The sequence below is a fragment of the Burkholderia sp. DN3021 genome (assembly GCF_049805555.1).
Taxonomy (GTDB): domain Bacteria; phylum Pseudomonadota; class Gammaproteobacteria; order Burkholderiales; family Burkholderiaceae; genus Burkholderia; species Burkholderia pyrrocinia_C.
In genome coordinates this window covers 169,106-226,776 of the sequence record NZ_JBNCAB010000002.1, presented here as the reverse complement: position 1 = coordinate 226,776, position 57,671 = coordinate 169,106, and the positions used below count along the sequence as shown (strand labels likewise).

Genomic DNA, 57,671 nt, shown 5'->3' with positions numbered 1-57,671 from the left:
CTTCGTGTAGCCCGTATAGCCCTGCGCACGCGCGGAGATCTCGAGGTTGATGATCTCGCCGTCGATGCGCACCGATTCCTCGGATGCGACGCGGAACGTGTCGATCAGCCGCGTCACTTCGCCCTTCGAATCGTTGATCGGCTTGCCGGCCTCGATGCACAGCGCCTCGGCCAGCTCGTCGAAGCGCTCGCGAAAGCGCGCGACGCAATGGTCGAGCACGGCCTGCCGCTTGAAGGCCGGCAGCTCGCGCATCGGCTTCGCGGCATCGACCGCCGCGCCGATCGCCGCATCGATCGCCTTCGCGTCGGCCAGCGCGACGCGCGTCGCGACCTCGCCGCTGAACTTGTCCGTCACTTCCAGATCGGTGTTCGCGTAGACAGCCTCGTTGGCGAGGTAGTACGGATAGGTTTCCTTCAACATGGAACGACTCCTTCCTGTGAACGGGGAATTCAGAGTTGCGCCGACAGCCGCTTGATCTCGCGGTTCAGCACGCGCTCGTTGTCCGAGTAGTCGATCGGCACGTCGATCACGTGCACGCCCGGCGACGAGAAGCACTCGCGCAGCAGCGGCTCGAGATCGTCGGCCGATTCGACGCGATGCCCGTGCGCGCCGTAGCTTTGCGCATACGACACGAAATCGGGGTTCTGCAGCGTCATCGCGAAATCGGGGAAATTCATGTTCTCCTGCTTCCAGCGGATCATCCCGAATGCGTCGTCGCGCAGGATCATCACGACGATGTCGAGCTTCAGCCGCACGGCCGTTTCGAGCTCCTGCGAATTCATCATGAAGCCGCCGTCGCCGCACACGGCGATCACCTTGCGCTGCGGATGCACGATCTTCGTCGCGATCGCCGACGGCAGGCCCGCGCCCATCGACGCAAGCGCGTTGTCGAGCAACAGCGAGTTCGGCTCGTGCGCGCGCCAGTAGCGCGCGAACCAGATCTTGTACATGCCGTTGTCGAGGCAGACGATCCCGTCGGCCGGCAGCGCGTTGTACAGGTCGTTGACGATGCGCACCGGGTACATCGGGAAGCGCGGGTCATGCTGGCCCTTTTGCAGGTGCGCGTCGAAATGCTCCTTGATCATCGCGAAGCGCGTGAAATCCCAGTGCGGCTGCGGTGCGAGCGTCTCCTTCATCTGCCACACCGCGTTCGCGATGTCGCCGACCACCTCGATCTGCGGGAAATAGACGGGATCGACCTGCGCACCGAGGAAGTTCACGTGGATCACGGTCTTGTCGTCCGCGCGCATGAAGAACGGCGGCTTCTCGATCACGTCGTGGCCGACGTTGATGATGCAGTCAGCCTGCTCGATCGCGCGGTGCACGAAGTCGCCGTCGGACAGCGTCGCGTTGCCGAGCCACAGCGGATGCGTCTCGTCGATCACGCCCTTGCCCATCTGTGTCGTGAAAAACGGGATGCCCGTCTTGTCGACGAACTCGAGCAGCATCTTGCAGGTCGTCTTGCGGTTGCCGCCCGCGCCGATCATCAGCAGCGGATGGCGCGCGGCCTGGATCGCGTCGACCGCGTGCGCGACCGCCTTCTCCTCGGCCACCGGCCGCCGGCTGTAGCTGCGCGGGATCGGCTTGCCGTCGCCCTCCTCGTGCGCGATATCTTCCGGCAGTTCGAGGTGGGCGGCGCCCGGGCGCTCTTCCTCGGCGCGGCGGAACGCCTCGCGCACGGCCGACGGGATGTTGCCGATCGACACGATCTGCCGCGTGAACTTCGTGAGCGGCTGCATCATGCCGACCACGTCGACGATCTGGAAGTGGCCCTGCTTGCTGGACTTGATCGGCTTCTGCCCGGTGATCATCAGCATCGGCATCCCGCCGAGCTGCGCATACGCGGCGGCCGTCACGAAGTTCGTCGCGCCGGGCCCGAGCGTCGCGAGACACACGCCGGTGCGACCCGTCAGGCGGCCGTAGGTGGCGGCCATGAAGCCGGCCGCCTGCTCGTGCCGGGTCAGCACGAGCTTGATCTTCGATCGCCGCAGCGATTCGAGCAGATCGAGGTTCTCTTCGCCGGGAATGCCGAACACGTACTCGACGCCTTCGGCTTCCAGCGCCTTCACGAACAGATCCGATGCTTTCATGGGGGACTCTCGGTTATGCCGCCTGCCCGGCCTACGGACACGCGGCGTACATGACGCGCGCCGGCCTACGGCACGCGGACGCTTTACCTACTGGACACAGACCACGGCACTTCCCGCCGCGCAACATGCAGCGCGCGGCGGCACCTCCGGATACCGGAGGACGAACGGACCCGCCCGCGCGCGGCGGGCGCGCACGGGCGGAAAAGACGTTTTTGATTGTAGACGGATTCGGAAGATTTCGACTTCGACGGCCCGCAGGGGCTGGCCGAACGGCCAAACGGACCCATCGACAGGCAGGCAGCCCTATATTCGGGACAGTCGAGCCCGTTCATACCGCCCTTTTTCATTCCCATTGACGTATTACGGTTAACGTAATACGCTTCCCGTTATGATCCACTCGTTCCGATGCAAGGTCACGCAGTCGCTGTTCGCCGGAGAATCGCCCGGGCGCTTTCGCGCAATCGAAACCGTTGCTACCCGCAAACTGCAAATGGTCGCCGCCGCGAAAGAACTGCGCGATCTGCGGGCGCCTCCCGGCAACCGGCTCGAAGCACTGCATGGCGATCGGGAAGGCCAGCACGGCATCCGCATCAACGACCAATGGCGGATCTGCTTCGAATGGACCGACGACGGCCCCGCCAACGTCGAGATCGTCGACTATCACTGACTGGAGATTCGCATGCTCAAGAACGGAATGCGCCCGATTCATCCGGGTGAAATCCTGCGGGAAGAATTCCTCGTCCCGCTGGAAATAAGCGTCAACGCGCTGGCGCTCGCGTTGAACGTGCCGGCGACGCGCCTGCACGAAATCGTCAAGGAACGGCGTGGAATCACGGCCGATACGGCTTACCGGCTCGCGCGCTACTTCGATACGTCGCCGGAATTCTGGCTGAACCTGCAAGCCGCTTACGATCTCAAGACGCTGCCAACGCGCAGCGAGATCGACCGCAAGGTCGAACCGCGCGAACGCACGCACGCGTAAGCACACCGGCCGCCGTTCGCGGGCGTGGCCGCGTCAGTGCAGCCACCCGGCCGCCCAGCGCGGCACCAGCGACACCAGATACAACCCGAGCCCGATCAGCCCGCCGACCAGCGTGCCGTTGATGCGGATGTACTGCAGATCCTTGCCGATGTTCAGCTCGATCTGCCGCGACATCTCGCGCGCATCCCAGTTGCGCACCGTGTCGCGGATATGACGCATCAGGAAATCGGCGAAATCCGGCGCCATCTCGTGCACGGCCTTCTCGACGTGCTCGTTCAGCGACGCGCGCAGCGCCGGGCTCTCGGCGAGCCGCGCGCCGAGCCAGCCGCCGAGCGTCGCGGCCTGCCGGTGCAGCGTCGAATCGGGGCGTGCGAGATCGGCCTTCAGCCATGCGCGCAACTGGTCCCACAAGTCGCGCGCATACTCGTTGAACGCATCGCCGTCGCGGATGTAGCGCTTGATCTCCTCGCCCTTTTCGATGAACGCCGGATCGTGCTTCAGCCGCTCGGTCAGCCGCGCGACCGTCCGGTCGAAGCGCTGCCGCAACTCGTGCTCGGGGTCGGCCGCGACGCCTTCCAGCACGCGGATCACCGCGCTCGCGAGCATCCGCGCGCCGTTTTCGCCGAACCACTGCGTCGGCATGATCTTCTCGACCTTCGGGTACTGCGTCTTCAGCCATTCGACGATGAAGCCCGCGATCACCTCGCGGTTCTCCTCCTTGTCGAGCACGTCGACCACCTGTTCGATCGCATCGTCGAGCAGCGCCTGGTGGCGGCCGTCCTTCGTCAGCGTATCGAGGATCACGCCGGCCGATTGCGACAGGTCGACCCGGTCGATCACCGCGCGAAACGCGTCGTGGACGAACGACTGGATCCGCGCGTCGTCGGTCATGTCGAGTGCGAAGCTCATCAGTTTCGTCACATAACCGCCGAGCGCGTCGGTGTTCGCGGGCTCGCCGAGCCACGCGCCGAGTTTCTGCGCGGGATCGTGCTGGCGGATCTGCGCGGCAAGCGCATCGGGGCCGAGGAACTTCTCGCGCACGAACACCGCGAGGTTGTCGGCGATCTTGTCCTTGTTCTTCGGGATGATCTCGGTATGGCGCGACACGAACGGGATCGGCACGCGGCGGAACAGCGCGACGACCGCAAACCAGTCGGCGAGCGCGCCGACCATCGCAGCCTCGGCCACGGCCTTGACGCCGTCCACCCACGGGCCGCGCGGCAGCAGGATCGTCGTGACGAACACCGCAACCGCGGCCAGCAGCAGCCACAGCGCGCGGCGCTTGCTTCGTTTCAGTTCGAGGGCTTTGTCTGGCGGCATGGAGAACGGGCGGCTCGGCGATGCCGCTAATATCCCCGATTTCGCGTCAACCGACAAACGCGCGGGCCGAGCCGGCCCGCGCGCCCAGCCGTTACAGGAACGTCCTCAGGTTCACCGCCGGATCGGCGAGTTTCACCGGATCGGGCACCGCCCCCGCCGCGATCAGCCGGCGCGATGCGCCGATGTCGCGCCCCAGGTTCGCCGCGGCCACCGCGACGATCCTGCCGTCGTCGCCCAGCCCGAACACCGTGAACGGCCCGCTCGCCGGATCGCCGCGCACGACGGTCGTGCGTTCGCTGCCGAACAGCCCGAGCATCTGCAGATTGCAGTCGTACTGATCGGACCATAACCACGGCAGCTCGGCATAGGTCTCGTCGGCGCCGAGCAGGTTCGCGGCCGCGACGGCCGGCTGGTTTTCGGCGACCTGCCACGATTCGATCCGCACGTGACGCCCGAGCAGCGGATTGAAGTGCATCGTCACCTCGCCCGTCGCGAAAATCGCGGGATCGGCGGTGCGGCAGCCCGCGTCGACGCGTATCCCGTTGTCGACATCAAGCCCGGCCGCCTGTGCAAGTTCGACATTGGGTACGACACCGATGCCGACCACGACGATATCGGCCTGCACGTCGCCGCGATCGGTCTCGACGATCGCACCGCCGGACGGCGCACGACGAACCGCACGCGGCAGCGTCGCCATCTGGAACACGACGCCGCGCGCATCGTGCAACTGACGCGCATACGCACCGACGACTTCCGGCAACGCACGCTGCAGCAATCGGGGAGCCGGATCGATCACCGTCACGTCGCACCCGAGCTGGCGCGCCGCGGCCGCGACCTCGAGGCCGATGAACCCGCCGCCGAGCACCGCGACGCGGCGGCCCGGCGCAAGCTTCGCACGCAACGCACGCGCATCGTCAACGGTGCGGACGTAATGCGGCGCGACGTCTGCGTCGATCGCGCCGCCGAACGTGCGTACCCGCGAGCCCGTCGCGAGCACGAGCCGCGCGTACGGCAGCGTCGTGCCGTCGTCGAGCCGCACGCGCTGCGCGTCGCGCTCGATCGCATCGACGCGCGTGCCGAGCCGCAGCTCGATACGCTGCGTGTCGTACCACGCAGCATCGCGCACGAACGCGCGCTGCTCGCCGCCGTCGCTCATCAGCGCATCCTTCGACAGCGCGGGCCGGTCGTACGGCAGCTCGCGCTCCGCGCCGATCATCACGATGCGCGCGGCGGCATCGCGTTCGCGCAGCGCTTCGGCCGTGCGCCGGGCCGCGTGGCCCGCGCCGACGATCACGAACGGATCAGCCGACATTGACTTCCACCTGCCCGTCGACGATCCGGAGCGGATAGGTCCGCACCGGCTCGGTGATCGGCGCGCATTTCGGCGCACCGGTGCGGATGTCGATCAGCCCCTGGTGCAGCGGGCATTCGACGCAACCGTCCTCCACATAACCTTCGGACAGCCTCGCATGGCCGTGCGTGCAGAGGTCGTGCATCGCGAACAGTTCGTCGCCGATCCGGAACACGGCGATCGGCTTCTGGCCGGCGACACGCGCTGCCGGTTCGTCCTCGGAGAATTCGTCGAAAGCGCCGAGCGGATGCCACTCGGCGAGCGTTGCTTCGGTCATGTCGGTTCCTTGCTTCGTCAGATCGGGGTTGCGAGCAGCGTCTGCACGCGCGACGTGTCGTAGATCACGCGCTTGGTCTTGTAGCGCAGCCCGTCGGGCGTGCGCACGACCGTGTCGTAGTACTTGCCGGCCTGGTACACGTTCGACTCGCCATTGCTGCGCGTCTGCACGACGACGTAGTTGCTCTCGGTGTCGATCTCGCCGTCGCGTTCGGCGACGATCGTCAGGCCCGACGTCATGTGCCGGTACGTGTGCTCTTCAAAGATGTTCGCGTGCCGCAGCGACACCACGCGGTCGCGCAGCATCCGCTGGTTCGTGCAGTGGACGATCCCGACCGGCAGCCCGAGATCGGCGTTCTCCTTCGGCACGATTTCGTACGTGCAGTCCTCGGTGAACATGTCCGGCCAGTGTTCGAGCCGGTCGTTGTCGAGGTGCCCGATGTAGCGGTTCTGGAGCATGTAAATCTCGAACCACGTCTTCATGTCTTCCGTCATTTCTCGCTCCCGCCTCAATAGCCCATCAGCTTCTGGTAGCCGACCCAGAACTTGCGGATCAGGCTTTCCGTGATCACCGTGTCCTGCTGGTCCGGATTGCCGCGCGACATCTCGATCACCGACGTCGCATCGCCGTCGCGCACCGTGCCGCGCTGCACGAGCTCGGTCGCCTCCGTGTCCTCCATCGAGATATAGCCGGCCGGCCCGACGAGGTTCGCCTGCTTGATGCGCAGCGCGCGCAGCTCGGGCGTGTCGTCCGCATAGCCGAAGAAATGGAAGATCAGCTCGAAGTTGTCGGGGCCCTTCGGCAGGATCTGTCGCGCGACCAGCGTGTTGTGGATCTGCTGGATCACGAGCTGCGGGAAGATCGGCTGGATATGGTTCGTGCAGTCCTCGTCGTATTCCGATACGAGATCGAGGATCGATTCGTCTTCGAGGTGGAAGCCCTCGTCGAACGAACGGATGTTCTGCTGCTTGTACGCGGCCGACGTGTCGTCGTTCGTCTTCGTCACCGTGATGATGCTGTGCAGCCCGTGGTTCGCGTCCGGAATCGAACGCGCCTTCATCCCGACGCGGAAGATGTTGAAGGTCGTATGGAACAGATGCAGCATGCTCGCGTGATACGGGTCCTTCACGTTCTCCATGTACAGCTTCCAGTTCGACTTCGAATACTGGCGCGTGCAGCCGAGATACTCGATCGGCTTGTGGAAGATCCGGTCGATCCACGGGCGCATCTGCTCGCCGAGGTAGTCGGATAGCGGCATCACGTCATCGCTGAAGGTCGCGAACACCAGCCCGCGATAGCTGTCGACGCGCAGCTTGCGCAGCCCGTGCTGCTTCGGATCGAAATCCGCCGGCATCCCGGTCATCCCCTTCTGGCCGCGCCGGAACGGCACGCCGAGCAGGTTGCCCGTGTTGTCGAAGCTCCACTGGTGATACACGCACGTGTGCGAGCTCGCGTTGCCGCGCGACTTGCGGCACACCTGTGCGCCGCGGTGCGCGCAGCGGTTCACCCATGCGGCGAGCGTGCCGTCCTCGGCGCGCGTGACGACCACCGGCGTGTCGCCGACGAACGTGCTCTTGAAGTCGCCTGGGTTCGGGATTTCCGCCTCCAGCGCGACGAAGTTCCACGTCGGCCCGCGGAAGATGCGTTCCTGCTCGCGGTCGTAGACGGCACGCGAGCTGAACACCTTGTACGGCACGCGCGAGCCGTCGTCGTGCGGAAAGCTCACGTCGGATGCGTCGTCGCGCGCGGCGAACACGACGGGCGATTCTGTCTGCTCCATGTCGGACTCCTGGTCGTTCCGTTTCATTAACAAGATGGAGCCCATTTTTGAAAAGCTAATATTCGCCGTCTATCCGGAAAGTGCGATTGCGGCGATGCAATATCCACTTTCGGCGGATTTCTGAGCTAGCATGGCGGCACACACGATGCGGCACTTGATCGAGACCCATTCGTCGGATCGAAGCGCGCCGTCCACAATCAGGCTGATGCCCATGTCCCCAACGTCGTTCGAGCCGCTCGCGCTGCGCGCGCACCGGCTGTTCGAATCCCGCGATCTCGACGAGACGCGCGAGCGGATCTCGCGCGTGATGCAGCCGCACGCGCTGCTGCCGAACGGCCGCGTGCACGGCGCGTCGCATATGGATTTCGTCAAGCTCGGCGGGCTCGGGATCGGCACGATCGCGTTCGGCGACGCGATGCGCGTGCAGGTGGACGCGGTCGACGGCTATTACCTGCTGATGTTCTGCCTGTCCGGCCAGGCCGAGGTGCGCGCGATGGGGCGGCAGCTCGGCGTCGACGGCCAGACCGGCGTACTGTGCGCGCCCGGCGAACGCTTCGACGCGGTGCTGTCCGCCGATTGCGAGCAGTTCGTGCTGCGCATCGACGCGGCGACCGTCGGCTCGCTGACCGGCGACCCGCGCGCACTGCTCGACCCCGTGCTGCACATCAGCGACGCCGCGCTCGCCGCGTGGCGCCAGCAACTGATGCTCGTCGCGCGTTCGCCCGAACTGCTCGAACGCGCGAACGCGAACCCGCGCGTCGCGTCGCAGCTCGAGCACCTGCTGATCGACCTGCTGATCGAAGGCCACCCGCCGTCCGTGCTGCACGCTTCGCACCGCGATCCGGCGCCGGGCTTCGTGCGGCGCGCGCAGGAGTTCGTGAACGCGCATTACGCGCAGCCGCTGCAGCTCGCCGATATCGTCCGCGCCGCCAACGTGCCGGAACGGACGCTGCGCGACGCGTTCCTGCAGTTCCGCGGGATGAGCCCGATGCAATACCTGCGCGCGACGCGGCTCGGCCATGCGCGCGAGCTGCTGCGCGGTGCGGCGTCCGGCCGGCGGATTGCGGATGTCGCGCTCGATTGCGGGTTTACCCACCTCGGGCGGTTCGCGATCGCGTACCGAGAGAAGTTCGGGGAATCGCCGTCGGAGACGCTCGACGGGAAGCGGTGACGACGTATCCGCCGCCGCACCCGGCAGCTTGCAACCGGCAACGGCTTCACACGGGACGGCGCGACACCGCGATGCCCTCTCCGCATTTGCCTGCGCACGCCGAAACAGACCGTTAGTTGCGGTTTATAAACCGGCGACGACCGTTACCCCGCCGGCGCGAACATCTCCCGCGCGATCGCGCAGAACGCGGCCGTCGCCGCGCTTTCGCCGTGCAGCCGGCGGCTCATGATGATCGGCGACGTCGCCGCCGGTTCCGGCAGCCGCCGGTAGACGACGCCCCTCACGCGCACGCCCTCCACGCTCTCCGGCACCAGCGACACGCCGACCTGCGCGGCGACGAGCCCGAGCGCCGTCTGCAATTCGCGCACTTCATGGACGGCCGCCGGCACCAGCCCGCCGTCGCGCAATGCGGATAACTGCTGATCGGCGAAGCTCGGGCGCGGCGTACTCGGATAGACGATCAGCGTCTCGTTCGCGATATCAGCGAGCGCGAGCGGCCGGTCGGGATCGGCAAGCGGATGCCCGGCCGGCAGCGCCGCGATCAGCTTTTCCTCGATCAGCGCCTCGCGCACGAGCTGGTCGTCGTCGAAACGCAGACGGCCGAACCCGACGTCGATCCGCCCGCCCTTCAGCGCGCCGAGCTGTTCGAGCGTGAACATTTCGATCAGCGACAGTTCGACGTCCGGCTGCGCCTCGCGAAATGCGCGGATCACGTCCGGCAGCGCGCCGTACAGCGTCGACGGCACGAAGCCGATCACGATCCGCTCAGACAGTTGCGCGAGCCGCCGCGTCAACGGCCCGAGCTCGTCGGCCTGGTCGACGAGGCGCTTCGCCTGCGTATAGAACACGCGCCCGGCGTCCGTCAGCTTCAGCGGCCGCGCGCCGCGCTCGAACAGCGGCAGCCCGATCTCGTCCTCGATCGCCTGAAGCTGGCGGCTCAGCGGCGGCTGCGTCATGTGCAGCCGCTCGGCAGCCCGCGTGATGTTCATTTCCTCGGCGACGGCGATGAAGTAGCGGAGCTGGCGCAATTCCATTTCATGCCTCAAAGGTATGGAAGTAGTCGGAAAGAGTGTTGGACGACGCGGGGCGGGCATTCCTACCATGTGCACCAACAGGAGGAATCGCATGATAGCAACTGCCGCCACCATCGAACGCATCGAGACGCTGCTCGTCGACGTGCCGACGATCAGGCCCCACAAATTGTCGGTCGCCACGATGAATTGCCAGACCCTCGTACTGGTCCGAGTTCGATGCACGGACGGTATCGAAGGCGTCGGCGAGGCGACGACCATCGGCGGCCTCGCGTACGGCGAGGAGAGTCCCGAAAGCATCAAGGTCAACATCGACACCTACTTCGCGCCGCTGCTGCAGGGCATGGACGCGACGCGCCCGGGCGCCGCGATGGCACGCGCGCGCAAGCTGTTCCAGGGCAACCGCTTCGCGAAGTGCGCGATCGAAACCGCGCTGTTCGACGCACAGGCGCAGCGTCTCGGCGTGCCGCTGTCCGAACTGTTCGGCGGCCGCAGGACCGATGCGGTGGACGTCGCATGGACGCTCGCAAGCGGCGACACGCAGCGCGACATCGCGGAAGCCGAAGCGATGCTCGAAGCGCGCCGCCATCGTGCATTCAAGCTGAAGATCGGCTCGAACGCAGTCGATGACGACGTCGCGCACGTGGTCGCGATCAAGCGCGCGCTCGGCGAGCGCGGCGACGTGCGGGTCGACGTGAACCAGGCGTGGAGCGAAACCGACGCGATCCGGGCCGGCGCGCGGTTTGCGGAAGCCGGCGTGAGCCTGGTCGAGCAGCCGATCGCCGCGACCAACCGCGCGGGGCTGAAACGCCTCACGCAGCTCGCGCAGGTTCCGATCATGGCCGACGAGGCGCTGCACGGCCCCGTCGATGCGTTCGCGCTCGCGCAGGATCGCGCGGCCGACGTGTTCGCGGTGAAGATCGCGCAATCGGGAGGCCTGCAGGGCGCGGCGAGCGTCGCGTCGATCGCGGCGGCCGCCGGCATCGAACTGTACGGCGGCACGATGCTCGAGGGCGCGGCCGGCACGATGGCGTCCGCGCAACTGTTCAGCACGTTCGACTCGCTGAAATGGGGCACCGAGCTGTTCGGCCCGCTGCTGCTCACCGAGGAAATCCTCGTCGAGCCGCTGCGCTACCAGGATTTCAAGCTGCACCTGCCGGCGACGCCCGGCCTCGGCATCACCTTCGACTGGGCCCGTATCGAACGGATGCGACGCGACGCCCGCTGATCCCCACACGACAACCGAAACCGGAGACACAGATGAACAAGCAAGCCATCGACGCCCTGCTGAAGACCTTCGACGACGCCGCCGAGAAGCCCGGCAACCCGCGCGTGCGCGCAATCGTCAACCGGATCGTGAAGGACATCTGCTACACGATCGAGGACTTCGACGTGCAGCCGAGCGAGTTCTGGACGGCCCTCAACTACCTGAACGAAGCCGGTCGCGAATTCGGTCTGATCGCCGCAGGCCTCGGCCTCGAGCGCTTCCTCGATGTGCGGATGGACGAGGCCGAGGAAAAGGCCGGCATCCAGGGCGGCACGCCGCGCACGATCGAAGGGCCGCTGTATGTTGCCGGTGCGCCGGAATCGGTCGGCCATGCGCGCCTCGACGACGGCACCGACCCGGGCCAGACGCTCATCATGCGCGGCCAGGTGCTCGGCAACGATGGCGCGCCGATCGCTAATGCGCTGGTCGAGGTATGGCACGCGAACCATCTCGGCAACTACTCGTACTTCGATCAATCGCAGCCCGCGTTCAACCTGCGCCGCTCGATCCGCACCGATGCCGAGGGCCGCTACAGCTTCCGCAGCGTGCTGCCGGTCGGCTACAGCGTCCCGCCGGGCGGCAAGACCGAGCAGTTGCTCGACCAGCTCGGCCGCCACGGCCATCGTCCGGCGCACATTCACTTCTTCGTTTCGGCGGACGGTTATCGTAAGCTGACGACGCAGATCAACATCGAAGGCGATCCGCACATCTGGGACGACTTCGCATTCGCGACCCGCGAAGGGCTGATCCCGAAGATCAAGCAGGCCGAAGGCGCGGAAGGCAAGCCGTATGGTGTCGACGGGCAGTTCGCGCTGATCGACTTCGATTTCTCGCTGGTCAAGGAAAAGCCCGACGTGCCGGCGAGCGAAGTCGAGCGGGCACGCGCGCAGGCCTGAGCGGTCTTCCCGTTCGACGAATCGATAACGCAAGGAGTGCAGGATGCTGTTTCATGTGGAAATGACGGTCCGTCTGCCGGCGGACATGGATCCGGTCAAGGCGGCGACGCTGAAGGCGGAAGAAAAGGCGATGTGCCAGCGGCTGATGAACGAAGGGATCTGGCGGCATCTGTGGCGAATCGCGGGGCGGTACGCGAACGTCAGTATTTTCGATGTCGAGAGCGTGCAGCAACTGCATGATCTGCTCAGCCAGTTGCCGCTGTTTCCGTATATGGAGATGGAAGTGCGGGCGTTGTGCCGGCATCCGTCTTCGGTTCGGGAAGACGATCGGTAAACAAGCGTGAAGGATGTCGGCGACGGCATCCTTCACTAATTCGTTCCGCTCGTTGCTTGCCGCGCAGATTCAACTCGTTGTGAAGAGCGCCGGCGGCTATCGGCTGGTCCCGTACTCCCCGGAATCGCGACCGCCCGCCAATTCGGTCATCGACAATTCGAGCTTGAGCGGCTTGTCGGCGTCGAGCTTCTTCTTCTCGACGATGCGTTTCCAACCATCCCTGTTTCCCGGAGCGCGATAGAACGCGACGACTGCAACGTATCGCGTATCGGCCTTCATCGGCTGAGACAGGCTTGCCGATGCCCCGGGGCTCACGACCGTCGACATATCTGCCTGCAGATCCTGGGCGAGCACCGTCCGGTCGTGCTTCAACAGATCGTCATACGATGCTGTATCGAACAACTTGCGGTCCTTCAGTTGGTAGACGCGAACGGCCACCGATGTAGGCCGCCCCGCGTCGTCCGGGTTCAGTGCGACGCGCGCAGACAGATCGACGTCAAGCACCTTCACCTGCTTGAAAAATACGGCGCGATACGCATTCGATGACGCGTCCGACACGGACTGCCAGGCACCGCAACCTGACAGCAGAAATACGGCGGCAGCGGTAGCCGCACTCATTCGATGGAACATGAAACCTCCAAAATCAGATCGTGTGCGGCACGAGATGCGGGTTGGGTTGCGGTACGGGAAACGCCTCGTACACGCCAAGCGCGATGCCGATCATGCGTTCATCGACTGACGGCAGCACCGTCGTCCAACCGAGACGCGGCGCCGGGCCGGCACGTTCGACGCCGACGGTCGGGTGCGGAACGAACCGCGACGACACTTCCATCCGCAAATGCACATCGGCCTTGACGCCGACATACAGCTGGATGAATGCCATCACCTCTCGATGCAGCCACGCACCGGGCAACAGGTCCTGAGCCTGCCGCTCGTCGACCGGCCGCAATGTCACGCGCACCGCTCGGCTGCGATACGTGAGGCGCCTGCCGAGCACGTAACCGCCGCCGAGCCCGCTGCACTTCCCGTCCGCCAGCACGTCCGCATCCGGCTTCGCCGACGTCAACGGCATCGGTCGCCCGGTACTCGTCGTCACCGACCAGAACTCGTCGACGCGAACATCGACCCCGGGCGCCGCGAGCGCCACCACCCCGGCCAGCCCTTCCGACGTACGTGTGCGCTGGATCAGCAAACCCAGCAACGCAAGCATCCGGGAATTCGGCAAGCCCGCCCGCAACGGCTTGTCGCCCCATCCGAATCCCGCCAGACACAGCAGGCTCTGCGAATAATCGTCGATACCGCCGGCCCGAAAACGCTCCGGATAGCGATACTTCTTCCATGCGCGATACAGCAGTGTCGCCGCGCGGTGATTGAACGGATCGAGAAATGCCTCGACCGCCTCATGCCCCTCCTCCCGCAGCACGATCTCGTCGATCATGTGCGACGGCATGGCCGCGTCAACGCCGTATAGCCCCATGAAAGTCGTGCGTACGGTCGGAGGCGCATCGGGGTGCTCGTCGTCGAATTCGACAGCGGCCACCTCGCCCGCCGGAAACCCCAACCGCGGACGCGGCCGGAACCGCACCGGCTCATGTTCCAGCGTATCGCGCATACCCAACCCGGGACGTTCAGGCGCACATGCCTCCAGCAGACGACAGAACTGCATGAAAGTCATCTTCGGCGCCCGCTGGAACAGCTTCCCGGCAACCGTCGGCGGCCCTTTCGACGCGGCAGCTTCGGCCGCCATCCGATCGATCGAAGCCGTCATAGCGGTGCCCGCTGTGCCTTGCTGCGCGGCCATTCCGTCCGGGATCGGGACGGCAGGCTGACGATCGCCAGCTTCGTGAACAGATTGATCTCCGCATACGCGCCGAAGAACCGGTGCAGCAACTCGCCGAACAGCATCACGTCGCCTTCGCCGGAGAACGCATGCGAATCGAGCGTGACCTCGATCAGCACGCCGCGCTCGACCGCGCCGCCCGACACCTCCTCGATCATTTGCTGCGACACATGCAGGATGCCGGCGAGCCGCCGCCGGTTCAGTTCTTCGTTCGTCCAGTCGTACAGCGCCAATGCGCCGCGCAACACTTCCGCGTTCATCATCGACAGGAAATTCGGCGCCAGATGCGACAGCACGCGCCACTGGAAGCGATCCTCCGTCGGCGGATACAGCGGCAGCGTCGGCGACACGAGATTGCGCACGCACGCGACGTTCGGCGTGCTGGCCGCCAACTCATCGAGGCTCGCCTCGCGCAGTCCCTTGCGCGGCAGCAACCCGTTCGTGCCCGTCACGCGCAGCGACAGGCTTTCCTCCGGCAGCGTATCCATCGTTTCCCACGCGTGGCCGCCGAGAATCACCCACATTTCGTGCAGCCCCGATACGCCAGAGCGCACGCGTGTGTGGAAATAGCGTTCCGGCGCCTCGTGCCGCAGCATGCCGCCGCGGTGCCGGAACGTCGCGAACGGCACGTATTCGTATCGCTCGGCCGTATCGTGGTCGAACGTCGCGATCGCATCGACCGAATACGTTTCGACATGCTCGCCCTGATGACCGGCTGGCACGACGCGATATTCCGTTTCGTGATGGTCGATCTCGATCGGCTCGGCATCCAGTTCGAACAGGTTGATCACCGGCGAACAGAACAATCGCACGTTATCTGTGCTGAACCGCTGATCCGGCGGATAGACCTCCTTCAGAACGATCTCCAGTTCGAAGCGGGTCGATTTTTCGGGCAACTTCGTGATCTCCAGTCCGCACAGATCGACGAACAGAAATTTTTCGCGGAACGTGAAGTATTCGAGCAGCAGCTGATATCCGGAAAACGCCGCATCGGCTTTGGGCCACAGCCGCTCTTCCGTCGAAAATCCCGCCGGCTCGATCGTGACGCCCGGGAGCGGCACGGATTCGCCATCGCGTATTTCCGGAACGCGCCAGTGAATCGAGTCGACCTGGCGCGTCAACGCGAGATGCATCGCGAACGCGGTCGGCAGATCGGCGTTCAGATGCAGCCGCAGCCGCGACAGATCCGTCTCCTTGCGCAGCGCCGATCCTTGCAACGCGAAGCCGAGGCGGATCACCGAGCGGCCATCGTGACGCACGGCCGGCCCGGCATGCGTGATCGAGACCGGCTGCAGCGCAACGGCCTGCGTCGTCCGATACAGACATTGCACCGTCCGCGGCGCCACGCCTTCCGCGCCGCTCGGAGAAGGCACGTTGATCGGCGCGGAACGCACCGGCACGCCGGCCGGCACGACTACCGTTTTCTGCAGTTTCTCCGCGAACGGCGTCAGTTCGACGATCGACAGCGAAGGGATCATCCGCAGATAGTGCGGCCACAACAGGCTGACAAGCCCCTCGGTGAGTTCGGGCAATTCGTCGTCGAGTTTTTGTCGAAGCCTGCCGGTCAGAAACGCAAACCCTTCGAACAGACGTTCGACGTACGGATCGCGATCGCCGACGCGGTCGAGATTGAGCAGGCGCGCACGGTCGGGATGCGCCTTCGCGAATTCCTTGCCGGATTCGCGCAGATAGCGCATTTCGGCTTCGTAGTAGCGCAGGATGGGATCGTTGTGGTCCATGGTAATCCGTTACGACAGGGTCAATGCGCGGGCGGGATCGAGTACGGTCAGCTCGGCCTGCAGTTCGGCGACGCGCCGCGCGAGTGCCGGCTTGTCGGCATCCTTCCGGTTGCTCATCGCCTTCAGTACCTTCACCAGTTGCTGCTTGACATCGAACGTCAGCGCCGGCTCCCAGCGCATCAACGGCAGCGACCGGGCGGACGCATCGAGTTCGGCCAGCAGCGCGAGCGATGTATCGAGCCGGCCGGCATGGTCGGCCAGACGGGCCATCACGAGCCGCTGCAAGTAGCGACGGCGATCGGTCTTCATGCCAGGAAGCGTTTCGAGCCATGCGAAGGCCGTCTCGATGCCTTCGCGTGCGGCCAGTTCACGGGCCTGAGTTTCGATCTCCGGCCAGTCGCCGACGGCATCGCTTTCGCTATCGGCGGAGACGGGCAACGGCGCAACCGTCTCGCCCGCCTCCAGATCGCGCACGACCGCGTGCCGGGCAATCCATTCGAGCGTCGTGTCGTCGGCGAACGGCGTGCCATCGCTGAACGACAGTCGTTCGATGCCCGGCAGTCGCTCGAGAAACAGCGCAAAGTCGGCGCGCAGCAATTCGCGCCACGCGCTGTACGGCGTGCCGACGTGATCGAGCGCGACGTGCTGGAAGTACTGCAGGTCGAACCACAGGTGATTCACGCCTTCCATGAACGCACCCTCGACACGCTCCAGCAACTCGTGCCAGTGCTTCTGCAGCACAAGGCGCTTCATCTGCTGGCGCAACTCGGCGCGCGGCGGCGCCAGACGCGTATGCGATGCGGCATCCGACGGCGGCACGTCGTGCAACGTGTCCCATCGAATGCTGCGCACGAGACGTACCGACGGCAAGTAGCCGTTTTCCTGATCTCGAAGCCACGCAGACATCGCGCGCGCCTGATCGAGCAAATCGCGCGTCGATGCGATCGATCCGAGCGACGCGGAAACCGAAGCGATCTTTTGCAGCGGAACCGCGCCCGGATTCGCACCCCAAGCTGGCTCCTCCTTGCGCTCGAAACGGGCAACCAGCGGCTGCAGATTCGGCCGCGCGGCTTCCGGCCAGTTTCCCGTTAGTTCGACGAGCACGTCGAGCGCAGCAAGCGCACGTTCGAGATCGGTCGACGCGAAGTCGCCACGGCTGTCCAGCGTCTCGATCATGCGCGAAGTCGCCAGCATTTCCAGCGCCGCCCGCTTCGCCTCGGCCCGCGCAGGCAGCACGGCCTCGCCGAACCGGTCGACTAGCGAAGCAGCCAGTTCGAGTCCGTCGGCAAAGCCGGCCGGACCGTCCTGCCGCAACCTCGCAAACGTGTAGTAGCCGACCAGGCGCAGATCCTTCCCGGTTTCCTTGAGCAACTGTTCGCAGGTACGGAAAATCAATCCGTCGTCGATTCCCGACAGCTTGTTCGCCTCGTCCTTCAATTCGAAGAACGCATCCTCATAGCCGGGATCGCGACCGCACGCGTATTCGCCCGGTATCGGGGCCAGCCATGCCGCCCAAGTGGTCTGTCGGGATGCCTGCAGCGAATCGACGCGAGGACCGCCGACGAGTGTCTTTACGAAATTGGCAAGCGTCATGGCAGGTCTCAGAACGCAAATGCGTCGCCCAGCAAACGGAGAGCGTGTCCGAACGGTCTGGTGGAGGCATCGGAAGATGCCGACGTCGTCGCCAGCGAAGACACCGCCATCCGCGGATCGCTCTTTGGCGGTTTCTCGCCGGGTGTGCTCGGTCGCGCTTCCGCTATCGCGGTCGTCTGACGGGATACCTTCTCGGCCTCCATCGGCATCGCTTCATCCGGCCACGTCATCGCACCCGGCAGCCCTGGTGGCAGCGGCACGGCAGCGTGCCTGGCTGCGGCAATCGCCGCAGCCGGCAACGGCGGCGGACTGGCCGTCGACACCTTCGGCCCGGCGCTCACCGCACCGGTCATGAAAATCCGTGCCGGCAGCACGAAGTTGCGCAACTGGAGAACGTCGAGCGGGCCGGCGCCCGCCTCGCTGCGCAGTTGCACCTTGAGCGGGATACCCTGGCTCGTATCCGGCGTCCAGGTCAGCAAGTAACGTGCGTTGTCCTGTTGCGTGACCTTCGCCCGCTCGAACAGACGAATCAGGCCGAAGCGCCCCTGCGAATCGAGCGCCGTCCGCAAACCGCCCTGCTCGGTCTGCCATTCGATATGCGACAGGTTTTCGAGCGACTGGCCAGGCCATTCGAACGGCGTCCATTCCTGTTTCTGGTTGAAGTAGTGCAATTCGCGGCCGGACAACACGAATCGCATGTCGGTGACACCCGGCGTCGGCACCGCCTGCAACTCATAGCGCACGCGTGCATCGCCGGACGGGAACAGCACCGTCGAAATACGCGTGAGTTTGTTCAACCCGCTCAGGAAGCCCGGATCGATCGTCAGCGCACCGGAATCGCTGCCCTGTGCAGGCACCCAGCGGTCGCCCTGCCGTTCGATGACGCCGGCGAGCTGCGTCGTCACGAATTGCGTGATCACGCCGCCATCCGGCCGCATGAAGCGTGCCATTTCGGGCAGCGACGCGTCGTTGTCCGAATCCGCGAACGGATAGCGGCCTCCGAACGACTTGTTCCAGTCGGCCACGATCGCCGCGCGCCAGATCTCGTTCAGGCTCGACGCGGCCGGCTGCACGATGACCTGCCATGCCTGATCGAACGGCGCCCGGAACAGTGCGCCGAAGCCGGACCATTGCTCGCCGAGGCTCGCTGCAACCCGGCTCGCATAGTCGCGGCTGTCGGCGATGTCGGATGTCTTGCCCTGCAACACCGACTGGGCGGCCAGTCGCGCAACCGCATCCGGATCGGCACTGGAGACGATCTGCGACGTCTTCAGGCGCATGGCCGTAATGCGCTCCAGATAGCGGGCAAGGCTCAGGTCGCCTGTCGCGGCCATTTGCGCTGCGGAGGTTTTGCCGTTGGCCGGCACGCCGGAGACGAGATCGCTGCCGGTCAGGCGCAGGATCGGCCCGAACACCGCCGCCAGCGGTGCGAGCTGCGGCTTGACCTGCTTCGACGGATCCTTTTCGTCGGCTCCGACGAGCTGCTGCGCCTTGCTGATCAGCGTGTCGGACAGCGACTGCGTATTGGCTCCCGTTCCCGCCTGATAGACGATCGCGTTCATCAGCGCGACGAGCGGTGAACGTTGCGGATCGCCCAACAAGGTCAGCTGATCGGACGTTGCGGAAAGCGTCGGCGCCGGTTGCCAGCGCACGCTGTTGAGGAACTGTGCCCAGGCACGCGCATAGTCGTCGAAATAGCGTTGGCGCAGTTCGTCCTTTAGGGTCGACGAGGACTGGCCGGCGGCCTTGGTGTCGGAAAGCACCCAGTCGCTTGCCACGTCGTGTTGCTCGCCGGCTTCGTCGATGGCCTTGGCGATCCGTTCGTCCCATGCTGCGCGCGTGAATACGCCCGGTATGGTCATGGTCGTGTTGAACAAACCACGGCTTGTCGCGCCACCGGCACCGGCCTGGGACGCCGCGTCACCCAGCAGCGTGGCGAGCGATACCGGCGGGTACTTCGGCGTCGCTTCGTCGAGGATCTGCTGGTAGACCGCATCCCGCGAATTCTGAATGCCCCGAACGCCGATCACCGTCTGGCGGGTTGCCGCGATCAAGGTACTGTCCGGAGCGATTGCCAACGCAGCCGCCGTCGACTTCGCACCAGGTTCCAGATGGTTCGTGAAGAATGTAATGGCTTGCTGCCGCAAGTCCTCCCATCTGCCTGGCGACAACGATGAATCGACGGGGCGCGCCGGCATGGACGTCGCGACGAGCTGGGGTGTCAGGAATGCAGCCACCGCGCGCTCCGGCTTCGCGAGCATCAGATAGGTCTTGAGCGTGTCGTATGCGGCTTGTACTTGCGCATCGCCGCCGCTGGCGATTTCTGCGTCGGATAACGATGCCAGTTGATGTAGTCGCGCCTCGAGCTGCCGGCGAATCGGGCCGACGAGAATGCGGTTCGCCGCATCCGCATAGTGCGGCCAGAGGGCATCGAGCAATGCGTGGTCGCGGTTCAGGCCGAAGCGGGCACGCAGCGGTGCGCGGGTGCGCTGGTGGATTTCAAGCGTGTCGATCTGTCGGTCAAGGTCGGTGAGCATTTGCAGTGACTGCGTCGGATTCCGGATTCCCTTGAGCTTCGAGACCGTGTCTGCAGCACTTCCGATCGTTGCGCGGTTGACGAAGCCGGACAGTATCGTGCCGGCAATCCAGAAGCCGATCACGGCGATCGCCATCCACGCCGCCGTGGTCGACGGCGAAAAGCCGACGCGGCGACCATGAACCTTGCGGCTGTGATCGGCGACGGTCTGCCAGATCGTTCGGTGTTGAGGACCGGTTGGCGAGTCGTCGTCGTTCGTATCGCTTGATAACGGCAGCCCTGGTTCGCGCTCCTTGAACAATGGCGCGAACAGTAGGCCGTGAACCCCATGTTTTCCGATACGGGGTTGGTTAGCTTTCAGCACGAGACCCGTCAACGCAGAGCGCAGATTGGCAATATGCTGCGACAGCTCGACGGGATAGCGATCGCGTGCGTCTTTGGTGAGGCGTACAACCCCCGTGCCCGCCAGGTCGTAGGTGAGATCTTGCAGCGACGAATCGATATCGTCTGCGTTCAGGCACGCGTTCGACCAAGTAAAGCCGATTGCTTCATCCGGGCTCGACGTCATGCTGCCGAAATCGGTGGCGTCGAGCAGATATGCGGGCGCCGCCCAACGCAGGGCACGCGCGTGAAGCGCCAGTTGCCGGCTAACGCCATCGACGTCGAACGGTACGTCCGCCGAACTGCGGTTACGTGTCACCGCAACGATCGCGTCAATCGGCTGGTACCGGCGCAGGCGGCGGATCTGATCGAGCCATTCCGTCTCGAGCGTGTCGCGGGTTTGCCCGGCGTACAGCAGGATCGTATCGCCGTTGATTACGTACCCCGTGTCGGCAAGTCCCGGTACCAAGCGCTTCACCAGCGGCAGGTCGCCGGCGACGAGCACCCATCGTTCGCGATAGCGCCAACGCCAGCCGTGACGGTCACGCAGGAGGTTCCGCAGCGCCGTAGCTCTGTCGACTGGCCCCGGTGGACCGCCCTGATCGTTGTGGTCGACGGACGCTGCGCGTTTTCCGGCGTCGTAACGAGCAAACCAACGGGATGCTCTCAGCGAGGCAATCGAAAGCAGCACAAACTCGAAGTACTTGATCAGCAGGATCACGATCAGCAAACCCACCGCTAGCGAAAGCTCGATGATGATCCGGGTATCGCGCGACCATCCGTGGCGGGGCCCCTCCATCCATACCGCGCCACCGAGCGCAAGGAAGACGATCACTGCCGCGACGCCTATGAAGAGGCCTGCTGGCCGGGTCTTGTTGTCGTTCTTGTTATCGTTCATGTCTGCTTTCTGCACATGAGGGCGATCAGTTCTTCACCTTCGCCACACATCACTAGTTGCGGGTCGCCCGTTGTCCGGGCACTTTCTGCAGCAAGGACAGCAGCCAACCACGGCCCTGCGCCGGAACAGTCGCCCACCGCCGTTTCGAGCGAGATCCATCGCGTCTCGTCGGGAAACGACGCGGCTTGCCGAACTGCACTGACTCTGTCGCCGGACAGGCCATGCGTCCACACTGTGCGCAGACGGTCGCGCGAGGTCTGTCCCCAGCGCGCGGCAAGCTCAAGCGTCCGGGCGGCGGTATCGAGCGAGCCTCGGGCGGGGCGATGCAATCGCAACCCGGCTGGCATGGCCGATGACTTAAGGCGCGGGTGTCCGACGAGCAGCGCGACACCCGCCTCTGCAACACCATCGGACAGGACGGAACTGATTGCATCGCGAAGCTCAACGGCGACCAGCAGGTGGACCGTATCGACAGCTCGATTGTCCAGCCACGCGTCCGTTCGGAAGAGCGAAATCGTGTGTTCACCCGATGTGACGTCCACCTTCAACGCAGGCACTCGTTCAGTGAGCACCTCCCGTAGTCGGGTCTCGAAAGCCTCGGATTTCAGCCTGGATCGATGATGAAGCTCGATCTGAAGCTTCGTTCGCGGCGGGAGCGTATTGAGCTGTGGCAGGAAGCGGTCTATCAAGCGTTCGAGCAGCCATGTACACACGGCATGATGCCGAGCATGTTCAGTGAGTTCGTTACCCGGATGAAAATGCATCTCCGGGATGTCGAGCCAACGTGCATTGACTTCGCTATCCGCGACCGCGCCGCTCGGCCGAAGCTTCGCCAGCTCAGTTCCCGTCAGTATCCGTTCAAGCGAGTTTTCCCAATCGTTCGCGGCGAAGCACCATGCATGGCCCAGTATCGCAAGCGGTCTGCTTGCCATTGCGTGACATGCCTGCTCGGCCTCATCACTCACGCGGTTGGTCGCGATCGCCTGATTGCGACGGGTGTAGCCATACGCGAGCCACGCGAATAGCAGGAAAGCCCAGACCAGGAAGGGATAACCAACGACACAGAGCCAGAACCACGCCGCATTCGTCGGGCGGTCCGTCGGCCAAAACGTGATCGCCAGCCCAGCCCCGGCCGCCATGACGAGCACCAGCAAGGGTATCCAGACGATCATTGAGACCCGAGGCGGAGGCGGTACATCCACTCGCGGCGGCACGCGATTGAAATCGACGGGCATCGCTTACCTGACCTGCGCTCCGGTGGACGAGGCACTGAGCACCGCCCCACACCGCGTGTGATCGCCATCGCGCGATAGCGGCGTGGTGCCATCCTTCATCCTGCCGCTGCCTTCGACGATTTCGTTGTCGCCGTGAATCGGGCACGAGACTTTGTCACCCACACGGGCGGCTCGGCGTTCCTTTACCTTGATGCGATCCGAGCCGGTCGGGGTCTTGCCGCCGTGGCTCGTTGTGTCGCCTTCGTATGCGAGATTTTTCATTTCGCGTTTTCCTTTGTGGCTACGGACAATTACTTAGCGCAAAAATCAATTTCCGAGCAGTCAATCCATTTATTAAGACGATTCCCATTTTTTGTTAAAAATTCAATTTTCCAAAATTTTAAATCGGCAGATACCTCGACCACCCTTACCGAATCGCCCTTGATCACATAGGCGCGACTTACTTGCGATTTTGATGGAGAATCATACAAAAATGCTATTTTTGCCACGACCTTTCTCTCCACGGAGTGATATCTCAACAAATCATCTCGGTGCAACTCAACTCGAAGGGGACCGTAGTAATCTCCACCTTGCGGTTGCTCAACAACATTCCATAGCAATCGATCGCCACTCACTGTAATTTCCGCCACTCCATCGGCGGCACCAAAAAACGAATAAAAATTCAAACGCGCCTTATTTTTACCATCTTCAACACGACCACTTAAATTTTTCTCCCCGTCCGGGCCGCAATCAATCCTATTTCCGTAGCGCGCAATGAAACAATATGATCCGGAAATATTTCCCGCCGCATCTTTGTCAATTTCGATGGCAAATGTAGAGTATGGCTTGCCTTGCCTCGCGACATCCTCCCTGATTGACCAAACCCTAGAAAATGATTGATCGCTTGCAAACGAAAAAACTGGCACTAACGCCATAAAATTAACTGAAACCCAAAACATTAATTTCACGCTCACACCTCAAACCCAACATAAAATTATTCATTTAAAATGATTTAGCCCCCCCCAAAAAACATTTCGAACCGAATCGCACTTCAGCTCGCGCACCGCCGACGCACGATTGACTCACGAATATGTCGAATTAAGATTCCGGTACTACTTGGTGATGTATTGTCTCGGGGCGCAAGCCAAACCAGGCAACACCATCGATTTCTCTACATCACGGATCCGTACTTCGGACAAATTTACCCCGAATAAACTCACACTATATTGCACTAACTCACACCAGAAGCAGTGACAAGGCAACGCAGGGAGTATCGAAGTGCACATCAATTATCTACACCATCAACAGGTGGCCCCGTCCTTAACCCACGAAATGTCCGCTGGTTTAATTGCTGGTATTCACCTTGCCCGCAGACTTCATTTGAAACGAGATTTCCGCGTTTTTTTATATAAACACCACTCGGAGAACCTTGATATATAACATAATCATACCTTCCAAGCTTGAATTTTATATGCACATAATTCAAATTTCCAACCGAAATATCACTGATCGCGAAACGCCTATTCGGAGGGTAAGGCTTATTTGGAAACTGAATTTCGATATGATCCAGCACACCATACCTATACTGCACGTATCCATTGTTTGGCGAAATATTACCTGACGCACACAATGAAACTATCTTTTCCCCGAGCGAGCAACTAAAGTAAATTTCCTCATGTGGCTGGCATAGCGTGATCTCAACCGCATGCGCCTCCCCCTTGACCCCAATCGCGGAGATTATGCCAATTGAGAAAAACAAAACACAACACATATGACGACTCAATTAAAATCTCCAAGATTGTGAAATTTTTCAAAGTTATCAACCCGCTTAGCGTAGCTATCAGTTCTTTTATTTACAATAGCAGTAATTGCATTCACTTGATTTGCCGTCGCACCTCTATCGGCTATATCTGGAAGATGACGGCTTACCCAAAAATACGCAGCGGATCTAGCGGCGTATCTAGGCTGCGTCAAGAGATCAGGGTCTTCTTCGAAATCCACAACATCCTCAGGCCACTCAGCGCAATTTATTTTGTTCCAACCAGTGAAATCCTTATAATTTTCGCGACCTGTGAGCTGTTTCATACCTCGCCCTCGGTATCTCCATCCGTCGCCGCTTTCATAATCCCCGTTTCCCAGTTCGGCTCGACCGCCATACGCACCATTCGCGATAACCTCAAAAATCCTCCCGGGTCATACGAGTTCCATCCGCCTTAATTCCCTTTTTTGTTTCATAACCGTGCGCCCTGGCGATTTTTGGATTTTTCTTAAAATATGAGAATTTTATTATCAATGCCTCGGCACCCCAAACAAAACCTTCCTCAAGATTTAAAGACGGTCCAGTCTCCTGCATTACTTGCGCAAAAAAATGTTCCCGCCGAAGAGGTGTATTCAACTTATAAGTATCGATATGCGCATTGAACTCATCAATCACGGCCTGGAGAATTTCAATGTCGGCAGCCGGAAATATTCGCTTCATCATTTGCAAGGTGAACTGAAATTTACCCCCAATAAAATTGCCTACCATTCCGATCGGGTTAACGTGAAAAACGTCTGCTCCTGGGAAGTCCGCCGCCCCTGCCCTTACATCCTCCCACCACGCAAGTTGGTCGATGCGTTTCTGTTCTTCTACATACCGAGGCTTCAGCCCTGCCTGCTTTTCTAATTCCGCGATCAACTGCTTCCATTTAGATGGATTCGCCCACTCACTTTCGTGTTTCACGATCAGCCGAGACGCCGCCTGCATCAACCACGGATATCCACCACGCTCGGTCCGCGACAGCATGCATAGTTCATCAGCTGCTCGCTTACCATCTCCTACCGTAAACAGAGCGTCATATACCTTAAGCATCAACCGACTGAGCTTCGACCGCGAAGCAAGGTCGTCAACATTGGCGCCGCTTGCATAATCAACCCACGCCTGCGTTGTCGCAAAGATCGTATGCGCCGGATCATGGGCGTCCGCCAGGCACTCGAAGTCGATCCACTTTTGTGCGAATTCCCGCGTCACCCGACCGCCCGCGTGATTGAAGTCGCACACCCAACCGTCAATCGGCTGACCTTGTGCATTCACACCGTCAACATGCCACCAGTTCACCGGAAAACCCGGATCTGGATTCGGACGCGGCTCGGCGACTCGTCGATTCGGGTCACGTGCCAGTTCAGCAAGCGAATACACCTGAACGGCGTCCGTCTTTCTCAACTGTGGGTCAACACCAGGAACAAATTTTTTCTTGTCTTGAGTACGTTGATACAGCAGCGTACCCGGTGCAATCCGCAGGATCGTCGGCTCCGATGGCAGGCCCAGTGCCGCCCAGTCCTCCTTGTTCGGGCCGTGTTGATTGACCCATGCACATCCTTGTTCGAGGAACGACTGAATGCTGTCATCGCAGAAGACTTCGATGTGTGCCATTCGGGTCCCCGAACTGCATTGGTTCAGCGAGTCGTAGCGCCCCAAGTGCCCAATCAGGTCTCCGGCCTTGACTGGAATGCCGGACGCGTCACCTGGCGCACCCTGGCCCGTCGTCACGACAACCCGATCAAATATAGAGTCCTCAACCGTCTCTTCGGCGACCGGACCACCGTTTTCCTGGCCGAGAAAGACCCACTTACCGATCGCACTCGACGGCTCGACGTATTCACCTGCTTTCTGTGGATACAGTGATGTCCCACAAAGATCCGTCAACTGTCCCCACGGCTTTCCGTTCTTCGTCTCAATCTTCCCGATGCCGACGTTGGCGCCTTGCGGAAGAATCGCGATGGGGCTACCGCCCGGGGTCTTGCGAATACGCAGTCCCTGCTGCGTCGGGTCGGGAGCCTGCCCGCTTCGGCCTGACGCTTGCTTGTCCTGCGCATACTGCGTCACCAGCCATTGCCGCGGCCAATACGACGGCTTTTCACGCTTCGGGAAGTTTGCGTAGTCGTCCCAGGACATCAGATGCATGTATAAGCTGTAAAACGTCAGCTTCGTGTCCCGTGGGAACTCCATCGTGTGTCGCACCAGCGCAAAGGCAGTGCTATACGGTGCCTCGTACGGCGATCCGCCATCTGCCGTTGCAACCTCGCTGACTGGATAGGTCTTGTTGGCGCGAAACGCAATTAACACACCATCGGCGATGCAGCGTAATCCCGCCTCGAGATCCAGGGCCTGTCCGGCACCCGCCTCCGTGATATGAATGCCGCCATGCCACATGCCGTTACTGCTCGCGAGATAGGTACCGGACGACTCACGCTCGGCCAGCAATCGATAAATATCGTGCTCGTTGGTGAATCGAGTGGACGCCTCGGACTGACCTTGCCCTTTGCGCAAAAACGGAAACGCGAACGACAATTGCTTCAAACCGGCTTTGGCAGGCTGCGGCGGCGTCGGTGATTTCTTCGGTGCGGCTTTGGTCGCCATGGTCGGGCTTACTCCGAAAATCCGAAATTCAATGCGTTCTTCACGTCGTTGAGCGGCACCGCGGACCAGGTCGGGAATTTGAAACTACCGCCGGCGGCGTCGTTGACGGTCAGGTTGCCTTTCAGTTCGATCTCGCCCGCAGGACTCCCGAGAATGATCCTTCCGCCTGACAGCTTGATATAAGCGCCCGCGCCGTCACCGATCGTGACGCCCTTTCGACCCGTTATCGTGACTTCGCCGTCCGACGAGCTCATCAGCATGTCCTGCATTGCCATCAGCTCCATGCCGTCGCCTTGTGCCTGAATCTGTACCTTGCCCTTTGCTGCGAAGAGCCGGATTCCGAACTTTGCCGCGAGGAACGAAATCGCTTCGCCGGCCGCCACCGTGATGCGTTTCATCACGCCGATGTCGAGCCCTTCGCCAGCCGTGACAAACATCTGTTTGCGTGCAGCGATCTGAACATGCTGCCCACTGGCGATGCCAACACCTTCTGGCGCACTCGCAACAATGACTGGCTTCTGGAGGCGGCTAAGCGTCTGCTCGATCAGCACGCGTTGCTGGTTAGCCTCAGCCTGTAGTGCCTTGGCCGCGTTCGCGGCGTCATTGAGCGAACGCAGAATTTCTTCGGCCTGCGCGAACGTCGCGTCCGCATTCTGCATAGCAAGCTGCTCGCCGGCCGCGCCTGGTTGTGCCTCGGCCGATATGAGCACGCCGTCTGCTGCCCGAATCGACGCGTGACCGGCGGTGGCGAGTTCGGCACCTTTTCCGCGCGCCTTGCGATCGGTGTCCACCATGAAGCCGAGATTCAACTGGCTCGCACGAAACGGCGTGATCAGATGGACGTGCTCGTTACCCTCCTTATCCTCCATCCGCAGCTCATTCCGCGCAGCCGTACGAATAAGATTCCGCGTATGGTTCAGGTTGTTGACCAGATCCGGATGCACGCTGTCGTGCATCGCCCCGATGATCACCGGCCGGTTCGGATCGCCGTCCGTATGGACAATCGCCACCTCCGCCCCATCGATCAGCGGAAAGTGATGTCCATAGTTGTCACCGCTATAAGGCTTCGCAAACCGCACCGGCCGGCTCGTCCCACCCGGGCTCCATTCGTCGAGATCGAACGGCAGCTTGATCACGTACCAGCCCTGCTCGGTCAGATACGCGTACTTGTAATTCCCCGGTGACGTAATCCGAGCCGGCAGAATCCCGTCAACCACCGGCCGCGAAACCGAAGCCACCGACGTGCGCCACACGCGATCCGACGGAATCCCCTCGAACGCCACCCAGTACGCCTCGTTCCGCCCGCCGCGCGACTCGACCGACGTCACGAAAATCCCGTGCTTCGCATCGACCTGATTCGGCTCGACCCGCATCACCTCACCGGCTTCGAGCCAGAACGGATTACCCGTCCCCTTGAACGTGATCTGCTCGGCCAGATAGGCTTCGTGCCGCAACCGGGCCACCCGCTTACCTTCTTCGGGCGTCTCGTAATGCTCGCCCCAGCGATAATCGATGGCGTTCGTCGTCTTGTCGTCGCGCGCCGTGTTTTCCTCGACCAGCAACGACACCTCGGCCTGCCGATGGTTGTAGTCATGCAGCCGCACCGCTTCCGGCACACGCTTCGTCTCGCGCCCGAGTGTCTTGATCGCGTCGGCGCCGGCGCTCTCCAGCCCCGAGTCACGCCGATACGGCACCGTGCGCTGCTTGCGTGCATACGCATCCAGATCGTCGCCGAACACGACCACGGCGCGATCCTTCTTCTGCTCCCAGCGAAACCAGATTCCCTCTTCCGCGCAAATGCGTCGGATGAAGGCGAACGTCGTCTCGTGATACTGCGTCACGTACTCGCGACGCTTGTACTGCCCGCGCAACTGAAACTGGAAATCGACACCTGCGCGATACCCGTAATGCCGAAGCGTACCGGTCACGATCTCCTCGACCGACTGCTTCTGAAACAACCGGCTGGTCACACCACGATCGAGATCGGCCAGCGTCGGCTCAAGCACGACCCGGTAGCGCGTTTCATCCGCCGACGTCTCCAACTCGTCGAACTGCGTGATCACGCCGTGAACCGTATACGCCGCAGGCTTCGCACTGAACTGCGCCGCGTTCTCCCCGAACATCTTCCGCAGGTAATCCATGTTCGGATCGATCGGATCGGCACTGAACTTCGCGGGCCGGCCCAGCACCTGGTCCATCGGAATCCCCGCCGCCGGGCTCGTGAATTCGATCTCGTATCGATAAAGCTGGCTCACGCGGTCCAGCCCGGTGAACTTCAGGATCGAAAACGGCGCCGGATGCGGCGCCAGCTTCAATTCATAAGCCTGCGTAGGCAAAATCATCGACATGGATTCTCCCGGTTGCGCATCACGCTCTGCGCCGCCGGGGCAACCATCGATACCCCGGCGGCTCGCACACAAACGTCAGATCAGTTCTTGGCCTTCGGCATCTGCGACACGAGCGACAGCCCGATATCCATCCCTTCGACCTGGAAGTGCGGCACGATGAACAGCTTGATCCGAAAGAAACCCGGGTTGTCGTCGATATCCTCGACCGTCACCTTCGCATCACGCAGCGGATGCGATGCCTGCAACTCGTCGCCGGGATCCTTCATCTCGGTCACGAGCCCCTTGATCCAGCCGTTCAGTTCGAGTTCGAGCAGACGGCGATCCTTGGTCGTGCCGATGTTTTCGCGCTGGATCAGCTTCAAGTAGTGTGCGATGCGAGACAGCAGGAAGATGTACGGCAACCGCGCGTTGATGCGGCTGTTCGCCGTGGCTTCCTTGGTCTCGTACAGCGCAGGCTTCTGCGCCGAGCTCGCGGAGAAGAAACATGCAAAGTCGTGATTCTTGTAAAACGACAACGGGATGAAGCCGAGATTCGCGAACTCGAATTCGCGCGTTTCCGGGATCAGCACCTCGGTCGGAATCTTCGGCTGGTAGCCAGTGCCGAGGTCGTACAGGTGAACCGGCAGATCCTCGACCTTGCCACCCGCCTGCGGCCCGCGAATCTGCACGCACCAGCCATTGCTGACGAAGCTGCGCACCATGTTCGCCGCAAACGCGAACGACGCGTTCATCCACAGATACTTGTTGTGATCGGGGCCCTTGACGGCTTCCTCGTAGTTGAACGCCCGCACCGGCGCCGTATCCTTGCCGTACGGCAGACGGCCGAGCACGCGCGGCATCGTCAGGCCGACGTAGCGGGCATCGTCGGTATCGCGGAAGCTCTTCCACTTGATGTATTCGGCGCGATCGAAGTAGTTGCCGATGTCCTGGATCGCCGCCACTTCCTCCATCGACTGCTTGCCGAAGAATGCCGGTCCGACCGAACCGATGAACGGCATGTGCGCGGCAGCGGCCACCTTCGAGATGTTCCGCAGCAGCGCAACATCCATCGGCGAATTCGCAAACTCGAAGTCGCTGATCATCGCGCTGATCGGCTGGCCGCCCGGCGTGTCGTATTCCTCGATGTACGTCAGGCGATACAGGCCACTCTGGATCAGTTCAGGCGTGTCCTCGAAGTCGCGCTGCAGCGCCTCCTTCGACACGTCCAGCACCTCGATTCGCGCGTTCTTGCGGAAATCGGTACGGCTCACGAGCATCTTCAGGCCACGCCAGCGCGCTTCGAGCGCCTGGAACTCCGGCGTATGCATCACCGCGTCGAGCTGGCGGCCGATCTGCCGGTCGATCTGGCCGATATGGAAGTCGAGCAGCGACTTGTCCAGCCGGTCGACGGGCTGGCTCGCCTTCGCGACGAGTTCAAGGAACGCACTCATCCCGCGTGCGATCCGCTCGTCGGCCGATGCCTCGGACAGCATGTCGTTGTCGCGGAACGCCTCGAGCGGGCGCGCTTCGTTGACGGGCTTCAGGTTGATCTTGCTGCACAGCGATGCATAGACGCTGTCGATATCCCCGTGCGGGGCGTCCAGCACGACGGTTTCGGTCGCGCCGGCCTGCTGCGTTTCGGTGGGTTTCATGTCGGGTCCTGTCTGCGATCGAATCGCTACGATGTTGCGGAATGCGCTGAACGCGCGCTTTGCCCGGCGTCGCTCACGCATGCCCTTCCGGCTGCGTCGCGGCGGTCGCGATCTGCGCGAGTTCGCCACGGAGCTTCGCGGACAGGCGGTCGTCCTTCAGCACCTTCTCGAACTCGCGACGGAACGTCCCGTTGTCGAGCAGGTTCGATTTCAGGTCGCGCAGCAGATTGCGCATCGCGAGGAGCGCCTGAAGCTCGGGAATCTGGCGCGCCACCTGCTCGGGCTCGAAATCCTTGATCGACCGGAACGACAGGTTGACGGGTAACTCCGAACCGTCGCCGGCCAGCGTATTGATCGCAGCGATCTTGAGATCCGGTGCGTAGTCGGCCAGCACGGCATCGAAGTTGTTCTTGTCGATGTTCACTTTCTTCCGCTCGGCCAGCGGCGCTTGCTCGCGGCCGGCGCTGAAGTCGCCCGCCACCAGCAGCTTCAGCGGCAGTTCGACCTTCTTTTGCGCCCCGCCCGTATGCAGATCAAGAGTGATCGACACCCGGCTCTTCGGGATCTCTCGCTGAAAGCTATCCAATTCGTTCTCCTTATCTCGGGAAGCTTGAAAACTCCGCGATGTGCACCCGCAACCGCTGGTGCCCTGTCGTTCACGTCACCCTTGCTCAACCCTGCAGCTCGTACTGACGGACGACCGATTCGGATATTCGCGGCACGACATCCGATTCAGGCGGCAAAAAATATCACGCCCTTTCACATGAAGTAAACCACCAAAATTTAAAATCTAATATCAATCGAAAACACAACCTCTCGAATAATACTAGTACGAATACACAAAACCCGACCGCACTTCAACAAACCGAGGCCCACCCACATCAAAAACCAATCTCAAATAACGCAACACGCCACCCAAATAGATGATTTTTATGCACAAAAACCAATCCCAAAGGGCACACAAATCCCAATAAAACAGCGCATCGCAAATCCACCCGCCACAAAGCCAACTCACCCACAAAATCTCAAAATTAAACCCCTACATATCTCGATATAAATGACACATTCGTCAACGATTTACCCAATCCCGGGGTATACGAAATCTGAAAACGATGGTTAGAATCGGCGCCTCATAATTCCTAATCGATATAGACCAAACCATGCGGATCGACAAACCGCTCTGGCATGAAGGGCTGATTCTTACGCAGCAGCATTTCCAGCAGCAGGAGCGCTGGAACGAGTTCGCGCTGCAACAACTGGCGTCGGCATTGTCCGTATCGCCATGGGGAACGCTGAGCGTCGAGGTCGACGAGGAGGCATTGTCTTCCGGTCGCCTGAAGCTTACCCGGCTGCAATTGCGCTTCCCCGACGGCACGCCTGTCGACACAACCGTCGCCGATGCATTGCCGCCGGCACGCGACCTCGCCGGCGAAATTCCGGCCGATGCCCAAACCGTCGACGTGCTCGCCGCGCTCGCGCTACCCGATGCGAATGGAAGCAACTGTCGTTTCGACGAAACGGCGCTGGCCCGCCCGCGTCGCGCGTATCGCGAGTTCGTCAAGGTGACGGACCTGAACGGTTCGAGCGAAACCGAGATCGCCGCCGAACGCCACGCCGTGCGGTTGCTGTTCGGCTTCGAATCGCATGCGGACGACACGGCATGCGCAATCGCACGCCTGACGCGCACGACGGGCGGCCAGTTCCAGGTCGACCGCCGATATGTGCCGCCCTGCCTGTCGCTGTCTGGTCATGCACTGCATATCGAGCGCATCCGGCGGCTTGCGGATATCCTCGCCGCCAAAAGCGCGCTCCTCGGTGCGCGCCGCAGCGAGCGCATCGAGCAGGTGGCCGAGTACGGCATCGCCGATGTCCAACTGTTCTGGCTCCTGCATTGCATTCATCAGGCATGGCCGCAGCTGCGCTTTCTCGCGTCGCATCCGGCACAGCCCACCGATCGTCTGTATCAGGTGCTCGCCCAGTTGGCGGGATCGCTGCTCACGTTCTCTACACACATGTCGCTGACCGACATTCCCCCCTACGATCACGCGGACGCCCACGGCGTCTTTACGACGCTCGAATCGCTGATCCGCGATCTGCTCGATGCGATCATCCCGTCGCGCGTCGTGTCGATCGGGCTTTCGCACACCGCGCCGACAACCTGGGTCGGCCAGTTCCGTGACGAGCGCATCGTCGAAGGCGCGGCGGACTGGTACCTGTCCGTCAACGCCGCGCTGCCGGCATTCGAGCTCGTCGAACAGTTTTCGCGCCTGTGCAAGATCGGTGCGCCGGACGACGTCGAGCACATCGTCAATTCCGCGGTGGCCGGCATTCCGCTCAAGGCCGTGCAGCGCGTGCCCGGCGCCATTCCGGTCCGGCTGGACAACCACTACTTCGCGCTCGATGCGCATGACGCCGCGCATGCGCGGATGCTCGCCGCACGCGCTTGCCAGATCTACCTGCCCGCGTCGATTCCGGACGCGTCGATCGAACTCTATGCGGTGCTGCGCTGATGAATGCCATCGTCTCCACTCGTCACGAATCCGCGTTGCTGGCGCAGGAGCCATCGTCCGGCCGCTCGCCCCGACCTTCGATGCGGGCGCAACTGCGCGATACCGCGCTGCTCGTCACTCACCTGTCGAACGGTGGGCAGGTGGACAGCCAGGAGAATCTGCGTCAGCAGTGCGTCAGACTCATCGCACAGTTCGCGACGGCACTCGATGCGCAAGGGATCGCCGCCGACATCCGGGACGACGCCGTCCTCGCCCAGTGCGGGCTGATCGATGAAGCGGCATTGCGGTACCTTCCCGCATCGGACAAGGGGAACTGGGAGTCCCGACCGCTGCAGGTCGACCGATTCGGCACTCACGATGCGGGAACGCGCATCTACGAGCGCCTCGAGCACTGGATGCGCGAACCTGCACCGAACGTCGAGCTGCTCGAGTGCTATGCAGCCGTGCTCGGCCTGGGGTTCCGCGGCCGTTACGCTGCCCGTTCGGGCCCACAGCCGAATGCCAACGAAGGCGAAGCGAAGCGGCAGGCATTGATCGCTGCGCTGGTCGCTCGGATCGATCAGTTGCGACCGACCTCACGGCCGGGGTTCGTCACCGACCGCTCGCACACGCGGCTGATCGACCGGCTCAAACGCCTGTCTCCGTGGGCGATTGCGGGAACGGCATGCGTGATCGCGATGTTCGTGTGGTTCGCGTGGGATCGCATCCTCGACGCGGAACTGGCGCAACTCGTCCAGAAAGCGAAACGGCCGTGACTTCCGATACCGCTCTCCCGCCGGCGGCAACACGTGCCGACTCCGATGCCGCGCGCGCGGCCCTGTCGGGCCTCGGCTACCCGCTGCGCACGGTCGTGATGATATCGGCCGCACTGGCGCTTGCCGTCATCGGATGGGTTTTGCCCGTCGACCGCGGCGTCAAGTGGGGATTGATTGTGATCGTCGTCGCGTTTTCGGCGCCGATCGTCTGGTTGCATTCGCGCAGATTGACGCATGCCCGCGAACAAAACGTGCACGTGATCGCGCAACTCGGCGCGGCGACCGCCGACCTGCCCGTCGCGCTGCGCACCAGGATGCCGCTCGCCCTCGTCACCGGGGACGGCCTGCCCGCGTTGTTCGATCGCGACGCAACGCGGTCGCGCTTCGTCCATGTCGGCGACGGCGCAATCTGGTTGCGAGCCGATCGCCCGCAGGATCTTCCCCGCCTTGCCGTCGCAGTCCGCCAGTGGCGGGACGGTCACGCCCCCGATTGCGTCGTGTTGTCGGTCGCGCCGGGACTGCATGCGAACGACGATCTGCTGTCGCAAACGCTCCGCGTCATCCGGCAGGCGGTTGCAGACACGTCGCGCATGCTTGGCGCGTCGTTGCCGGGCTACGTCGCGATCTATCAGCGACTCTCCGATACAGCCGCTTCAGCGGGGCCGGTGGCCCAATGGTATGGCGTATCCGCAGGCTCACCGATCGCGGACATGCACCGTTTCGACTCCGCGATCGACGCAGCCGAATCCGATGCCCTCCATGCCGACGGAAGCCACGCAGTCGCGGCACGCGCCGCCGGGATCGGATCGATGATCGGATGGACTCGCCGCGCCGTGTTCGACACGCTGACGGACCGACGCCAGCCTGCGTCGCCCTGGCCGTTGTTCGGCGCCGGCTGGATCGACCATGGCCCCGCGACGGGCCCCGGCAAGCCATGGGAACGTGACGTCCGATCGCGCATCGGCATCGCACCGGCCGCGCTACCTGCATCGCCTTCCCCATGGCCGCTGCCGCAGCCGCTGATCGACGCGATGCCGCGCCGGTTGCGGCGGGCGCCGCGCGTCACCGCAGCCGCGCATGTCGTCGCGATCGTTGCTTGCGCCGCTACCGCCGCCATCTGCGGCGCCGCGAAGAACAACGAAACGCTGATGACCCGAATCGGCGAACACGTCGAGCGCTACAACCGCCTCCCCGCTGCGCAAGACACCGCGAAGCGCGACGCGCTCAAATCCCTTTCGTCGGACCGCGACGAACTCGACCGGCATGCCCGCATCGGCGTTCCGCTCCGCCTGTCGTTCGGCACGTATCGCGGCGCTCGACTGCTGCCGATGCTCAACGACGCGATCGCCTCCTACGAACCGCCCGCGCCGCCGCCCGCCGTCATCACGCTGGACAGCATGTCGCTGTTCGACAGCGGCAAAGCACAACTGAAGCCGGGCACCACGCGCGCGATGGTCGATGCGCTCGAACTGATCAACGCGCATCCCGGCAAGCGCGTACTTGTCGCGGGCTATGCGGACGACCAGGGCCGCCCCGACCGCAACCTGAAACTGTCGATCGACCGCGCGACCGCCGTGCGCGACTGGCTCGTCGATGCATCGGGCTTGCCGACGACGCAATTCGCGATTCAGGGCTACGGCGATACGCGGCCGGTGGCGGACAACGCCACGCCCGAAGGACGGGCGAAGAATCGTCGAGTCGAAATCACGCTGGTGCCCGACATGCCGGCGCCGGCCGTGTCGATCGGCACCACGAGGTAATACGCGTTTGGGTTCCCGGGACATCCGTCCCGGGTTTGTCAGTGCCGGAATCCGGTTCCGGCGATTCGTAGTACGAAGAAGAAGGAGTGAACAGATGGCAATTCCGGCCTACATGTGGCTCAAGGACGACGGCGGTGCGGACATCAAGGGTTCGGTGACCGTCCAGGATCGCGAAGGCAGCGTCGAACTGGTCGCGTTCGATCACGGCGTGCACATCCCGACCGACGGCAATACGGGCAAGCTCACCGGCACGCGCGTGCACAAGCCGATCACGCTGACGAAGGAGACGGACGCGTCGACGCCGTACCTGTACAAGGCCGTGACGAGCGGCCAGACCCTGAAGTCGGTCGAGATCAAGTGGTACAAGATCGACGACGCGGGCAAGGAAAAGGAGTACTTCAACACGAAGCTCGACAACGTGAAGATCGTCGCCGTGAAGCCGAAGATGCTCGACATCAAGAATCCCGACTACGAGAAACACAACCATCTCGAAGACGTCGAACTGCGCTACGAGACGATCACGTGGTCGTACAAGGACGGCAACATTATCCACAAGGACACGTGGAACGAACGTTCCTGATGCGCTGACCGACTGGCGGAATCCGGTGCGTGCTCGCGCCGGATTCCGACGCATCGGCTGCCCGCCCGCTCGCCCGCAACCGGTTCCGCAGGTTCGCATGGGCATCGACGAGCACGCCCTCCTCCCTTCCTGATCCGCTATCGACATGACGCCGCCTCTCCGGGACGCCTCCCATCTCATTCGCCGTCTCAATCCTCATTGCACGCGCGCGCTCGAAGCCGCCGCGAGCCTGTGCCAGACCCGGCTCGCGGACGAAATCGCGGTCGAGCACTGGGTGCTGAAACTGATCGAAGCAGATGACGGCGACATTCCGGCGATCCTGCGCCACTACGATCTCGATATCGATGCGGTGTGGGATGCGTTGATCGACGTGATCGACCGCATGCCGCGCACGTTGCGCGGCATGCCGGCGCTGTCACGACAGCTCGCCACGGTGATCGAGGATGCGTGGACGCATGCGGTGTCGGACGATTCCGGCGGCGCCATTCGTTCGGGCCATCTGCTGCAGGCGATCGTCGACGCGCCACACGTCTTGCGCACGCAACGTGCGTGGCCGCTGTTGTCGGTTTCAAGCGCGCAGATCCGGCGTGTGCTGCCCCGGATCGGGCGGCGTTCATCCGAGAACGCGTCCGATGAAATGACGTTGCAGCCGAAAACGTCGCCAACCGCCGATCAGTCCGGCAATGCAGAGACGGAAGCCTCCACCGATCGTCACGCCCGGCACGCACCGTCTCGCGCCACCGACGACAACGCCCTCGCACGCTTTGCGCTCGACCTGACCGAGAAGGCCCGCCGTGGCGAGATCGACCCCGTCTTCGGCCGCGACCGGGAGATCCGGCAGATGATCGACGTGCTGGCGCGCCGTCGCAAGAACAACCCGATCCTGGTCGGCGAGCCGGGCGTCGGCAAGACCGCGCTGGTCGAAGGGCTCGCGTTGCGCGTGATCGAAGGCAGCGTTCCGGAAACGATCCGCGACACGCGCATCCTGACGCTCGACCTCGGCTTGCTGCAGGCCGGAGCAGGCGTGAAGGGCGAATTCGAGCAACGACTGAAGAACCTGATCGACGAGGTGCGGACATCGGCGACACCCATCCTGCTGTTCATCGACGAAGCGCATACGCTGATCGGAGCGGGCAACGCGGCGGGCGGCGCCGACGCGGCAAACCTGCTCAAGCCGGCGCTCGCGCGCGGCGAGTTGCGCACGATCGCGGCGACCACATGGGCCGAGTACAAGGAATATTTCGAACGCGATGCAGCGCTCGAACGGCGCTTCCAGGTCATCAAGGTCGACGAGCCCGACGACGACACGGCCTGCCTGATGCTGCGCGGGCTCGCAAGCCGCTATGCGAAGCATCACGACGTCCACATTCGCGACGATGCGATCGTCGCGGCCGTGCGGCTGTCGCGCCGCTACATCCCGGCCCGCCAACTGCCGGACAAGGCCGTCGATCTGATCGACACGGCGGCCGCGCGAGTGCGCATGGCGCTCGACGTGCCGCCGGTGGAACTGCAGCAGGCACGCGCGACGCTGACGGCACTCGAACTGGAACGCGCCGCGCTCGATGCGGATTCCCGAGCCGGGATCGGCGATGTCGCCGAACGGCGCGCCACGATCGACACGGAACACGACGCGGTGCGCGACACCGCCGACATGCTGCTCGGCCAGTACACGCGAGAACGCGAACTCGTCGACGTCTTGCGCACCCTTCGCGGCGCAGCCGGCCCCGCGCCCGATCCGGCGGCCATTTCCAATGCCATCGATGCGCTATCGACCGTTCAGGGCAAATCGCCGATGATCGCCGCCGACGTCGATGCGCAATCCATCGCGCGCGTTGTCGCGGAATGGACCGGTGTGCCGGTCGGCAATCTCGTCGACGACGAACTCCGGAGCCTGCTCACGCTCGAAGCGACGCTCGCTGCGCGCGTGGTTGCGCAGGACGATGCGATCGGTGCGCTGGCGGAGAGCCTGCGTACCGCCAAGACCGGCCTGAAGAACGAGCACGCACCGCTCGGCGTGTTCCTGCTCACCGGGCCGTCCGGCGTCGGCAAGACCGAAACCGCGCTGGCACTCGCCGACCTGCTGTTCGGCGGCGAAGCCGCGCTGACGACGATCAACCTGTCCGAGTACCAGGAAGCGCATACGGTGTCGCAGCTCAAGGGCTCGCCGCCCGGCTACGTCGGTTACGGACGCGGCGGCGTCCTGACCGAAGCCGTGCGTCAGCGTCCGTACAGCGTCGTGCTGCTGGACGAAGTCGAGAAGGCGCATCGCGACGTGCTCGACATTTTCTATCAGGTGTTCGACCGAGGCACGATGCGCGACGGCGAGGGACGCGAAATCGATTTCCGCCATTGCGTGATCGTGATGACGTCCAATCTCGGCAGCGCGCAAATCGACGATGCAACGGCCGAGGATCCAGCGATCACGCACGCAGCGCTGCGCGAAATCGTTCATCCCCAGTTGGTCTCGCACTTCCAGCCCGCACTGCTCGCACGCTTTCAGACACTCGTCTATCGGCCGCTCGGCGCGGCAGCGCTTGCGTCGATCGTGCGGATCAAGCTGGACAAGATCGCCGAACGCCTCCATCGGCAACACGCGGTGGCCCTGACGTGCGCGGACGATCTGATCGAATCGATCGCGCAGCACTGCGGGTCGCGCGAATCCGGCGCACGCAGCGTCGACGCGTTCCTGAACCAGCGCGTGCTGCCGGTCGTGTCCCGCGAACTGCTTGGACGGATGGCATCCGGCATGACGCCAGGGCAAATCCTGTTGTCGGCCACGGCCGAAGGATCGTTGACGATCGACTTCGTCGACGCGCCGACAGCCTGCGATCCCGGCACTACGCGATGGCACGACCGATGACCGCCGGCCCCTCGCTCTACGACATGCTGCTCGGCCAGATCGGCGGCGAACCGATCGGCGCTTACGACGACCGGACGCTCGAATGCCTGAGCGTTCAGCAGAACGTACGCCGCATTCTCAATACGCGGGCCGGTGCGCTCAAGCACCTGCCCGACTACGGGCTGCCCGATCTCACGAACATCTATAAAGCACTGCCCGCATCCGCGCACTTGCTCAAGCAGCAGATGGAAGCGACGCTGCTGAAGTACGAGCCGCGCATTCGCTCGATCGACGTCGGGATCGTCGACAACCGCGATCCCGGCATCCTGGTCAGCTTCGAGATGACGTGCCACCTGAAGAACGCCGGGCTCGTGCGCTTCGGCACCTACTTCGAGCCGCCGGGCCGCCTGCGCGTCGAACGACGCATCGATCGGCCATGATCGCGCACGATCAGCACTCGTGCGCGAGATGCGCGCCAAACCCCGCCTTCCCCGGCGCGATCTCCTCCTTCAGCGTCAACGCCGGAATCTCGTAATCGCCTGCATTCTGCCGCCGGAACGGAATCGGCTGCGCGGTCCACAGTTCGTCGAGCCGCTTGCCGAGCGCCGCGCGCATTTCCTCGAAGCGCGCGTCGTTCATCTTTCCCGTCCGGTAGATCACGAACGGCGGCAGCACATCGAAACCCGGGTAATACAGAATCCCGTGCTGAATCGGGAACAGCACGTCGTCGATCGGCCCGTTGATGCCGCGCGGGCTGTAGTGCGATTCCCAGCCGCCGGTCGTCACGATCACCATCGCACGCTTGCCTGCCAGCGAGCCCTCGCCGTAACGGTCGCCCCAGTGGTTGTCGGAATGCTCGCCGACGCCGTATGCGAAACCGTACGCATACACGCGCTCGACCCAGCCCTTCATGATCGCCGGCATCGAGAACCACCACAGCGGAAACTGCAGGATCACCGCGTCGGCCCACTTCAGCTTGTCCTGTTCGCGCGCGATATCGTCGCGTTGCGTGCCCGTCTCGAATGCATGCTTCGAGTCGAGCGCAGGATCGAAGCGCGCATCGGGCGCGCGATCGGTCACGTCGCTCGCATCGAACGCCGCCTTCCAGTTCATCGCATACAGGTCGGTCACCTGCACGGTGTGGCCGGCCGCTTCGAGATGCTCGACGGCAAAGTCGCGCAGCGCGCCGTTCAGCGAACGCGGTTCGGGATGGGCATAAACGATCAGCACATTCATGTTCGTCACTCCGTTGATTGAATGGCTGCAGGATGCCCCCGCCGAAGGTATATTTGAAATGAATTCCTGATATTCCAGGTATAGCCATGAATAATCTCAGGCGACTCGACCTGAACCTGCTCGTCACGCTGGACGTGCTGCTCGCCGAGCACAACGTCACGCGCGCGGCCGAAAGGCTGAACATGTCGCAACCGTCAGTGAGCGTGCAGTTGCAGAAACTGCGCGACCTGTTCGGCGATCCGCTGCTGTTGCCGGGGCCGCGCGGGATGCGGCCGACCGCGCGCGCGGAAGCGCTGCGCGAGCCGCTGCGGGACGCGCTCGAAGCCGTCGAACGCGCGGTGGTTCCGGCCACGCCATTCGATCCCGCGACCGCGACGAACACGTGGCGCGTGGCCGCGACCGACTACGGCGAATCGACGATCGTGCTGCCCGCGCTGAACACGCTGCGGGCGGCCGCGCCCGGTACGCGGCTGGCGGTCGTCGAACTCGTGCCGCCGCGCATCGAGCAGGACGCCGAGCGAAACGGCATCGACCTGGCCTTTCATACGACCGAGGGCTCGCCGCCAGGCATGCGGCGCCTGCCGCTGTTCGTCGAGCGTTACGTGCTCATCGGCCGAGCCGGGCATCCGAAGCTGAAACGGCGCCCCACGCTCGCGCAGTTCGGCATGCTCGAACACGTGATCGTGTTGCCCGACGGCGGCGGCTTCTTCGGCGTGACGGACGAAGCGCTCGCGAAGCTCGGTGCCACGCGGCGCGTCGTGCTGTCCGTGCCGCATTTCCTGTTCGTGATGTCGGCCGTCGCCAGCACCGATCTCGTCGCGATGCTGCCCGAGCGGCTGGTGCGCGATGTGCCCGCGCTGCGCGTCGTGGAAGCGCCGGTCGAGGTGCCCGGCTATGAAATGTCGATGCTGTGGCACGAGCGCGTGCATCGCGATCCCGCGCATCGGTGGCTGCGGGAGACCATCGCGGAATCGGTATAAGCCGAATGCGGCCCACGGAATCGGCGCGACAACGAGCGGGCAGCGCTCGCATACCGGCTTCCATCGGCTTTCCGACATCCGCCCCCTGCCCGCTCCGGCAAGATTCTTCATCCGGGACTTGAAACCGCCTCGAACACTGTATATATTTACAGTGCTTTTGCACCATTTGACCCGAATTCCGTCATCCACAGACGGACGGACTTTTGTGAGGCGACCATGTTCCAGTCATCCGCATTCGATCCCGAGCAACCCGGCTTCAATCCCGTCCACTTCGAGCGCGCCGCGCAGCGGGCGGTCGTCGATCTGCAGCGTGCCGTCGGCGGCCCCGCGCAGCGGGCGCTCGGCCTGCGGCGCCGCACCCATCCTGCCGCCGTCCGCACGATGAGCTGGCAGGCGCTGCTGAACGTCGAAGAGCTGGCCTTCTCGAATGCCGGCTTCCTGAACCGCAACGATCCGACCGTCGTCGACGCATTCATCCGGCTGCGCGACAGCAGGCTGGTCGCCGCGGACGTCGAGGAACCGGTCGACTGGCGTCGCGACGACGACGACCTGCCGGCCGTCTACCTGATCGTCAAGGCGATGCTCGAAGCAGAAGAGGAAGAAAGGGCGGAAGCGGCCTGAGCCGCGCCGGCCGATCGCGGTCTGCCGGGGTCGCGCCGCCACGTTGCGTGTCGACGCGGTACGCGCGGGTCGTCAACGCCATCCTGCGCGCGCGAACCGGCGTATCGGATGGAAAACCACGGGCCGTCGCGCGGGCAAACTACCGCCACGCGACGACCGTCGAAACGAACGTCGAACCGCCTGCCCGTTACAGCCGCGCCGCGAGCCGCGCGCCCTGATCGATCGCGCGCTTCGCATCGAGTTCGGCGGCCAGTTCCGCGCCGCCGATCAGGTGCACCGAGCGCCCGGCCGCCTGCAGCGGCGCGAGCAACGCGCGCTGCGGCTCCTGCCCCGTGCAGAGCACGATCGTGTCGGCTTCGATTACTTCGTGATCGGTGCGCTGCTCGCCGTACGACACGTGCAGCCCGCGCGCATCGATCAGCTCGTAGTTCACGCCGCCGATCATCTTCACCTGCTTCATCTTCAGCGTCGCGCGGTGAATCCAGCCGGTCGTCTTGCCGAGCCCCTTGCCGAGCGGCGCGGCCTTGCGCTGCAGCAGCGTCACTTCACGCGCGGGCGCCGCAACCTGCGCACGCGTCACGCCACCGCGCGTCGCGGCCGGGTCGGTCACGCCCCACTCGGCCTTCCACTCTTCCAGATCGAGCGCCGGCGACTCGCCCGCCTGCACCAGATACTCGGCGACATCAAAGCCGATCCCGCCCGCGCCGACCACCGCGACGCGCCGGCCGACCGGCTGCTTGCCGGCAAGCACGTCGATATAGCTGAGCACATTCGGCCCGTCCTGCCCGGGGATCTTCGGGTCGCGCGGCGCGACGCCGGTCGCGAGCACGATCTCGTCGTAGCCGCCCGCGATCAGGTCGCTCGCGTCGACGCAGCGATTCAGGTGCAGGTTCACGCCGGTCAGCTCGACCTGGCGGCCGAAGTAGCGCAACGCTTCATGAAACTCTTCCTTGCCCGGAACCTGTTTCGCCATGTTGAACTGGCCGCCGATCTCGGCTGCGCCGTCGAACAGGTCGACCTGATGGCCGCGCTGCGCGAGCACGGTCGAGCACGCGAGCCCGGCCGGGCCCGCGCCGACCACCGCGATGCGCTTCGGCTGCTGCGCGGGCGTGTATTTCAGCTCCGTCTCGTGGCACGCACGCGGATTCAGCAGGCACGACGCGATCTTGTTCTTGAACGCGTGGTCGAGGCACGCCTGGTTGCAGCCGATGCAGGTGTTGATCTCGTCGGCGCGGCCCTGCGCGGCCTTGACGACGAACTCGGCATCCGCGAGCAGCGGGCGCGCCATCGACACCATGTCCGCGCAGCCATCTGCCAGGATCTGCTCGGCCACTTCCGGCCGGTTGATCCGGTTGGTCGTCACGAGCGGAATGCCGACCTCGCCCTTCATCTTCTTCGTCACCCATGCGAACGCGCCGCGCGGCACCGACGTCGCGATGGTCGGCACGCGCGCCTCGTGCCAGCCGATCCCCGTGTTGATGATCGTCGCGCCCGCGCGCTCGACAGCCTTCGCGAGCTGCACCGTTTCACTCCAGTCGCTGCCGTCCGGAATCAGATCGAGCATCGACAGCCGGTAGATCAGGATGAAATCGCGGCCGACCGCTTCGCGCGTGCGCTCGATGATCTCGATCGGCAAGCGGATGCGATTCTCGTACGAACCACCCCACTGGTCGGTGCGCTTGTTTGTATGCATCGAGATGAACTGGTTGATCAGGTAGCCCTCGGAGCCCATGATCTCGACGCCGTCGTAGCCGGCTTCGCGCGCGAGCTTCGCACAGCGGACGAATGCGCGAATCTGCCGCTCGACGCCGCCCGCGCTCAGTTCGTGCGGCGCGAACGGTGAAATCGGCGACTTGATCTTCGATGGCGCGACCGCGAACGGGTGGTAACCGTAGCGGCCCGTATGCAGGATCTGCAGCGCGATCTTGCCGTCCTCTGCATGCACGGCGCCGGTGATCTCGCGATGCCGCCGCGCGGCGGCCGACGTCATCAGCGTGCCGCCGAACGGCTTGGTCCAGCCGGCCACGTTCGGCGCGAAGCCGCCCGTCACGATCAGGCCGACGCCGCCGCGTGCGCGTTCGGCGAAATATTCGGCGAGCCGCGGCAGCGTCTTGCGGCTGTCCTCGAGGCCCGTGTGCATCGAGCCCATCAGCACGCGGTTCTTCAGCGTCGTGAAGCCGAGATCGAGCGGCGCGAGCAGATGGGGAAAGGGGGTCGTCATGGTGATCCTGCCGGTAAGCGATGCCTGCCATCGTAGGCGCGCGCCGCCTTGAACGTGAGGGGGCAAACAGCCATAATGCTTGTCATTTCCGGCCAAAATGACATGACCTCCCCACTCGCCAAGGACCGCCTCGGGCTGCGCCGGCCGACGATTCCGGTCGCCTATACGCGCCTGCTGCTGCAGGCGCTGGCCGCGCGCGGCGTCGACCTGGCCGCCGTGCGTGCCGGCACGGGCCTGCGCGACGCGGTGCTGGCCGAACCCGACGCGCGCGTCGCGCCGTCGCAATGGGGGCGGCTCGTGCTCAATGCGATCGAGATCGGTGGCGATCCGGGCATCGGGCTCGCGTTCGGACTGCTGCTGAAGCCGACCGTGCACGGCTTTCTCGGCTATGCAACGCTGACCGCGCGGGACATCCGCGAAGCGCTGTCCGTCACGCAACGCTACTTCCGGATGCGCAACCGCCAATATCGGCTGACTTATGCGGAAGACGAACGCGGCGCGACGCTCGAACTGCACGGCGTGCAGGCCAGCCCGGTGCTGCAGCATCACGTGATGTTCGAATTCGTGCTGACCGGGCTCGCGCAGAACATCTCGCAATGGGCCGGGCGCGCGTCGCCGCCGATCGCGCTGCAATTCGCGTGGCCGGAGCCCGCGTATTTCGCGCGCTATCGCGACCAGTTGCCGCCGGTCGAATTCGGCTGTGCGGCAAACGCGCTGTGGATTGCTCGCGACGTGCTCGACTGGCCGCTGCCGCTCGCCGACGAAGTCGCGCACCGGCAGGCGCTCGTGCAGGTCGAGCGCGAGTATGCGCAGGTGCGGCAGGACGAAGGCGATCTGGTCGAACGCGTGCGCGCGGAGCTGGCGAGAGCAACCGGCGTCTATCCGGGGCCTGAAACACTCGCCGACGCGCTGCTCGTGTCGACGCGCACGTTGCGACGCCGGCTGGAGGAAGCCGGTTCGAGCTATCGGCAATTGCTCGACGAAGCGCGGTTTCGTGACGCGAAGCAGTTGCTCGCCGCGTCGGATCTCGACCTGAAGACGATCGCCGAGCGGCTGCAATTTACCGATCCGGCGAATTTCACGCGCGCGTTCCGGCGCTGGGCCGGGCAGACGCCGAGCGCGTATCGGGAAGCGGCCGGCAGACCGTCACACGAGTAAATCGGCTGGCTGACACGCGACGCATCAACCTCCGACGTAAATCCGCGCGCCGCCGTCCCCGTCGCCCGCGTCGATCCGCACCTCGCCGGTTGCGGCGACGATCGCGTCATACACGTCATCGGTCACGCATACCACCGGCACCGCGATCGCATACAGCTCGGTGGCCACGATCGCGCCGATCGAGATGATCAGGTCGCGCTCCTTCAGCACGATCGCGACGGGCCCCGTGCCGTTGCGCACGGCTTCCGCGAGCACGCTGCTGCTCGAGCTCGAACCCTTCGCGTGCGGCATCACCATCACCTTGCCGGCGAGACTCGCGCCGGCCTGCGGATGCCCGCGATCGACGATCCTGCCCGCGCCGGAATCGTAGCCGCCCCAGAAGCTGAGCGGCTTGTCGAGCACGAACGCGCTCGCGCATGCGCTGCCCGGCACGAGCGTGTCGCCCGTCAGACCTTTGCCCGTCGCTTCAATCATCGAATCGCACCTTTCCTTCGTACGCCGACCGCACGCATTCGCGCATGCTGCCGTACGCCACCGTCACGCCGATATTCGCGGGCGCATACGACGCCCATTTCCCCGAGTTGGTCATCACCAACCCCGACAGTTGCTTCATCACCGGTGTGATGTACGTGCAGGTATCGACGACGATCTGGATGCCGCGCGCGGCGAATTTGCTCGCAAGGCCGGCTTCGCCCAGCTCCCACAAAATGAAGCGGCTCGTGTTCACGTAGAAATCGCAGGCCGGCTTGCCGTCAAACGCTTCGAGCAACGCATCGAGCGTGCGGAATTCGGCCAGCGAGAAATGCGGCGTGCCGAGCGCCACCGCGACGAGCGCGTCGCCGGCCGCGCCGTGGTTCAGCGTGCGGCGAATCTCGTCGAGATCGGCCATCGCGACGTCGACCGTGCGTTGCGCCGAGCGGCCGTGCAATGCGGCATCGAGCGTCGGCGCCTCGGGCGTCACGCCCACCGCATGGAACAACGCGACGGCCCCGCTCGATGCGGCGGCCGCGCCGAGCGCCTTGAGTTCGTCTTCGGTGGTATCCGCCGGCAGCCCGACGATCGCGGGCACGATCGCGCCCGCGATTTTGCCGATCAGCAACCCGAGCGCGGCGAAATAGATATCGCGCGATGGCAGGCCGCTGAAGTCCGGTGCGTTGAACACGATCCGCGCGGCGCGGTTCGCTTCGACATGCAAGCCCGCATACGGCGCGCGGCCGGTAATCGCGGCGGCCAGATCGAGAAAATCGCCGTACCGGCTCGTGCGCGCGCCGAGCACCGAGTTCGCGAACACGATCGCATTCGATTCGGCCCACGCGATCTGCTCGCCTTTCGCGGGACGGTTCTTCAACTGATACGGCGCGCACGTGAAACTCGATTCGCAGCCGAGCTGCAAATGCGCGTCCATCAGGCGCTGCGCATCGCGCTGGATCGTGCGGTCGCCGTGATACAGCTCGGGATGGATCAGGTCGAGCGACCCGACGTTCAAGGTGGTCGGCACCGCGACCTTCGCGCCCGTATCGACGAAATACTCGACGAAGTCGAGACTGGTCTGGCCGTGATAAAGACAGCCGTCGATATGCGCGGACGTGATGTCGATCAGGTGCGGCGCGGACATCACTTCCGCCGTGCGTGCGACGATCCGCATCGCGCGCGCGACGCCGTCGCCGAAATCCCCGCGCAACATCGCGTCGTCGCGGTCGCTCAACTGCAGCATCGGTTGCTCCTCGTGACTCGTGCCGGCGGCGCCGGTCCGTGAAATCCGTCAGAGGACTCTACAACTGGAAATAAAAACTGTCCAGATCATCACCAATCCGGACAATTTAAAAACCAATTTTCGGTCATGGATGCCATGACTTCGCGCCTCGAACTCCGCTGAAGCGACCGATGGCTCGAATTCCGCTCCAGTTCGTCGCAACGCGCGAGCCACCTGCTGCCCGCCTAGCGTTCCGCGGTCAGGCTGAACAGTTCATCGCGCAGCGCCTTCGCGCGCCCCTGGCCGAACTGCGTCTCGAATTCGTCCTGCGCGGCCTGCCACGCGACCAACGCCCGCGCGAACGTGCGCTCGCCGAGCTTCGTGAGGCTCAACGCATGCGCGCGCGCATCGTGCTCGGACGCGGCCGTCGCGACCAAACCGTCGCGCTGCAGCGGCTTCAGCGCGCGCAGCAACGTCGTGCGATCCATCACGAGCGCATCGGCCAGTTCGCTCATCAGCAGGCCGGGGCGACGCGTCAAATTCGCCATGATCGAAAACTGCGCGGGCGTGACGCCGACCGGGGCCAGATGGCGTTCGTACAATTGCGTGACGAAGCGCGCCGCCTGACGCAGCGCGAGGCAGTTGCACGCTTGGGCAATCGGGTTGTCGTTCATGCTCCGCAATTTATATGTGCATATGCATAAAGTCAATGTACACTCCGCCGTAACGAGGCCGGCCGGGCGCGTCCGGCGCCCGCCATCGCGTCAAGGAGACGGACATGGACTACATCGACAAGCTGCGGATTTTCCGGTCGGTGGTCGAGATGCGCAGCTTCACGCGCGCCGCCGACATGCACGGCCTCGCGCGGCCGGTCGTGTCGCGTGCTGTTGCCGATCTGGAGGCGCGCTTCGGCAGCCGGCTGCTGCACCGGACCACACGCCAGGTGTCGCTGACCGAAACCGCCGAACGCATTTACGAGCGCTGCGCGGCTGTGCTCGACGAGCTCGACGCGCTCGAAGCGGAAGCGCAAACTCAGACGCGCGAGCCCGAGGGCCTGCTGCGTCTCGTCGCGCATACGACGGCCGCGCTGAACCGGCTCGTGCCGCTGATCGCCGGCTTCAAGCGCGCGCATCCGAAGGTGCGCCTCGATGTCACGCTGACCGAGCGCCCCGTCGATCTCGTCGGCGAAGGCTACGACATCGGCATCGTCGTGCCTTACATGCTGACGAGCGAGACGACCGTCGTGCGGCTGGTCGAGCGCATTCCGGTCGTGATCGTCGCGACGCCCGCGTATCTGAGCGCGCATTCGCGCCCCGAAACGCCGGCGGACCTAGCCGATCATCCGTTCGTGCCGATATCGCCGTCGCTGCGCCGGCCCGCGCTGTCGTTCCGCGTCGACGGCGACACGCTGACCGTGCCGTACCGCTTCGACATCTCGTCGAACAGCCCCGTCTTCAACCGCGAAATGGTGATGCACGACTTCGGCATCGGCGTCGTGCCGAGAACGCTCGTCGAAGCCGAACTCGCGTCGGGTGCGCTCGTGCAGTTGCTGGAGGACGCCGATCTCGTCGACGCGTTCGTCGAGATCAAGCTCGCGTACGCGAACCGCGCGCTGCTGCCCGCGAAAGTGAAGGCGTTCATCGACTACACGGCCGACTATTGCGACCGCGTCGGCCGGATCGTTCCGGCGGCAGCCTGATCCGGCGCGCGAACGCGCCGACCTGACGCCGATTGGTACAGCCACGACACCAATCTGATCCTGCTCCGCCCATCGCTTCGCCCCGCCCCGCGCCCTAACATGTGCACATGCACAAGACCACGCTCACCGATGACGATTGCTTCGCGGTCCGGCAAGCCGCTCGCCGGCTCTCGCAGTTCTACGAGCGTTACCTGTCGCGGGCTGGCGTCACGCCGTCGCAGTACAGCATTCTCGCGTTGCTGCGCGACCGGCCGCATCAGACGATGGCGGCGCTGTCGTCGGTGCTGGTGATCGAGCGCACCGCGCTGCTGCGCGCGCTCAAGCCGCTCGTCGGCGCGGCGCTGGTGACGGGCCGGATCGAGCCGCCGCACCGCCGCCAGACGTTCGCGCTGACCGCACACGGCGAAACGAAGATCGCCGACGCACACGTGCACTGGCTCGCCGCACAGGAAGCGTTCGAACGGCGATTCGGGCCGGCGCAGGCAGCCCGGCTGAGAGACGAATTGTTCCGGATCACGCACAACCTGCCGGAGCGCTAACCCCTTCCCCGATCGACGCGACATCGTCGATCGTTTCAATAAGTGCATATACATAGGTGAATCGATGGAAACGACCCAAGAAGCCGCTGCTTCCCGCGAGGCAGCCACAATCGACCCGCCCGCGAAGCAGCGACGCCGCGTGCCGTGGATGCGCATCGCGGTAAGCGCCGTCGTCGTCGCGGTTGCGGCGGCCGCGCTCGACTGGCTGTTCGTGCTGCGCTTCCAGGAAAGCACCGACGATGCGTATGTCGGCGGCGACGTAACGGTGCTCGCGCCGAAGGTCAACGGCTTCGTCGACCGGATTCTCGTGACCGACAACCAGCGCGTGAAGGCCGGCGACGTGCTCGTGCAGCTCGATGCGCGCGACTACGATGCGAAGCTCGCGCAGGCCAGCGCCGAAGTCGACAGCGCGCGCTCTGCCGTGACCGAACTCGAAGCGAAGCAGCAACTGCAATTCGCGGTGATCGGCCAGCACGCGGCAGACAAGAACGCATCGTCGGCCGAATTGACGCGCGCCGCCTCCGACCGCGTGCGCTACCGCGAGCTCGTGAAATCCGACGCCGTGTCGAACCAGATCGTCGAGCGCGCGGACGCCGACTATTCGAAGGCAGGCGCGGCCGTCGACCGCAGCGACGCCGCACTGCTCGCCTCGAAGCGGCAGCTCGACGTGCTCGGCGCGCAGCTCGCCGATGCGCGCGCCCGCGTGAACACCGCGCTCGCCGCGCAGCGCGTCGCGGCGCTCAACGTCGAATACACGACGATCCGCTCGCCGGTCGACGGTTACGTCGGCAACCGCACGGGCCGCGTCGGCATGCTCGCGAACGTCGGCGTGCCGCTGCTGACGGTCGTGCCGGCTTCCGGGCTGTGGATCGACGCGAACTTCAAGGAAGACCAGCTTCGCAAGATGCGCGCGGGCGATCGCGTCGACGTGTCGCTCGATGCGTCGAGCACGCGCCTGCACGGCCGCGTCGACAGCGTCGCGCCCGCAACCGGCGCGACCTTCAGCGTGCTGCCGCCCGAGAACGCGACCGGCAACTTCACGAAGATCGTCCAGCGCGTGCCCGTACGCGTGCATCTCGATCCGCAGCCGGGCCTCGAACACGTGCTGCGCCCCGGCCTGTCCGCGGTCGTGACCGTGCATACCGACCACGCGAACTGAGCGGGAGCCGACCATGACCACCGCGTTTTCCGGCGACCCCGCGTCGCAACCGACCAGGCAGCGCGTATTCGCGTTCGCGCTGATGTGCGTCGGCTTCTTCATGGCGACGCTCGACATCCAGATCGTCGCGTCGTCGCTGCGCGACATCGGCGGCGGCTTGTCCGCGAGCCAGGACGAATTGTCGTGGGTGCAGACGGCCTACCTGATCGCCGAGATCATCGTGATCCCGATGTCGGGCTGGCTGTCGAAGGTGATGTCGACGCGCTGGCTGTTCGTCGCTTCGGCCGTCGGCTTCACGATCACCAGCATGCTGTGCGGGCTCGCGTGGGACATCAACTCGATGATCCTGTTTCGCGGGCTGCAGGGCGCGCTCGGCGCCGCGATGATCCCGACCGTGTTCACCACCGCGTTCGTGCTGTTCCCCGGCAAGCAGCGGCTGATCGCGTCGACGACCATCGGCGCGCTCGCGTCGCTCGCGCCGGCGATCGGCCCCGTGATCGGCGGCTGGATCACCGATCAATGGTCGTGGCACTGGCTGTTCTACCTGAACCTCGTGCCGGGTATCGCCGTGGCCGCACTCGTGCCGCGCTACGTGCATATCGACGAACCCGACCTGAGCCTCGTCAAGCGCGGCGACTATCTCGGCATCGTGCTGATGTCGGGCTTCCTCGGCTGCCTCGAATACGTGCTGGAAGAAGGCCCGCGCAAGAACTGGTTCGGCGACGACGCGATCGTCATCTGCGCGTGGATCTCCGGCATCTGCGGCTTCCTGTTCATCGTGCATGCGCTGACCGCCGACGATCCGATCGTCGACCTGCGCGCGCTCGCCGTGCGCAACTTCGGGATCGGCAGCCTGCTGTCGTTCGTGACCGGCATCGGGATCTTCGTGACCGTGTTCCTGACGCCGCTGTTTCTTGCGCAGGTGCGCGCGTTCAGCTCGCTGCAGATCGGCCTGGCGCTGCTGTCGGTCGGCGCGTTCCAGTTGGTCGCGCTTTGCGTGTATGCGTTCGCGGCGCGCTACTTCAGCATGCGCGCGCTGCTCGTGTTCGGGCTGATCTGCTTCGGCCTCGGCTGCTACCTGTACACGCCGATCACGCACGACTGGGGCTGGCGGGAACTGCTGCTGCCGCAGGCGCTGCGCGGGATCGGCCAGCAGTTCAGCGTGCCGCCGATCGTGACGATGGCGCTCGGCTCGCTGCCGCAGTCGCGGCTGAAATCCGCGAGCGGACTGTTCAACCTGATGCGCAATCTCGGCGGTGCGATCGGCATCGCGGTGAGCGCGACGATGCTCAACGACCGGCTGAACTTCCACTACCTGCGCCTGAACGAGCATGTGAGCGCGGGCGAGCCGCAGATCGCGTCGCTGCTCGATCATCAGGCCGCGTACTGGACTGCTGTTGCGGGCAATACGCTGAATACCGCGCAGGCCGGGCTCGCGAACCTGCATCGGCTGATTTATCGCGAAGCGCTGACGCTCACCTATGCGGATGCGTACTACGCGCTGTCGCTGTGTTTCGTCGTCGCGCTGCTTGCCGTCGTGTTTTCCAAACCCATTACTTTGAACGCGCCGCCGCCGGACGCGCACTGAGGCTGAGGCCATCATCATGAAAAAGCTACTCGTCGCGCTGGCTGTCAGCGCATTCGCCGCAGGGTGTGCGGTGCAGCCCGCGCAGCATCCGGCGCTGCACGAATCCGTTCAAACGCTTGCGCCCACCGCATGGGATACCGACGTGCCGCGCGCGGACATCGACGCCGCCGCATGGTGGGCGCAATTCCACGATCCCGTGCTCGACCGGCTGATCGCGACCGTGCTCGACGGCAACCTCGATCTGCAGGCCGCCGCCGAACGCGTGAAGCAGGCGCAGGCGCTGACCGTTCAAAAGCGCGCGGCGCTGCTGCCCGAACTCGACGCGACCGCGCATGCAGCCGACGCGCGCCAGAACACACCACCGCCGCTCGGCTATGTGCGGCAGGCCGGAGTGGGGCTCGCGCTGAGCTGGTCGCCCGATGTGTTCGGCGGCGAACGGCTCGATTTGCTCGCCGCGCAGGCCGAGCTCGTCGGGCAGAAGCATGCGGAAGATGCGATGCGGCTCGCGCTCGCGGCCGATGCGGCATCCGCGTATGTCGATCTGCGTTGGGCGCAGCAGGAACTGAAAATCCTGCAGGACAACGCGAAGATCCGGCAGCACGCGCTCGAACTCACGCGCAAGCGGCAGGCGTTCGGGCTGTCGACGGAACTCGACGTCACGCGCGCGCAGAACCAGCTCGATGCGCTCGAAGCGCGGATTCCGCCGACGCAGGCGCAGATCTCGCATCAGCTCAATCTGATTGCCGTGTATTCGGGGCGGACGCCGGAGTCGGTCGATCGGCTCGTGTTGGCGCAGGCGGGGGAGATTCCCGCGCCGCCGGTTGGCGCACCGGGGACGTTGCCTTCGCAGGCGTTGTTGCGGCGGCCCGATGTGCTGACTGCTTATGCGCAGGTGGAGCGGCGTGCGGCGCAAGTGGGGGTTGCCAAGGCCGAGCGGTATCCGAAGTTTTCGCTGAATTTGACGGACGGGATTCTGGCGGCGTCGTATCTCGGGTTGCCTACGTTGACCGACAATCTGTTCAGCGCGGCGTTGAGTGCGACGAGCCCGATCTTCAATGCGGGGCGTATTACCGCCGATATCTCGCAGAGCGAAAGCCGGATGCGCGAGTCGGAACTCGGGTTAAGGCAGACGATGCTGCAAGCGTTGAGGGAAGTCGAGGATGCGCGTGCGAATCTCGTCAGTTCCGATGAGGCTACGCGGCGGCTCGGTAGTGCATTGGCGGCTTCCGATAAGGCGCTCGGGTTGGCGAATCAGCTCTATAAGGGGGGCGCGACGGATTTTCTCGACGTGCTTTCGGCGCAGGAGGTGTATCTGCGGGATTCGGATTCGCTCAATCAAGTCAAGCGCGAGCATGCGCTGGCAGCGGTCGCGCTCTATCGGTCGCTTGGGGGTGGGTGGAGCAGGAATGAGGCGGCGGGTGAGGCGGAGGCTGTGGCGAGGAATTGAGGCCGGGGCCTGATACGAATGCAGACCGCGTCGACGGCCTGCACTTTTACGCAAGCGCGGCGGTGCGGTCATCCGACGTCGGGCCAGCGGTATCCGATCACTTCGTTCAACGGGTACGCGAGTTCGCGCACTTCTTCCAGTTGGTTGCCGCCGAACAGATGCACGTATTCGTCGTCGTGACGCAGGTAAAAACCGACGTGCCCTTTCCAGCTCGCGGGATCGTCGCGCGTCAGAATGGCGATGCAACCGTAGACCGGACGCTCCAGCGGGCGGCCCCATTCAAGCCATGAGCGCGCGAGTGCGGAACCCGTGCCGCGGAGTCCGGCGTGTGCCATGCACCAGTTGACGAACGACGAGCACCAGGAAATCTTGTCGTCGTAGCCGACCAGGTTCGTGTGGTTGTTGTATTCGACGATGCGCGGGTTGATGCTGCCGGGCGGGTGGCGGCGGATGCCGAGTTCGGCCAGGGCGACGGGCATCCACGCCGGATGCCCGGCTTTCGGTTTGCTCTCAGGGTTCGATCGGGTCACGTCGTTCTCGGGCGAGTGTGATTTGTGGTCAATCTTCGCATGAATACGACATAGCCGCGAGTGTTGCCGGTGCCATCGTCGACACGATTGAGATCAATCATGACAGGGCAATCAATAAAATTTTGCTGCCAAGAAGAAGTTATATTTTCTATTCTTTGACGTCCATGTTCCAACATATGAATCGTCGATTTTCTTTCCCTTGAACGTCGCAACCGGTTGATCCCCCGACCCCAAATACTCCGTTAAATTCATTCTCCCATTTTTTATCGAACCCTTAACAACGATCAGCGTCTCATTCTTGAGATACATATAACTACCATCGACCTTTCCATCCGGCTCTTCTGGAAAGGACGCGCTAATCCAGAAATTATTACCGATCCACCCACCCAAAAACTGATATGCCACATTGATCTTGCATCCGGCAAGACAAAGTAGCGTCCTTGCATCAGGCCCGCTACTGGAAGGAAATGCATAGGTTGCTTCCGACCAATTTTTAGTTCCTGCGTCGTATGCCGGCACCGTTACAACAAGACCAGCCTGATTTGCAACTCTGGTTGCCACTGTGTCGGGCGAAGCTGGAGATTTATTATTTATCTTCCCAGCACACAAGGCTTCGAAAGCATTCTCCAGAATTTCCCGCTCTTCGCTCAACACAACATTGCCACGACAACTTTGCCCGACCCAACGCTCGCCATTCGACAGAGTCGCTCTCGACAGTGAGATGTAATTTCTTGCACGCATTACACCATTAATGTAAGAGAAAATCAAAATCGCCCAATTCTTTGACGACGATACGTTACCGTACTCCAGAATCAGACTTGCCATGCTTCCATAAAGCGTCGCATCACTCAAAGTCCGCCGTAAATTCGGCTCAGAAGACAATCGCGCACCACTAACACTGTCGACGAAAAATCCATCTCCATCCAGTCGGATCGGGCAGTTAATTGTTTTCACACTACCATCACACACTACCAAACCGGGGGCCGCGTAACCACCCGCCATTGAATTTTCCATCAATGACAATATAAGAAACATCCCAAAAACAAACTTAGCAATCATTTTCCCTCCCTGGCAATCCCCTCAAACTTCTCTGAATAAAATTGATGCTCTTCCGCCTTGTTTGGATAATTCGAACCCGCCGAACTGTCGCCGTCATGCGGTAAAGCAGTCTCACGTCCAGACGCACTTCGAGCGCGCGTTGCGTTCAATCTTCGCATGAATGTGCCGGCTAGCTATGCCCTTTCCGCCTTGTGATTTCCTTTCAATCCCCTCGTATCATGTCGGCAGCGCCATCGACTCCCCTGCCCGCCATGCGCATCACGCCCCTGCCGCCCCTTCAGTGTCTCGTCGCGTTCGAAGCCGCCGTGCGTCACGCGAGCTTCACGAAAGCCGCCGCCGAACTGCACCTGACCCAAAGCGCGATCAGCCGCCAAATCCAGCAGCTCGAGGAATTCCTCGGCCGCTCGCTGTTCGTCCGCGAGCATCGTTCGTTGCGGCTGACGATCGCCGGCGAGCAATACGCGACGCAGGTCCACCACCTGCTCACACAATGCGCGGAAGCCACGCAAGACGTGATGAAGCCGTATGGCGATCTCGAACTGACGATCGCGTGCTCGTCCGGCGTCGCGCTCCTGTGGCTTACGCCCCGGCTGCCGGACTTTCGCACCGCGTATCCGAATATCAAGCTGCGCCTGATCGTGCGCGACGGCCTTGCATCGATGTCACCGGCCGAATTCGATGTCGGCGTCTACTACGTGCGCCAGCAAGCGCCGGCCGAATACACCGCGCGCCGGCTGTTCGACGAGGAAGTGTTTCCCGTCTGTTCGCCGGGCTATCTGGCCGGCCGCACGCTCGACGCGGCCGATCTCGCAAACGAGACGCTGTTGCGCCTCGAGGACGGGCAGCGCCAATGGATGTCCTGGTCCGAATGGTTCGACATGAACGACGTCGACCGGCAGAAGGCGCAGCCGCAGGACATCATGATCAACTCCTATCCGCAGATCGTGCAGATGACCATTCTCGGCCAGGGCATGTCGCTCGGCTGGCGCTACATGATCGACGCATGCATCGAGGCCGGCCTGCTCGTGCGCGTGACGGAAGCGTCCGCGAGCCACGGCGGCGGCTATTACGTGATCTCGCCCAACGACCGCGCGCAGAACCAGGCCGCCCGCCTGTTCACGCGCTGGCTGTTCGAACAGGCGGAGAAGCAGACCACGCCCTGAGCGCGATGCATGCGTGCAGCGCATGCGTGCATGCGAATCTTTCGTTTCAAAAAAAAATCCGGCTGTCCTTAGCATGGGATTCACGCGGGGCAGCCGTCCCGTCTTCTGACAAAGGAAGAGACCATGCAAGGAACGCTTTCCCCGCGCGCCGCGCCTTCCATCGATGCGGCGGTACAGCAGCGTCGCCGCGCCATCGTCGCGACCGTGATCGGCAACGGCCTCGAATGGTTCGACTTCACCGTCTACAGCTTCTTCGCGGTAGTCATCGCGAAGCTGTTCTTTCCGACCGGCAACGAACTGACGTCCGTGCTGCTGACCGTCGCGACGTTCGGCGTCGGCTTCTTCATGCGGCCGGTGGGCGGCATCGTGCTCGGCGTCTATGCGGACAAGGTGGGACGCAAGGCAGCGCTGTCGCTCACCATCCTGCTGATGGCAGCCGGCACCGCGCTCATCGGGATCGCGCCAACCTACGAACAGGCCGGCATCGCCGCGCCGCTGCTGATCGTCGTCGCGCGGCTACTGCAAGGCTTCTCGGCCGGCGGCGAGATGGGCGGCGCCACCGCGTTCCTCACCGAATACGCGCCGCCGGAGAAACGCGCGTATTACTCGAGCTGGATCCAGTCGAGCATCGGCTTCGCGGTGCTGCTCGGCGCGGCGACCGGCACGTTCGTCACGACGTCGCTCGACGCGCAGGCGCTGCATAGCTGGGGCTGGCGGCTGCCGTTCCTGCTCGGGATCATCGTCGGGCCGGTCGGTTACTTCATCCGCAGCCATATCGACGAAACGCCCGCGTTCAGCGCCGTCGAAGCGCAGGCGAAGGAAAGCTCCCCGCTGAAGGAAGTGCTGTCCACCTACCCGCGCGAGACGTTCGCGAGCTTTTCGATGGTCATCCTGTGGACCGTCTGCACCTACGTACTGCTCTTCTACATGCCGACGTATTCCGTGCGCACGCTGCATCTGCCGCAGTCGACCGGCTTCGCGGCCGGCATGGTCGGCGGGCTGATGATCATGTGCTGCTCGCCGATCGTCGGCAGGCTCGCCGACGTGTGGGGACGA

At 63.6% G+C, this 57,671-nt stretch carries 52 protein-coding genes (2 of these 52 running past the window's edge); 22 read left to right on the top strand and 30 right to left on the bottom strand.

All coding sequences use genetic code 11. From position 1 onward, the window contains the following. A protein-coding gene (locus tag ACPUER_RS02225) for an aldehyde dehydrogenase family protein (protein ID WP_175958610.1) crosses the window boundary here: on the bottom strand, positions 1-420 show its beginning. Its footprint begins 1,014 nt before the window's first position; 420 of the gene's 1,434 nt are visible here — the first part of the coding sequence; it begins with the start codon at positions 418-420; the stop codon falls past the left edge of the window. A gap of 29 nt (positions 421-449) precedes the next feature. Next, positions 450-2,090: an acetolactate synthase large subunit gene (locus tag ACPUER_RS02220; RefSeq protein WP_175958609.1), complete on the bottom strand. Its 1,641-nt coding sequence runs from the start codon at positions 2,088-2,090 to the stop codon at positions 450-452. Between the two features lie 388 nt (positions 2,091-2,478). Between ACPUER_RS02220 and ACPUER_RS02215 the strand changes: the two genes are divergently transcribed. Together ACPUER_RS02215 and ACPUER_RS02210 are read left to right on the top strand one after the other, a co-directional pair. After that, entirely contained in the window at positions 2,479-2,757 is a 279-nt protein-coding gene (locus tag ACPUER_RS02215) for a type II toxin-antitoxin system RelE/ParE family toxin (RefSeq protein ID WP_175958608.1), read from the top strand. Positions 2,758-2,769: 12 nt separating this feature from the next. Then, positions 2,770-3,072 carry a HigA family addiction module antitoxin gene (locus ACPUER_RS02210; RefSeq protein WP_175958607.1) on the top strand — a complete coding sequence of 101 codons (303 nt, stop codon included), beginning with the start codon at positions 2,770-2,772 and terminating at the stop codon, positions 3,070-3,072. 33 nt (positions 3,073-3,105) lie between these two features. On the opposite strand, the gene ACPUER_RS02205 is transcribed toward ACPUER_RS02210, so the two are convergent. From ACPUER_RS02205 to ACPUER_RS02180, 6 genes are all read right to left on the bottom strand, one after another. After that, positions 3,106-4,392 carry a DUF445 domain-containing protein gene (locus ACPUER_RS02205; RefSeq protein ID WP_425130258.1) on the bottom strand — a complete coding sequence of 429 codons (1,287 nt, stop codon included), beginning with the start codon at positions 4,390-4,392 and terminating at the stop codon, positions 3,106-3,108. A 91-nt stretch (positions 4,393-4,483) separates the two neighbouring features. Next, positions 4,484-5,704 (bottom strand): anthranilate 1,2-dioxygenase system ferredoxin--NAD(+) reductase, encoded by a 1,221-nt coding sequence (gene andAa, locus ACPUER_RS02200; protein ID WP_425130257.1) that lies wholly within the window; start codon positions 5,702-5,704, stop codon positions 4,484-4,486. Continuing rightward, positions 5,694-6,020 carry an anthranilate 1,2-dioxygenase ferredoxin subunit AndAb gene (gene andAb / locus ACPUER_RS02195; protein WP_034185113.1) on the bottom strand — a complete coding sequence of 109 codons (327 nt, stop codon included), beginning with the start codon at positions 6,018-6,020 and terminating at the stop codon, positions 5,694-5,696. The genes andAa and andAb overlap by 11 nt, the downstream gene beginning before the upstream one ends. Positions 6,021-6,037: 17 nt before the next feature. Next, entirely contained in the window at positions 6,038-6,514 is a 477-nt protein-coding gene (gene andAd, locus ACPUER_RS02190; protein WP_175958604.1) for an anthranilate 1,2-dioxygenase small subunit AndAd, read from the bottom strand. A 14-nt stretch (positions 6,515-6,528) separates the two neighbouring features. After that, a complete protein-coding gene (gene andAc / locus ACPUER_RS02185) occupies positions 6,529-7,800 on the bottom strand; it encodes an anthranilate 1,2-dioxygenase large subunit AndAc (RefSeq protein ID WP_175958603.1) in 1,272 nt (423 codons plus the stop codon). Between the two features lie 69 nt (positions 7,801-7,869). Then, positions 7,870-8,013 (bottom strand): hypothetical protein, encoded by a 144-nt coding sequence (locus tag ACPUER_RS02180; RefSeq protein ID WP_175958602.1) that lies wholly within the window; start codon positions 8,011-8,013, stop codon positions 7,870-7,872. Between ACPUER_RS02180 and andR the strand changes: the two genes are divergently transcribed. Further along, on the top strand, positions 8,012-8,971 hold the full coding sequence (gene andR, locus ACPUER_RS02175; protein ID WP_310131727.1) for an anthranilate 1,2-dioxygenase regulatory protein AndR: 960 nt from the start codon (positions 8,012-8,014) through the stop codon (positions 8,969-8,971). The genes ACPUER_RS02180 and andR overlap by 2 nt on opposite strands. A 143-nt stretch (positions 8,972-9,114) precedes the next feature. Here andR and ACPUER_RS02170 read toward each other — a convergent pair whose 3' ends face one another. After that, positions 9,115-10,005, bottom strand: coding sequence for a LysR family transcriptional regulator (locus ACPUER_RS02170; protein WP_175958600.1), 891 nt, complete (start codon positions 10,003-10,005; stop codon positions 9,115-9,117). Positions 10,006-10,096: 91 nt separating this feature from the next. Here ACPUER_RS02170 and ACPUER_RS02165 point away from each other — a divergent pair, with 91 nt between their 5' ends. From ACPUER_RS02165 to catC, 3 genes are read left to right on the top strand one after another with little or no spacing between them, the layout of a single operon-like run. Continuing rightward, positions 10,097-11,230, top strand: coding sequence for a muconate/chloromuconate family cycloisomerase (locus ACPUER_RS02165; protein WP_175958599.1), 1,134 nt, complete (start codon positions 10,097-10,099; stop codon positions 11,228-11,230). A gap of 32 nt (positions 11,231-11,262) precedes the next feature. Continuing rightward, positions 11,263-12,165 carry a catechol 1,2-dioxygenase gene (gene catA, locus ACPUER_RS02160; RefSeq protein ID WP_425130256.1) on the top strand — a complete coding sequence of 301 codons (903 nt, stop codon included), beginning with the start codon at positions 11,263-11,265 and terminating at the stop codon, positions 12,163-12,165. A 43-nt stretch (positions 12,166-12,208) separates the two neighbouring features. Then, a complete protein-coding gene (gene catC, locus ACPUER_RS02155) occupies positions 12,209-12,499 on the top strand; it encodes a muconolactone Delta-isomerase (protein WP_072439273.1) in 291 nt (96 codons plus the stop codon). 96 nt (positions 12,500-12,595) lie between these two features. Here catC and tssJ read toward each other — a convergent pair whose 3' ends face one another. The 14 genes from tssJ to tssB all read right to left on the bottom strand — a co-directional run bounded on the left by tssJ (position 12,596) and on the right by tssB (position 31,664). After that, positions 12,596-13,129 (bottom strand): type VI secretion system lipoprotein TssJ, encoded by a 534-nt coding sequence (gene tssJ, locus ACPUER_RS02150; protein ID WP_425130255.1) that lies wholly within the window; start codon positions 13,127-13,129, stop codon positions 12,596-12,598. Between the two features lie 13 nt (positions 13,130-13,142). Then, positions 13,143-14,267, bottom strand: coding sequence for a type VI secretion system baseplate subunit TssG (tssG, locus tag ACPUER_RS02145; protein ID WP_425130254.1), 1,125 nt, complete (start codon positions 14,265-14,267; stop codon positions 13,143-13,145). After that, positions 14,264-16,078: a type VI secretion system baseplate subunit TssF gene (tssF, locus tag ACPUER_RS02140; RefSeq protein WP_425130253.1), complete on the bottom strand. Its 1,815-nt coding sequence runs from the start codon at positions 16,076-16,078 to the stop codon at positions 14,264-14,266. The genes tssG and tssF overlap by 4 nt, the downstream gene beginning before the upstream one ends. A 9-nt stretch (positions 16,079-16,087) precedes the next feature. After that, positions 16,088-17,671, bottom strand: a complete 1,584-nt coding sequence (gene tssA, locus ACPUER_RS02135; protein ID WP_425130252.1) for a type VI secretion system protein TssA — start codon at positions 17,669-17,671, stop codon at positions 16,088-16,090. Between the two features lie 8 nt (positions 17,672-17,679). Beyond that, entirely contained in the window at positions 17,680-21,486 is a 3,807-nt protein-coding gene (locus ACPUER_RS02130; RefSeq protein ID WP_425130251.1) for an ImcF-related family protein, read from the bottom strand. Next, on the bottom strand, positions 21,483-22,658 hold the full coding sequence (locus tag ACPUER_RS02125) for a hypothetical protein (protein ID WP_425130250.1): 1,176 nt from the start codon (positions 22,656-22,658) through the stop codon (positions 21,483-21,485). The genes ACPUER_RS02130 and ACPUER_RS02125 overlap by 4 nt, the downstream gene beginning before the upstream one ends. Positions 22,659-22,724: 66 nt before the next feature. After that, positions 22,725-22,982, bottom strand: coding sequence for a PAAR domain-containing protein (locus ACPUER_RS02120; RefSeq protein WP_175960470.1), 258 nt, complete (start codon positions 22,980-22,982; stop codon positions 22,725-22,727). 29 nt (positions 22,983-23,011) lie between these two features. Further along, a complete protein-coding gene (locus ACPUER_RS02115) occupies positions 23,012-23,668 on the bottom strand; it encodes a hypothetical protein (RefSeq protein WP_425130249.1) in 657 nt (218 codons plus the stop codon). A gap of 317 nt (positions 23,669-23,985) precedes the next feature. After that, entirely contained in the window at positions 23,986-24,483 is a 498-nt protein-coding gene (locus ACPUER_RS02110) for a hypothetical protein (RefSeq protein ID WP_425130248.1), read from the bottom strand. Continuing rightward, entirely contained in the window at positions 24,480-24,785 is a 306-nt protein-coding gene (locus tag ACPUER_RS02105; RefSeq protein WP_425130247.1) for a hypothetical protein, read from the bottom strand. The genes ACPUER_RS02110 and ACPUER_RS02105 overlap by 4 nt, the downstream gene beginning before the upstream one ends. 91 nt (positions 24,786-24,876) lie before the next feature. Then, complete coding sequence (locus ACPUER_RS02100; RefSeq protein ID WP_425130246.1) at positions 24,877-27,099, bottom strand: glycoside hydrolase family 19 protein; 2,223 nt, start codon at positions 27,097-27,099, stop codon at positions 24,877-24,879. 8 nt (positions 27,100-27,107) lie between these two features. Then, positions 27,108-29,447 (bottom strand): type VI secretion system Vgr family protein, encoded by a 2,340-nt coding sequence (locus ACPUER_RS02095; RefSeq protein WP_425130245.1) that lies wholly within the window; start codon positions 29,445-29,447, stop codon positions 27,108-27,110. A gap of 80 nt (positions 29,448-29,527) precedes the next feature. Next, entirely contained in the window at positions 29,528-31,078 is a 1,551-nt protein-coding gene (gene tssC, locus ACPUER_RS02090) for a type VI secretion system contractile sheath large subunit (RefSeq protein ID WP_425130244.1), read from the bottom strand. A gap of 73 nt (positions 31,079-31,151) precedes the next feature. Further along, positions 31,152-31,664: a type VI secretion system contractile sheath small subunit gene (tssB, locus tag ACPUER_RS02085; RefSeq protein WP_425130243.1), complete on the bottom strand. Its 513-nt coding sequence runs from the start codon at positions 31,662-31,664 to the stop codon at positions 31,152-31,154. A 574-nt stretch (positions 31,665-32,238) separates the two neighbouring features. On the opposite strand from tssB, the gene tssK reads away from it, so the two are divergent. The 6 genes from tssK to tssE all read left to right on the top strand — a co-directional run bounded on the left by tssK (position 32,239) and on the right by tssE (position 39,962). Beyond that, positions 32,239-33,588: a type VI secretion system baseplate subunit TssK gene (gene tssK / locus ACPUER_RS02080; RefSeq protein ID WP_310131668.1), complete on the top strand. Its 1,350-nt coding sequence runs from the start codon at positions 32,239-32,241 to the stop codon at positions 33,586-33,588. Continuing rightward, positions 33,588-34,343, top strand: coding sequence for a DotU family type IV/VI secretion system protein (locus ACPUER_RS02075; RefSeq protein ID WP_425130242.1), 756 nt, complete (start codon positions 33,588-33,590; stop codon positions 34,341-34,343). Before tssK ends, ACPUER_RS02075 begins: the two co-directional genes overlap by 1 nt. After that, complete coding sequence (locus ACPUER_RS02070; RefSeq protein ID WP_425130241.1) at positions 34,340-36,103, top strand: OmpA family protein; 1,764 nt, start codon at positions 34,340-34,342, stop codon at positions 36,101-36,103. Before ACPUER_RS02075 ends, ACPUER_RS02070 begins: the two co-directional genes overlap by 4 nt. A 94-nt stretch (positions 36,104-36,197) precedes the next feature. Next, positions 36,198-36,683 carry an Hcp family type VI secretion system effector gene (locus tag ACPUER_RS02065; protein WP_006479553.1) on the top strand — a complete coding sequence of 162 codons (486 nt, stop codon included), beginning with the start codon at positions 36,198-36,200 and terminating at the stop codon, positions 36,681-36,683. Between the two features lie 145 nt (positions 36,684-36,828). Further along, positions 36,829-39,543 carry a type VI secretion system ATPase TssH gene (gene tssH, locus ACPUER_RS02060; protein WP_425130240.1) on the top strand — a complete coding sequence of 905 codons (2,715 nt, stop codon included), beginning with the start codon at positions 36,829-36,831 and terminating at the stop codon, positions 39,541-39,543. After that, a complete protein-coding gene (gene tssE / locus ACPUER_RS02055; RefSeq protein ID WP_425130239.1) occupies positions 39,540-39,962 on the top strand; it encodes a type VI secretion system baseplate subunit TssE in 423 nt (140 codons plus the stop codon). The genes tssH and tssE overlap by 4 nt, the downstream gene beginning before the upstream one ends. Before the next feature lie 10 nt (positions 39,963-39,972). On the opposite strand, the gene ACPUER_RS02050 is transcribed toward tssE, so the two are convergent. Continuing rightward, entirely contained in the window at positions 39,973-40,758 is a 786-nt protein-coding gene (locus ACPUER_RS02050; protein ID WP_425130238.1) for an NAD(P)H-dependent oxidoreductase, read from the bottom strand. 86 nt (positions 40,759-40,844) lie between these two features. On the opposite strand from ACPUER_RS02050, the gene ACPUER_RS02045 reads away from it, so the two are divergent. Further along, entirely contained in the window at positions 40,845-41,738 is an 894-nt protein-coding gene (locus tag ACPUER_RS02045) for a LysR family transcriptional regulator (protein WP_425130237.1), read from the top strand. 216 nt (positions 41,739-41,954) lie between these two features. After that, positions 41,955-42,359: a DUF2471 domain-containing protein gene (locus tag ACPUER_RS02040; protein WP_425130236.1), complete on the top strand. Its 405-nt coding sequence runs from the start codon at positions 41,955-41,957 to the stop codon at positions 42,357-42,359. Between the two features lie 187 nt (positions 42,360-42,546). On the opposite strand, the gene ACPUER_RS02035 is transcribed toward ACPUER_RS02040, so the two are convergent. Continuing rightward, positions 42,547-44,580 (bottom strand): FAD-dependent oxidoreductase, encoded by a 2,034-nt coding sequence (locus ACPUER_RS02035; RefSeq protein WP_425130235.1) that lies wholly within the window; start codon positions 44,578-44,580, stop codon positions 42,547-42,549. A gap of 75 nt (positions 44,581-44,655) precedes the next feature. Here ACPUER_RS02035 and ACPUER_RS02030 point away from each other — a divergent pair, with 75 nt between their 5' ends. Next, positions 44,656-45,738: an AraC family transcriptional regulator gene (locus ACPUER_RS02030; protein ID WP_425130234.1), complete on the top strand. Its 1,083-nt coding sequence runs from the start codon at positions 44,656-44,658 to the stop codon at positions 45,736-45,738. A gap of 24 nt (positions 45,739-45,762) precedes the next feature. Here ACPUER_RS02030 and ACPUER_RS02025 read toward each other — a convergent pair whose 3' ends face one another. The 3 genes from ACPUER_RS02025 to ACPUER_RS02015 all read right to left on the bottom strand — a co-directional run bounded on the left by ACPUER_RS02025 (position 45,763) and on the right by ACPUER_RS02015 (position 48,105). After that, on the bottom strand, positions 45,763-46,212 hold the full coding sequence (locus tag ACPUER_RS02025; RefSeq protein ID WP_425130233.1) for an aconitase X swivel domain-containing protein: 450 nt from the start codon (positions 46,210-46,212) through the stop codon (positions 45,763-45,765). Beyond that, positions 46,205-47,452 carry an aconitase X gene (locus ACPUER_RS02020; protein WP_425130232.1) on the bottom strand — a complete coding sequence of 416 codons (1,248 nt, stop codon included), beginning with the start codon at positions 47,450-47,452 and terminating at the stop codon, positions 46,205-46,207. Before ACPUER_RS02020 ends, ACPUER_RS02025 begins: the two co-directional genes overlap by 8 nt. A 224-nt stretch (positions 47,453-47,676) precedes the next feature. Continuing rightward, positions 47,677-48,105, bottom strand: coding sequence for a MarR family winged helix-turn-helix transcriptional regulator (locus ACPUER_RS02015; RefSeq protein WP_310131552.1), 429 nt, complete (start codon positions 48,103-48,105; stop codon positions 47,677-47,679). A gap of 104 nt (positions 48,106-48,209) precedes the next feature. Between ACPUER_RS02015 and ACPUER_RS02010 the strand changes: the two genes are divergently transcribed. The 5 genes from ACPUER_RS02010 (at position 48,210) to ACPUER_RS01990 (ending at position 53,863) form a co-directional block, all read left to right on the top strand. After that, positions 48,210-49,130 carry a LysR family transcriptional regulator gene (locus ACPUER_RS02010; RefSeq protein WP_425130231.1) on the top strand — a complete coding sequence of 307 codons (921 nt, stop codon included), beginning with the start codon at positions 48,210-48,212 and terminating at the stop codon, positions 49,128-49,130. 107 nt (positions 49,131-49,237) lie between these two features. Beyond that, positions 49,238-49,669, top strand: coding sequence for a MarR family winged helix-turn-helix transcriptional regulator (locus ACPUER_RS02005; protein ID WP_310131545.1), 432 nt, complete (start codon positions 49,238-49,240; stop codon positions 49,667-49,669). A 64-nt stretch (positions 49,670-49,733) separates the two neighbouring features. Then, positions 49,734-50,828 (top strand): HlyD family secretion protein, encoded by a 1,095-nt coding sequence (locus ACPUER_RS02000; protein ID WP_425130230.1) that lies wholly within the window; start codon positions 49,734-49,736, stop codon positions 50,826-50,828. 13 nt (positions 50,829-50,841) lie between these two features. Beyond that, a complete protein-coding gene (locus tag ACPUER_RS01995; protein ID WP_310131538.1) occupies positions 50,842-52,416 on the top strand; it encodes a DHA2 family efflux MFS transporter permease subunit in 1,575 nt (524 codons plus the stop codon). Between the two features lie 16 nt (positions 52,417-52,432). After that, positions 52,433-53,863, top strand: coding sequence for an efflux transporter outer membrane subunit (locus tag ACPUER_RS01990; protein ID WP_425130229.1), 1,431 nt, complete (start codon positions 52,433-52,435; stop codon positions 53,861-53,863). Between the two features lie 68 nt (positions 53,864-53,931). Here the strand turns inward: ACPUER_RS01990 and ACPUER_RS01985 are convergent, their stop codons facing one another. Both ACPUER_RS01985 and ACPUER_RS01980 read right to left on the bottom strand, forming a co-directional pair. Beyond that, entirely contained in the window at positions 53,932-54,342 is a 411-nt protein-coding gene (locus ACPUER_RS01985) for a TIGR02594 family protein (protein ID WP_425130262.1), read from the bottom strand. A gap of 162 nt (positions 54,343-54,504) precedes the next feature. Continuing rightward, positions 54,505-55,452, bottom strand: coding sequence for a hypothetical protein (locus ACPUER_RS01980; protein ID WP_425130228.1), 948 nt, complete (start codon positions 55,450-55,452; stop codon positions 54,505-54,507). A 251-nt stretch (positions 55,453-55,703) separates the two neighbouring features. Here ACPUER_RS01980 and ACPUER_RS01975 point away from each other — a divergent pair, with 251 nt between their 5' ends. Next, complete coding sequence (locus ACPUER_RS01975) at positions 55,704-56,615, top strand: LysR substrate-binding domain-containing protein (RefSeq protein ID WP_425130227.1); 912 nt, start codon at positions 55,704-55,706, stop codon at positions 56,613-56,615. Positions 56,616-56,738: 123 nt separating this feature from the next. Then, on the top strand, positions 56,739-57,671 hold the 5' portion of the coding sequence (locus ACPUER_RS01970) for an MFS transporter (RefSeq protein ID WP_425130226.1). It continues 384 nt past the right edge of the window; only the first 933 of its 1,317 coding nucleotides appear in the window; its start codon is at positions 56,739-56,741; its stop codon lies beyond the right edge, outside the window.

Coding starts and splice junctions, on each gene's coding strand:
- ACPUER_RS02165 (WP_175958599.1), top strand. CDS start 10,097: ATGATAGCAACTGCCGCCACCATCGAACGCATCGAGACGCTGCTCGTC.
- ACPUER_RS02045 (WP_425130237.1), top strand. CDS start 40,845: ATGAATAATCTCAGGCGACTCGACCTGAACCTGCTCGTCACGCTGGAC.
- ACPUER_RS02065 (WP_006479553.1), top strand. CDS start 36,198: ATGGCAATTCCGGCCTACATGTGGCTCAAGGACGACGGCGGTGCGGAC.
- andAd (WP_175958604.1), bottom strand. CDS start 6,514: ATGACGGAAGACATGAAGACGTGGTTCGAGATTTACATGCTCCAGAAC.
- ACPUER_RS01985 (WP_425130262.1), bottom strand. CDS start 54,342: ATGCCCGTCGCCCTGGCCGAACTCGGCATCCGCCGCCACCCGCCCGGC.
- tssK (WP_310131668.1), top strand. CDS start 32,239: ATGCGGATCGACAAACCGCTCTGGCATGAAGGGCTGATTCTTACGCAG.
- catC (WP_072439273.1), top strand. CDS start 12,209: ATGCTGTTTCATGTGGAAATGACGGTCCGTCTGCCGGCGGACATGGAT.
- andAc (WP_175958603.1), bottom strand. CDS start 7,800: ATGGAGCAGACAGAATCGCCCGTCGTGTTCGCCGCGCGCGACGACGCA.
- tssE (WP_425130239.1), top strand. CDS start 39,540: ATGACCGCCGGCCCCTCGCTCTACGACATGCTGCTCGGCCAGATCGGC.
- andR (WP_310131727.1), top strand. CDS start 8,012: ATGTCCCCAACGTCGTTCGAGCCGCTCGCGCTGCGCGCGCACCGGCTG.
- ACPUER_RS01990 (WP_425130229.1), top strand. CDS start 52,433: ATGAAAAAGCTACTCGTCGCGCTGGCTGTCAGCGCATTCGCCGCAGGG.
- andAa (WP_425130257.1), bottom strand. CDS start 5,704: ATGTCGGCTGATCCGTTCGTGATCGTCGGCGCGGGCCACGCGGCCCGG.
- ACPUER_RS02100 (WP_425130246.1), bottom strand. CDS start 27,099: ATGGCGACCAAAGCCGCACCGAAGAAATCACCGACGCCGCCGCAGCCT.
- ACPUER_RS02125 (WP_425130250.1), bottom strand. CDS start 22,658: ATGATCGTCTGGATACCCTTGCTGGTGCTCGTCATGGCGGCCGGGGCT.
- tssG (WP_425130254.1), bottom strand. CDS start 14,267: ATGACGGCTTCGATCGATCGGATGGCGGCCGAAGCTGCCGCGTCGAAA.
- ACPUER_RS01995 (WP_310131538.1), top strand. CDS start 50,842: ATGACCACCGCGTTTTCCGGCGACCCCGCGTCGCAACCGACCAGGCAG.
- ACPUER_RS02210 (WP_175958607.1), top strand. CDS start 2,770: ATGCTCAAGAACGGAATGCGCCCGATTCATCCGGGTGAAATCCTGCGG.
- ACPUER_RS02105 (WP_425130247.1), bottom strand. CDS start 24,785: ATGAAACAGCTCACAGGTCGCGAAAATTATAAGGATTTCACTGGTTGG.
- ACPUER_RS02005 (WP_310131545.1), top strand. CDS start 49,238: ATGCACAAGACCACGCTCACCGATGACGATTGCTTCGCGGTCCGGCAA.
- ACPUER_RS02120 (WP_175960470.1), bottom strand. CDS start 22,982: ATGAAAAATCTCGCATACGAAGGCGACACAACGAGCCACGGCGGCAAG.
- tssJ (WP_425130255.1), bottom strand. CDS start 13,129: ATGTTCCATCGAATGAGTGCGGCTACCGCTGCCGCCGTATTTCTGCTG.
- ACPUER_RS02020 (WP_425130232.1), bottom strand. CDS start 47,452: ATGCTGCAGTTGAGCGACCGCGACGACGCGATGTTGCGCGGGGATTTC.
- ACPUER_RS01980 (WP_425130228.1), bottom strand. CDS start 55,452: ATGATTGCTAAGTTTGTTTTTGGGATGTTTCTTATATTGTCATTGATG.
- tssF (WP_425130253.1), bottom strand. CDS start 16,078: ATGGACCACAACGATCCCATCCTGCGCTACTACGAAGCCGAAATGCGC.
- ACPUER_RS02030 (WP_425130234.1), top strand. CDS start 44,656: ATGCTTGTCATTTCCGGCCAAAATGACATGACCTCCCCACTCGCCAAG.
- ACPUER_RS02180 (WP_175958602.1), bottom strand. CDS start 8,013: ATGGGCATCAGCCTGATTGTGGACGGCGCGCTTCGATCCGACGAATGG.
- andAb (WP_034185113.1), bottom strand. CDS start 6,020: ATGACCGAAGCAACGCTCGCCGAGTGGCATCCGCTCGGCGCTTTCGAC.
- ACPUER_RS02050 (WP_425130238.1), bottom strand. CDS start 40,758: ATGAATGTGCTGATCGTTTATGCCCATCCCGAACCGCGTTCGCTGAAC.
- ACPUER_RS02000 (WP_425130230.1), top strand. CDS start 49,734: ATGGAAACGACCCAAGAAGCCGCTGCTTCCCGCGAGGCAGCCACAATC.
- ACPUER_RS02010 (WP_425130231.1), top strand. CDS start 48,210: ATGGACTACATCGACAAGCTGCGGATTTTCCGGTCGGTGGTCGAGATG.
- ACPUER_RS02130 (WP_425130251.1), bottom strand. CDS start 21,486: ATGAACGATAACAAGAACGACAACAAGACCCGGCCAGCAGGCCTCTTC.
- ACPUER_RS01975 (WP_425130227.1), top strand. CDS start 55,704: ATGCGCATCACGCCCCTGCCGCCCCTTCAGTGTCTCGTCGCGTTCGAA.
- ACPUER_RS02025 (WP_425130233.1), bottom strand. CDS start 46,212: ATGATTGAAGCGACGGGCAAAGGTCTGACGGGCGACACGCTCGTGCCG.
- tssH (WP_425130240.1), top strand. CDS start 36,829: ATGACGCCGCCTCTCCGGGACGCCTCCCATCTCATTCGCCGTCTCAAT.
- ACPUER_RS02205 (WP_425130258.1), bottom strand. CDS start 4,392: ATGCCGCCAGACAAAGCCCTCGAACTGAAACGAAGCAAGCGCCGCGCG.
- ACPUER_RS02220 (WP_175958609.1), bottom strand. CDS start 2,090: ATGAAAGCATCGGATCTGTTCGTGAAGGCGCTGGAAGCCGAAGGCGTC.
- ACPUER_RS02075 (WP_425130242.1), top strand. CDS start 33,588: ATGAATGCCATCGTCTCCACTCGTCACGAATCCGCGTTGCTGGCGCAG.
- ACPUER_RS02040 (WP_425130236.1), top strand. CDS start 41,955: ATGTTCCAGTCATCCGCATTCGATCCCGAGCAACCCGGCTTCAATCCC.
- ACPUER_RS02215 (WP_175958608.1), top strand. CDS start 2,479: ATGATCCACTCGTTCCGATGCAAGGTCACGCAGTCGCTGTTCGCCGGA.
- ACPUER_RS02035 (WP_425130235.1), bottom strand. CDS start 44,580: ATGACGACCCCCTTTCCCCATCTGCTCGCGCCGCTCGATCTCGGCTTC.
- catA (WP_425130256.1), top strand. CDS start 11,263: ATGAACAAGCAAGCCATCGACGCCCTGCTGAAGACCTTCGACGACGCC.
- tssA (WP_425130252.1), bottom strand. CDS start 17,671: ATGACGCTTGCCAATTTCGTAAAGACACTCGTCGGCGGTCCTCGCGTC.
- ACPUER_RS02170 (WP_175958600.1), bottom strand. CDS start 10,005: ATGGAATTGCGCCAGCTCCGCTACTTCATCGCCGTCGCCGAGGAAATG.
- tssC (WP_425130244.1), bottom strand. CDS start 31,078: ATGAAACCCACCGAAACGCAGCAGGCCGGCGCGACCGAAACCGTCGTG.
- ACPUER_RS02015 (WP_310131552.1), bottom strand. CDS start 48,105: ATGAACGACAACCCGATTGCCCAAGCGTGCAACTGCCTCGCGCTGCGT.
- ACPUER_RS02095 (WP_425130245.1), bottom strand. CDS start 29,447: ATGTCGATGATTTTGCCTACGCAGGCTTATGAATTGAAGCTGGCGCCG.